Annotated in this window: 44 protein-coding genes and 1 pseudogene (1 of these 45 only partly in view); 10 read left to right on the plus strand and 35 right to left on the minus strand. The window is 49.6% G+C overall.

Going from position 1 to position 51,869, the window contains the following annotated elements:
* Positions 1-509: the start of a phosphoenolpyruvate synthase gene (gene ppsA / locus QOL74_RS14395; RefSeq protein ID WP_283410194.1), read on the minus strand. Its footprint begins 2,116 nt before the window's first position; only the first 509 of its 2,625 coding nucleotides appear in the window; the start codon lies at positions 507-509; the stop codon falls past the left edge of the window.
* A 142-nt stretch (positions 510-651) separates the two neighbouring features.
* Between ppsA and QOL74_RS14400 the strand changes: the two genes are divergently transcribed.
* Positions 652-1,224 carry a TetR/AcrR family transcriptional regulator gene (locus QOL74_RS14400; protein ID WP_283410195.1) on the plus strand — a complete coding sequence of 191 codons (573 nt, stop codon included), beginning with the start codon at positions 652-654 and terminating at the stop codon, positions 1,222-1,224.
* 62 nt (positions 1,225-1,286) lie between these two features.
* A complete protein-coding gene (locus QOL74_RS14405) occupies positions 1,287-1,979 on the plus strand; it encodes a M23 family metallopeptidase (protein WP_283410196.1) in 693 nt (230 codons plus the stop codon).
* 407 nt (positions 1,980-2,386) lie between these two features.
* On the opposite strand, the gene QOL74_RS14410 is transcribed toward QOL74_RS14405, so the two are convergent.
* The 13 genes from QOL74_RS14410 to cysK form a co-directional block, all read right to left on the minus strand.
* Positions 2,387-2,833 carry a VOC family protein gene (locus tag QOL74_RS14410; RefSeq protein ID WP_283410197.1) on the minus strand — a complete coding sequence of 149 codons (447 nt, stop codon included), beginning with the start codon at positions 2,831-2,833 and terminating at the stop codon, positions 2,387-2,389.
* Positions 2,834-2,985: 152 nt separating this feature from the next.
* Positions 2,986-3,765, minus strand: a complete 780-nt coding sequence (locus QOL74_RS14415) for an alpha/beta fold hydrolase (RefSeq protein WP_283410198.1) — start codon at positions 3,763-3,765, stop codon at positions 2,986-2,988.
* Positions 3,766-3,814: 49 nt separating this feature from the next.
* Positions 3,815-4,297, minus strand: a complete 483-nt coding sequence (locus tag QOL74_RS14420) for a hypothetical protein (RefSeq protein WP_283410199.1) — start codon at positions 4,295-4,297, stop codon at positions 3,815-3,817.
* A 285-nt stretch (positions 4,298-4,582) separates the two neighbouring features.
* Entirely contained in the window at positions 4,583-5,164 is a 582-nt protein-coding gene (locus QOL74_RS14425; protein WP_283410200.1) for a TetR/AcrR family transcriptional regulator, read from the minus strand.
* 1 nt (position 5,165) lies between these two features.
* Complete coding sequence (locus QOL74_RS14430; RefSeq protein ID WP_283410201.1) at positions 5,166-5,588, minus strand: VOC family protein; 423 nt, start codon at positions 5,586-5,588, stop codon at positions 5,166-5,168.
* Between the two features lie 496 nt (positions 5,589-6,084).
* Entirely contained in the window at positions 6,085-6,477 is a 393-nt protein-coding gene (locus tag QOL74_RS14435; protein WP_283410202.1) for a DUF1801 domain-containing protein, read from the minus strand.
* 118 nt (positions 6,478-6,595) lie between these two features.
* Positions 6,596-7,021, minus strand: a complete 426-nt coding sequence (locus tag QOL74_RS14440) for an SRPBCC family protein (RefSeq protein ID WP_283410203.1) — start codon at positions 7,019-7,021, stop codon at positions 6,596-6,598.
* Positions 7,022-7,054: 33 nt separating this feature from the next.
* Complete coding sequence (locus tag QOL74_RS14445) at positions 7,055-7,489, minus strand: SRPBCC family protein (RefSeq protein WP_283410204.1); 435 nt, start codon at positions 7,487-7,489, stop codon at positions 7,055-7,057.
* 397 nt (positions 7,490-7,886) lie between these two features.
* Positions 7,887-10,523: a DNA translocase FtsK gene (locus QOL74_RS14450; protein ID WP_283410205.1), complete on the minus strand. Its 2,637-nt coding sequence runs from the start codon at positions 10,521-10,523 to the stop codon at positions 7,887-7,889.
* Positions 10,520-11,368, minus strand: a complete 849-nt coding sequence (locus QOL74_RS14455; protein ID WP_283410206.1) for a tRNA threonylcarbamoyladenosine dehydratase — start codon at positions 11,366-11,368, stop codon at positions 10,520-10,522. The genes QOL74_RS14450 and QOL74_RS14455 overlap by 4 nt, the downstream gene beginning before the upstream one ends.
* A gap of 292 nt (positions 11,369-11,660) precedes the next feature.
* Positions 11,661-12,110, minus strand: a complete 450-nt coding sequence (locus QOL74_RS14460) for an RrF2 family transcriptional regulator (RefSeq protein ID WP_283410207.1) — start codon at positions 12,108-12,110, stop codon at positions 11,661-11,663.
* A gap of 233 nt (positions 12,111-12,343) precedes the next feature.
* Entirely contained in the window at positions 12,344-13,261 is a 918-nt protein-coding gene (gene glsA / locus QOL74_RS14465) for a glutaminase A (protein ID WP_283410235.1), read from the minus strand.
* Positions 13,262-13,456: 195 nt separating this feature from the next.
* Complete coding sequence (gene cysK, locus QOL74_RS14470) at positions 13,457-14,395, minus strand: cysteine synthase A (protein WP_283410208.1); 939 nt, start codon at positions 14,393-14,395, stop codon at positions 13,457-13,459.
* An 848-nt stretch (positions 14,396-15,243) separates the two neighbouring features.
* Between cysK and QOL74_RS14475 the strand changes: the two genes are divergently transcribed.
* Positions 15,244-17,151: a gluzincin family metallopeptidase gene (locus tag QOL74_RS14475; protein WP_283410209.1), complete on the plus strand. Its 1,908-nt coding sequence runs from the start codon at positions 15,244-15,246 to the stop codon at positions 17,149-17,151.
* 224 nt (positions 17,152-17,375) lie between these two features.
* Here the strand turns inward: QOL74_RS14475 and QOL74_RS14480 are convergent, their stop codons facing one another.
* A complete protein-coding gene (locus tag QOL74_RS14480) occupies positions 17,376-20,510 on the minus strand; it encodes a stalk domain-containing protein (RefSeq protein ID WP_283410210.1) in 3,135 nt (1,044 codons plus the stop codon).
* Positions 20,511-20,950: 440 nt separating this feature from the next.
* Between QOL74_RS14480 and QOL74_RS14485 the strand changes: the two genes are divergently transcribed.
* Positions 20,951-22,699, plus strand: a complete 1,749-nt coding sequence (locus QOL74_RS14485; protein WP_283410211.1) for a stalk domain-containing protein — start codon at positions 20,951-20,953, stop codon at positions 22,697-22,699.
* Between the two features lie 94 nt (positions 22,700-22,793).
* Here QOL74_RS14485 and QOL74_RS14490 read toward each other — a convergent pair whose 3' ends face one another.
* The 9 genes from QOL74_RS14490 to sppA all read right to left on the minus strand — a co-directional run bounded on the left by QOL74_RS14490 (position 22,794) and on the right by sppA (position 32,412).
* On the minus strand, positions 22,794-23,378 hold the full coding sequence (locus QOL74_RS14490; protein ID WP_283410212.1) for a TetR/AcrR family transcriptional regulator: 585 nt from the start codon (positions 23,376-23,378) through the stop codon (positions 22,794-22,796).
* 333 nt (positions 23,379-23,711) lie between these two features.
* Entirely contained in the window at positions 23,712-25,718 is a 2,007-nt protein-coding gene (locus tag QOL74_RS14495) for a flavocytochrome c (protein ID WP_283410213.1), read from the minus strand.
* Between the two features lie 143 nt (positions 25,719-25,861).
* Complete coding sequence (locus tag QOL74_RS14500; RefSeq protein ID WP_346771757.1) at positions 25,862-25,945, minus strand: hypothetical protein; 84 nt, start codon at positions 25,943-25,945, stop codon at positions 25,862-25,864.
* Positions 25,946-25,949: 4 nt separating this feature from the next.
* A complete protein-coding gene (locus tag QOL74_RS14505; protein ID WP_283410214.1) occupies positions 25,950-26,768 on the minus strand; it encodes a helix-turn-helix domain-containing protein in 819 nt (272 codons plus the stop codon).
* A 60-nt stretch (positions 26,769-26,828) separates the two neighbouring features.
* Positions 26,829-28,796: an ABC transporter permease subunit/CPBP intramembrane protease gene (locus QOL74_RS14510; RefSeq protein WP_283410215.1), complete on the minus strand. Its 1,968-nt coding sequence runs from the start codon at positions 28,794-28,796 to the stop codon at positions 26,829-26,831.
* Positions 28,793-29,995: an ABC transporter permease gene (locus tag QOL74_RS14515; RefSeq protein WP_283410216.1), complete on the minus strand. Its 1,203-nt coding sequence runs from the start codon at positions 29,993-29,995 to the stop codon at positions 28,793-28,795. The genes QOL74_RS14510 and QOL74_RS14515 overlap by 4 nt, the downstream gene beginning before the upstream one ends.
* Entirely contained in the window at positions 29,985-30,740 is a 756-nt protein-coding gene (locus QOL74_RS14520; RefSeq protein WP_283410217.1) for an ABC transporter ATP-binding protein, read from the minus strand. Before QOL74_RS14520 ends, QOL74_RS14515 begins: the two co-directional genes overlap by 11 nt.
* A gap of 62 nt (positions 30,741-30,802) precedes the next feature.
* Positions 30,803-31,408 carry an RDD family protein gene (locus QOL74_RS14525; protein WP_283410218.1) on the minus strand — a complete coding sequence of 202 codons (606 nt, stop codon included), beginning with the start codon at positions 31,406-31,408 and terminating at the stop codon, positions 30,803-30,805.
* An 11-nt stretch (positions 31,409-31,419) separates the two neighbouring features.
* Positions 31,420-32,412 carry a signal peptide peptidase SppA gene (sppA, locus tag QOL74_RS14530; protein WP_283410219.1) on the minus strand — a complete coding sequence of 331 codons (993 nt, stop codon included), beginning with the start codon at positions 32,410-32,412 and terminating at the stop codon, positions 31,420-31,422.
* Between the two features lie 266 nt (positions 32,413-32,678).
* On the opposite strand from sppA, the gene QOL74_RS14535 reads away from it, so the two are divergent.
* From QOL74_RS14535 to QOL74_RS14545, 3 genes are all read left to right on the plus strand, one after another.
* Positions 32,679-34,679 carry a transporter substrate-binding domain-containing protein gene (locus QOL74_RS14535; RefSeq protein WP_283410220.1) on the plus strand — a complete coding sequence of 667 codons (2,001 nt, stop codon included), beginning with the start codon at positions 32,679-32,681 and terminating at the stop codon, positions 34,677-34,679.
* A complete protein-coding gene (locus QOL74_RS14540; RefSeq protein ID WP_283410221.1) occupies positions 34,669-36,015 on the plus strand; it encodes a sigma-54-dependent transcriptional regulator in 1,347 nt (448 codons plus the stop codon). Before QOL74_RS14535 ends, QOL74_RS14540 begins: the two co-directional genes overlap by 11 nt.
* A 140-nt stretch (positions 36,016-36,155) precedes the next feature.
* Positions 36,156-37,589: an alanine/glycine:cation symporter family protein gene (locus QOL74_RS14545; protein ID WP_283410222.1), complete on the plus strand. Its 1,434-nt coding sequence runs from the start codon at positions 36,156-36,158 to the stop codon at positions 37,587-37,589.
* 273 nt (positions 37,590-37,862) lie between these two features.
* Here the strand turns inward: QOL74_RS14545 and QOL74_RS14550 are convergent, their stop codons facing one another.
* Positions 37,863-38,609, minus strand: a complete 747-nt coding sequence (locus tag QOL74_RS14550; protein WP_283410223.1) for a DUF3784 domain-containing protein — start codon at positions 38,607-38,609, stop codon at positions 37,863-37,865.
* A gap of 305 nt (positions 38,610-38,914) precedes the next feature.
* Between QOL74_RS14550 and QOL74_RS14555 the strand changes: the two genes are divergently transcribed.
* On the plus strand, positions 38,915-39,811 hold the full coding sequence (locus QOL74_RS14555; protein ID WP_283410224.1) for a patatin-like phospholipase family protein: 897 nt from the start codon (positions 38,915-38,917) through the stop codon (positions 39,809-39,811).
* 14 nt (positions 39,812-39,825) lie between these two features.
* Here QOL74_RS14555 and QOL74_RS14560 read toward each other — a convergent pair whose 3' ends face one another.
* From QOL74_RS14560 to QOL74_RS14585, 6 genes are all read right to left on the minus strand, one after another.
* Positions 39,826-40,056, minus strand: a complete 231-nt coding sequence (locus tag QOL74_RS14560; RefSeq protein WP_283410225.1) for a hypothetical protein — start codon at positions 40,054-40,056, stop codon at positions 39,826-39,828.
* Between the two features lie 363 nt (positions 40,057-40,419).
* Positions 40,420-41,922, minus strand: a complete 1,503-nt coding sequence (locus QOL74_RS14565) for a tripartite tricarboxylate transporter permease (protein ID WP_283410226.1) — start codon at positions 41,920-41,922, stop codon at positions 40,420-40,422.
* Between the two features lie 14 nt (positions 41,923-41,936).
* Complete coding sequence (locus QOL74_RS14570; RefSeq protein ID WP_283410227.1) at positions 41,937-42,401, minus strand: tripartite tricarboxylate transporter TctB family protein; 465 nt, start codon at positions 42,399-42,401, stop codon at positions 41,937-41,939.
* 44 nt (positions 42,402-42,445) lie between these two features.
* The gene (locus QOL74_RS14575; protein ID WP_283410228.1) at positions 42,446-43,435 is read right to left on the minus strand and encodes a tripartite tricarboxylate transporter substrate binding protein; all 990 of its coding nucleotides are present in this window, start codon (positions 43,433-43,435) and stop codon (positions 42,446-42,448) included.
* Between the two features lie 50 nt (positions 43,436-43,485).
* On the minus strand, positions 43,486-44,187 hold the full coding sequence (locus QOL74_RS14580) for an RraA family protein (protein ID WP_283410229.1): 702 nt from the start codon (positions 44,185-44,187) through the stop codon (positions 43,486-43,488).
* A gap of 5 nt (positions 44,188-44,192) precedes the next feature.
* Positions 44,193-45,077 carry an NAD(P)-dependent oxidoreductase gene (locus tag QOL74_RS14585; RefSeq protein ID WP_283410230.1) on the minus strand — a complete coding sequence of 295 codons (885 nt, stop codon included), beginning with the start codon at positions 45,075-45,077 and terminating at the stop codon, positions 44,193-44,195.
* Between the two features lie 146 nt (positions 45,078-45,223).
* On the opposite strand from QOL74_RS14585, the gene QOL74_RS14590 reads away from it, so the two are divergent.
* On the plus strand, positions 45,224-46,192 hold the full coding sequence (locus QOL74_RS14590; protein WP_283410231.1) for a LysR family transcriptional regulator: 969 nt from the start codon (positions 45,224-45,226) through the stop codon (positions 46,190-46,192).
* Positions 46,193-46,290: 98 nt separating this feature from the next.
* Here the strand turns inward: QOL74_RS14590 and QOL74_RS14595 are convergent, their stop codons facing one another.
* The 3 genes from QOL74_RS14595 to QOL74_RS14605 form a co-directional block, all read right to left on the minus strand.
* On the minus strand, positions 46,291-46,728 hold the full coding sequence (locus tag QOL74_RS14595) for a universal stress protein (protein ID WP_283410232.1): 438 nt from the start codon (positions 46,726-46,728) through the stop codon (positions 46,291-46,293).
* 99 nt (positions 46,729-46,827) lie between these two features.
* A complete protein-coding gene (locus tag QOL74_RS14600; protein WP_283410233.1) occupies positions 46,828-48,759 on the minus strand; it encodes a sensor histidine kinase in 1,932 nt (643 codons plus the stop codon).
* A gap of 145 nt (positions 48,760-48,904) precedes the next feature.
* On the minus strand, positions 48,905-49,672 hold the full coding sequence (locus QOL74_RS14605; RefSeq protein ID WP_283410237.1) for a response regulator transcription factor: 768 nt from the start codon (positions 49,670-49,672) through the stop codon (positions 48,905-48,907).
* Between the two features lie 212 nt (positions 49,673-49,884).
* Here QOL74_RS14605 and QOL74_RS14610 point away from each other — a divergent pair, with 212 nt between their 5' ends.
* Entirely contained in the window at positions 49,885-51,171 is a 1,287-nt protein-coding gene (locus QOL74_RS14610; protein WP_283410234.1) for a CapA family protein, read from the plus strand.
* Positions 51,172-51,535: 364 nt separating this feature from the next.
* Here QOL74_RS14610 and QOL74_RS14615 read toward each other — a convergent pair.
* Positions 51,536-51,869, minus strand: a pseudogene (locus QOL74_RS14615) (hypothetical protein); the annotation flags it as partial.

The following is a 51,869-nucleotide window of genomic DNA, read 5'->3' on the forward strand; positions in this document are numbered from 1 at the left end:
AATCCGTTTTGCATGCGATATATTACAGCTCTGTCTGTGAAGAGTGAAGCCCAGCATTTCCGAACGTGATGGAGGATGGCGTCGATGCCCATGATGTTCAGGTAGGTGTCCTGCTGCCCGGCAAAGGAAGCCAGGGGCAAGTCTTCAGCAGTTGCGCTGGAACGTATGGCATAGGCTTTATGTTCACCAAGCCTCACAAAAGATGCAGTGATTTCCTGTTTTATTTCTTCGGCCATTTCAAGGTTTTCAATGGTGTTTCGGATTTTTCCACTGATTTCACCAATCTTCCTAATATCCCTGGTTTTCAGTAAAGACAACTGGTCTAACAATGTGCTGAGTGCTTCTTCCTTCATCATTGTCTTTTGATACGCTTCTGTGGTCACACAAAAACCTTCCGGCACCATGATGCCTTCCATGTGAGTGAGTTCCCCTAAATGCAGTCCTTTTCCGCCAACTTCCATTAGTTTCGTATGATCTATCTCATTAAAAGTGAGTACATATGTGTTCATACAAATCCCCTCCAGATAAATATGAAATATTCATCTTGTTTATTTCATATTATACCTTCAAAACCAGGATGTCAATGTATTTATGAGATATATTATTGATATATTTCATATTTTTTGATACACTTAGGGTGAGGTGAATGAGATGAATGGATTTGAACTTCGCAGGGAAAAGAAAAAGAAAGATATCTTGCAGGCTGCTCTCCAGCTTTTTTCAATGCATGGCATCAAAAATGTGAGTATTGCTGAAATCGCCGAGAAAGCCAATGTGTCTCAGGTGAGTATCTATAACTTTTTTGAAAGCAAAGAAAACCTGGCAAGGCAGGCGTTCTTTAAAATGATGGATGACATCATGAGCCATTTGGATGAGTTGGTTGAAAGCGATTTGTCCTTCAGGGAAAAAGTCACTCAGATGCGGTCTGTGTCCATTGAATCTGGTAATCACTTTAACGACATCTTTAACCAGATTGATTTTATCAAGGACCCACAAATTCTGAAATTTCTCGATGAATATGGTAAAAACAGATCCATCCCTTTGTTTATGAAACTCATTGAACAGGGAAAACGAGAAGGGTCTCTGGACAAGAACATTTCCTCTGAATCAGTTTTAATCTACATCAATGCCATCAGTAAAGCCCTTCAATCAAACCTGAGTAAAAAAGTGCGGGGTGATTTAGGCGACTTGTTCTTTTACGGCTTGTTTGGATCGAGTGATTAGTTTATCCATTAGTGACTAGTTTAACCATAACAGATAGGTTAACTTTGCACAGGAGGTATGAGATGTTTATTGAACACGAGCCGATTATTGTACAATTTCCCTTGAGGGGTGAATGGCTCTCTCCCAACACTCCCGGAACAAGAATTCCGAGTCATGGCACCAACAAATTAGGAACAAGGTATGCGTATGACTTCATTCAGGTGGATTGGAACAGAAAGGGCTGGCCTGCCTATCGCGTCAGCTTGCCGCAATATCTTCTATTGGGGGCTCGATTGCATGAATACTATTGTTGGGGCCAAGAGGTATATGCGCCTTGTGATGGAATCATTGTCCAAGCTGAGGATGGTTATGTAGAAAGATCTCGAACGCATTTGCTCACAGATATGATTAATGCATATAAAAATGCACATTTTTTTGACCCGGAAAAAGACGACTTACAAACAGTTGCCGGCAACTACATCATTGTGAAATATGGTGATGATGTGTATGCTGCACTTGTCCATCTACAAACAGGGTCTATTCTGGTATCAGTTGATCAGCGTGTAAAAAAAGGTGACGTTATTGGCAGAGTGGGTCATTCAGGCAATTCTTTCGCACCGCATTTGCATTTTCAGCTTATGGATAGCATTGACATGAACACTGCAAAGGGATTGCCTTGTGCTTTTGAGCAATACGAAGTATTCCAGGCTGGCGAGTGGAAAAAAGTGTTTAATGGTGTTCCTACCGATAAAGATCGGATCAGGTTTGGTATCTAAAACCAACTGAATATACTCGTTCGTAACAGGCATCTATTCAGCCTGAAGAAACAATGCTGAAGCAATCTTCTCTTTAGCTGACAACCGTCTTAGTCATTATTTCCCGGGGTTATCTGCGACAGATTATGGGTAGTACACGACCGCTTTCTATGCCATTTTCGTAGATGGCGCTGGATTAGCTGTTCTTTGAACTTTGGGGTGTTGCTTCTGCGTGTTCGTTTGGTCATGGTTTTCAACTCCTCTAATTTAGGGCACATGCCCTTAACGGTTCTGTCCAATTAAGTACAACCTATCCAGTTTGTCACGTAGAAAAGCTGAACACCTCCATTGATGATGTTCAGCTTAATGTTCATTCTTTTGCTCAAATGCTTTCATGCTAAGGTTTAGATATTATTTCTTTTTTTTACTCATCCGGTTTTTTCGGCTAATCCGATAAGAAGTCCTTCCACTCCACGAATGTAGCAAAGCCGATAAGTGTTCTCATAATTAACCACTTCTCCAACGACTTCCGCACCATGTTTCGCAAGCCTGGATAGCAGTTCGTCAAGATTGTCAACCCTAAACATGATGCGGAGATATCCAAGCGAGTTCACTGGTGCAGTCCTGTGGTCTGCTATTGTATGCGGGGTGATAAATCGTGAAAGTTCAAGTCGGCTGTGTCCGTCAGGTGTCACCATCATTGCAATCTCTACCGACTGATTTTCAAGCCCTGTTACTCGTCCCGCCCATTCTCCTTCAACCATCGCTCGTCCTTCAAGTTTCAGTCCTATTTCAGTGAAAAAAGAAATGGCATTGTCAAGGGATTCAACAACAATACCGACATTGTTCATTTCCATTAATTTACTTTTTGTCATTGTTTATCTCCTTATGAAATTTTATTTTATCAAGGAAAGTATGGAACAACCCATCCACCAACGCCATTATGGCCGATTGTTACCCTCTCGAGTGTATTTTAGAGCGCCCTTTAATGATGCAAGTGCATTATATGGTTCTTGTTGATGATTTACTACGCAAAATATGTTGTGAATATTGGGAGCAATGCTCTTGCATCAACCATATGATCTTGTCCTTTAAGAAGTGTGAACTCTGCGTTTGGGATAGCTTCTGCAACTTTACTGTTTACTTCACGCATTCCTGCAGGACTTTTTTCACCGGTAATAATAAATACGGGAATGTTAATTTGTGCCACTTTTTCTATTGGAGGATAGTCCTTCGCAATAAAAATATCATAAGCTAGTGTGGGAGCAAGTTCTTTCATCGTTTTCCAACCGGGGAAAAGCGGTAAAAGAAGGCTGAATGCTTTAGGCATACCTATTCCATGTAAAAATGCTTTTATTGCTGCTGAGTGTTCTTTATTTTCCAGTAATGCTTCTATACGAAGTCCTAATCTCCTAAATTCGTCCGCTTCCTCATCGTCATGCACATACGGCAGATCGTAGAGTATCACTTTAAGCACTTTATGCTTTAATCGCATTGCTGCTTCAAGTGCCAAAATAGCTCCTGATGAGTGCCCGTATAGATAAGCTTGTCCACCGGCTGCATCGATCATAGCTTCGATGTCTTCAATTTCTCGCTCAGATGAATAGGGTAACGTGTTTCCACTGTCTCCTCTACCTCTTCTGTCGTAGCTATACACTGTAAACTTTGAAGCAAATACTTTTACATCCTTTTCAATCGGTTTAAATTTCCGAAAACAGGTTGCTCCAGTAATATAAATAAGCGGCGATCCGCTGCCTTCAACATCGTACGCAAGTTTTGTACCGTCTTTAGATGTTGTTATTCTCATGCTTATCGTTCCCTTCTTGAACGCACTCGTGGCGAATTGGAACTTGTCATTAGTGCTTAACCTCACCGGCTATATCTATTTTTTTACCCGATATCGCAACTGCGCAAGCTTCCCTTTTGCATGAATTTTCCAATCTTACCATACATTTCACATCACTATCATCGATATACCATTCAACACAATAACCATCGGGATCAATGTCCTGGAAAGAGATCAATTGTTTGAAAGCTGCACCGATTGATTCTATGTCGTTCATATAATCCGAAACCGTAATGCATCGATAGCTGCCTTTTTTAATGATCATTGTTTGGCATTTGATGTCTTTTTCGTGATCTGTCGCCATTACCTCTGCAGCTGCTTTATATCCAATGATGCCCTTTTCAGGACGAGACAAGCCAAAGTATCTTCTCTCATTCGAAAAAGGGATGATGGCGTGAAGGGTTTCATGTGCCTCCAACACATGCTCCGGGAAGGATGTTGCTTCAACATAATACACCGTTATATCATTTTCTACGTTAATCACTTCCATCACTTTGATGCACCTCCTCTCTGCCACTGTGATACTCTTTGTTATTTTATTTTATCATTGTGTTTCCTTGTACACTTCTTATGGATTGCGGTCTTAGCGCCTTAATGCCAGGAAATCTTGTGTGAGCCAAGAAGGTGGAGCTTATGTTAATTCCAATAGAAAAAAGGACCGGATTTGACCAGTCCCCTCATGGTAACAACAAACACTGATTCCTCCAGAAAAATCGTTTAAGTTGCATTCTGAGTTGCTTTAAACCTCCTGAATCGATCAGATTATGAACCATCATGATCATTTCTTAAATGCGCGTAGAATGTGTTCAATAATGACCTCCGCTTCGTGAGTGGCAGTTTCAACATCCTTGCTCTTCCCTATCCACATAACCGCTTCATTCATGGAGCCGGATAGGATTGAGGTTAATCCATCAATGGAGACATCCTTCAATTCTCCCATCTCAACCATATACGTGAGGTGCTCTTTTAAGTGTTTCTCTGAATGTTCATCGTCAATTTCTTCCCACATACTCCACCCCAGTACTGTGGGTGCATCTACTATGAGTATTCTGCGATACTCATCATTTAACATCGTTTGGATGAAGGCCATCGAACCACTGATTAACGCCTGCCAGGGATCTTTTTGAAGAATGGCTTTTTTCTCGACTTCTTTCGCCACCTTGTTCTGCAGTTCTTCCACAACAGCCTGAAACAACCCCTTCTTGCTTTTAAAGTGATGGTATAGTGAGCCTCTGGTTAAACCTGTCTGTTGAACGATTTCTTCCAGAGATACATTTGCATACCCTTTCTGGGAGAATTCTTTGCAAGCCACCTCAATTATTTTGGTTTTGCTCAACTCAGATTGCTCTTTGTTTTTCATGTTAAGCCTCCATTTGATACATTTTCATAAATTCCTCTGATGGTGGAATGTTTTCGATTACATCAATGAGAATATCTGCCGGGTCTTTTATGATGAAATGTCTTTGTCCAAAGTCTTCATCCTTTATGCCTTTAACCACTTCCACGCCGTTGCTATTCGTCAGTTTTTCATACAGTACCGTGGCATCATCAACTTCAATATTAATCAGGAAACCCCCAGCCATTTTTCGGTATACTTCCGGTATTGTTTCATGCTGATGATCAAGAACAGCCAGTTCAAACTGTTTTTCATCCTGCTTTAACACAAGACTGATGTACCAGTCTGACTCAAAGGTCGTTTTAAATTTGAAAATTGAGGTATAGAATTCTGCCACTTCTTTAACTTTATCTGTCATGATCACAGGATACACACTGCTAAGCTTCATATCAAATCACTCTCCTTTTTCAGATTGTAACATACATACTGTATGTATGTCAATCAATGGGTATATCGATATCTGTCATGGTTGTTCATCAAATATGGGGTTGCGCCCTTTCGACTTAGATTTTGCACATAAAAAAAGAGATAAAAGGAATTCTTTATCTCACAGACTGTAGGCAAAATATGATGAAGACAAGGAATTTGGTAAAGGGCAGCCTTAGAAATCTTGTCAGTGTTTTTTCGAAAAGGGGAGAAAACCGCCAGCGCCTGCTGTTTGAGCGCAGCGAGTTCAGGCGCTGTTTCGAGACTTTCGACTAAAAACACACGAGATTGGAATCAGCCGCTCTGGCCAAAGCCCTTTGTCTTCAACCTCAGAGATAAAGAGGGCTCTTTATCTCAATGAATTGTTTGCACAATTTCCTCAGCTGTCATTATTTATATGGCAGTTCCCTCTGCCCACTCCTTGATTCGCTCTAAGGCCTTGGATAATCTGCTTTCAATTATTTCAGTCTTTCCAACACCCCTTTCCGCTTGACTAAGTGTTTATAGTCCCACTGTATGTCTCGTGATTTTTCCAGCCATCGATGCAGATCGCCGGTGTTAATTTGATCTGCTGAAGTATGTAGGATAGATGCATCTTTGAATTTTCCGGTACCTGGTTTTAGCTGCTCTTCCTCAAAGCCCAGTCCGCTCCAAAAAAACAGGCGGATGCCGGCTTTTAACTTACTATATCCTACTATGGGGTTGCCATCTATAAACCAGACAGGATGGGCATGCCAGATCTTGTTTGCTGCCTCTGGCAGACTGTGATCAATTTCCTTGGCCAATACCTCACAAATTTCTCTTTCCTGAGGTGTTTGTGCATCGTTATATGCTTGAATGTCTTTGTTCATATCCTTCACCCTTCTCAAGTATTAATGATTATGAAGAAAATAAGCTGAACACCTCCATTGATAAAGAAATGTCTGTGTTTGATGGTTCATCTGGTGTAGTCTGTATCTCAATTCATGGTTATACAATACCTTCTGCGTACTTTTTAAAATTGTCTAAAATGGCCTGCCATCCCTGTTGTTGCAGTTCAATAGAATTTTCGCTTTCTGCCTCAAAGGTTTCAATAATTTCCGTTGTATTATCACAACTTACAAATGTCACTTCAACTTTCCTGCTATCATCTAAGGTAAATACAATGTTCTTCTGGGTTTGCACCTCATCATAGGTGCCAGAGAAATTAAAACCGAAACTTCCGTCCTTCGCTTCCATTCTAGAAAGAAATTTTCCACCAACAATTAATTCATTCTCAGCGCGGATCGTATGCCAGTCATCCGATGCATGGTTCCATTTTGTGATGTGTTCGGGTTTTGTCCAAGCATCCCACACTTTTTCGACAGGAACGTTTACCGTTGTCTTAACTGTGATTTTTGTTTTCGTCTCCTTCATCAATTATTTCCTCCTTCTTCAGTTGATCAATGCCTAAAACGTGCGTTTCTGGTAGGGGAGGCCTTCCCCTTCCTCGCAATACATTTTCAGACTGTAGAGAAAAATGCCCCAGTTATAATTGCAAAATCGGTAAAAAGGCGTTACTTCTCTCCAGTTTTTTTGCTTCATTGTAACATATGATTTGTCGCCTTTCTCTTCAATTTCAAATGAAATCACTGTATCGATCCATTCCGGATCAGCCTCTATGCAGTGCCATACGATTTTCTTATTTGGCACCAGTTCATCTATTCGCATCTTGGTTGTGTCATCTTTGCCAAATAGAAATACGCTCACAGAGCCAATCTCATTATTAACACTGAGTTCATCTGTCCAAACTTCTGAAAGACCTTTTGTGGTCGTTAGCGCTTCATACACTTTTGACGCTGGCATATTTATTATCTGTAAATGCTCAATATGAAAGATTATCATCACCTCCCATTGTATAACTCGAGTATAAGAGCCATTTTGGTTGAACGATATCCTCTATTATCAGTTCTGAATATCCAGTCTTTACCTGTGTTCAGATTATCTCACCCTTCTATCACTTTGATGCACCTTGTTTCTGCCAATGTGATACTCTTTGTGATTCTATTTTATCATTGTGTTTCCTTGTACACTTCTTATGGATTGCGGTCTTAGCGCCTTAATGCCGGGAAATCTTGTGTGAGCCAAGAAGGTGGAGCTTATGTTAATTCCAATAGAAAAGAGGACCGGATTTGACCGGTCCCCGAGTTCATGGTAACAACAAAAGCTGATTCCTCCAGAAGATTCGTTTGAGTTAGATTCTGAGTTGCTTTAAACCTCCTGCATCGATCAGCGTTTCACATCAGGTGGTTATGGGAATGTCTGTATTGTCCTGTTGATCATCACTTGAAGTGCCTTCCTGCGGCGATACTCTGCCCGTGGCTGAAATCACCTTGCGGGGTTTGGTGCCTTCACTGGGGCCCACGTAACCCTTTTCTTCCATTTCATCAATGAGCCGGGCGGCCCGGTTGAAGCCCATGCGCAGCTTTCGCTGGAGCATGGAGATGGAAATCTGCTGCTGTTCGAAGGCCAGCCGCAGTGCCTGTTCAAAAACTTCCTCCGACTCTGTTTCGTTTTCTTCCTCCGGTTCCATGGCGGCGGTGCGCATTTCTTCCTGAAGGGCTTCCTCCAGCTGGTTTTCGCTGTCGAACTGGCGCAGGTGATTGACGGTATCCATCACCTCATCGTCGGTGAGGAAGGCTCCCTGCACCCGCATGGGCTGGCTGGCTCCTGTGGGGTAAAAAAGCATGTCGCCCCGGCCCAGAAGCTTCTCAGCCCCGGCCATGTCCAGAATGGTACGGGAGTCAATTTGGGAGGCCACGGAGAAGGCGATCCGGGAGGGGATGTTGGCCTTGATAAGGCCGGTGATCACATCCACCGAGGGCCGCTGGGTGGCAATCACCAGGTGAATGCCGGCGGCCCGGGCCATCTGGGCCAGGCGACAGATGGAATCCTCCACCTCCCGGGCGGCCACCATCATTAAATCTGCCAGCTCGTCGATGATGATCACCATCCAGTACATGGGATCCTCCGGCGTCTTGTTGTTGTAACCGGCGATGTCCCGCACCCCTTTTTCGGCGAAGGCCTGGTAGCGGCCTTCCATTTCTTTCACGGCCCATTTCAGGGCGGCAGTGGCTTTTTTCGGGTCAGACACCACAGGGGCCATCAGATGTGGAATCCCGTTGTATCGATTCAGCTCAACCACTTTGGGATCAATGAGAAGCAGTTTCACCTGGTCGGGGTGGGCACTGTAGAGAATGCTGAGAATCAGGGTGTTGATGCACACACTTTTCCCCGAGCCGGTGGCGCCGGCAATGAGCAGGTGGGGTGCCTTGGCGAGGTCAAATACCACTGGTTCACCGGCAATGTTTTTCCCCAGGGCAAAGGGCAGGGGAGAAAGAAACTGATGATATAGAGGAGATTCCACCATCTCACGGAAGGAGACCATGGCGGTTTCCTCATTGGGCAGTTCAATGCCAATGGCGGCTTTGCCGGGAATGGGGGCTTCGATGCGAATGGTGCGGGCCGCCATGTTCAGGGCGATATCGTCGCTGAGGCCGGTGATTTTGCTCACCTTTACCCCCCGTTCCGGCTGAAGTTCAAACCGGGTGATGGCCGGTCCCCGGGTCACATGGTTCACTTTGGCTTTCACGCCGAAGCTCTCCAGGGTTTCTTCCAGCAAAATAGCCTGTTCCAGCAGGGCTTCTTCGTCGGTTTCGGGGGCGGTTTCTTCCGACCGTTGCAGCAGATACAGGGGGGGCTGGCGGTAGGGCCGGGGAGGCTGAGCGTCACTTTCAATGATCTGTTGCCTCAAGTTGCCTGCCGCCTGCACCGGCACAGGCACAGGGATTTCCCGTGACAGTGGTGCTTTCTGGGAAGGTTGCTGAGCGGCTGATTGAGCGGATGGCTGGGTGGCCTGCCGGGGTTCCTTATCAGCAGGATTCATCGGTTCAGCAACATCATCCTTTGAAGAATCTGGTGAAGAATCTGGTGCTGAAGCCTGCTGGTGTGCCGGTTTGAAGCTGGTTTTCCCTGAGAAGGTTATGGTTTGCTGAAGCAGTTTCTCCGGTGAGGCCGGCTCATCGGAGAAAGATTCCTTTTCAGGGGAGATCGTGCTTTCATTATCAACCTTTTCAGTGCCGGTTTTTTCTTTGATACCCTTCTCTTCAAAAGAGACTTCTTCTCCGGCAAAAGGATGTTCTTTTTCCTCAGGTGCTTCCTTTGCCGGCTGGGTGGTTTGCGGCTGCTGGGATTCATATTTTTCGGGATACAGCACTTTCAGTTCTTGATGAATATGCCGCTCCCGGGCTTCCCGGGCCAGTTGTTCCCGTTTTTCAGCCTCCATTTGTTTTCGGCTTTCTTCAATACGGGCGTTCAGCTGACGCAAATGTGCCTGCCAGGATTCTTCAGATGTGGTTGCATCTCTGGTGTTTGAACCAGTTGCCCCACTCTGTTCTTCTGATGACTGCTGCCGTTCTGTCTCCGGGTCATAGGCTGGCAGGGGGCGGGGAGCTGTGTCGAAGGGCAGGGAGATTTCCCGCCGTGAACTGCTGGTGCCCCTGGGTCTTTCTTCCGTTGCGAAGGGAGAATCCGGCATCAGTGGGTTGGTGGATTGGCATGTGGATTGGCTTAAGGATTGGCTTCGGGCAGCACCCTGGTTTTGAGAACGAACAGCCGACCTGTTTGTAGGCCGCAGCTGCCGCCGCTTCAGGGAAGCTTGGCGCCGTCGCAGGCTGCCTATTAACCGCACTGCTGCCAGAAACAGCACCAGGTTGATGAGCAGGGGCAGCCAGAACCCGGATAAACGCCAGAAAATCAGCCCTGCCAGCAGGGCGTATCCCAGCCAGATGGGCAGGGGAGAAAACTGGGGGCTTCGCTTTTTCACGGAAGTGTTGCGGGAGGATGGTCGGCCAGTGGAGGGGGTGCGGTTGTTTGTCATGAGGCGATCAAATCCTTTATCACTTCTCCGGCCAGTATCAGTCCGGCCACTGAGGGCACGAAGGACACACTGCCGGGAATGGCCCTGCGGGTGGTACAGGTACGGGAAGTACCCCCGGGGCAGACGCAGCTACTGTGGCAACTGTTGGTTTCTTCTGAAATGGGTGTCAGGGGTTCTTCCTGAGAATACACCACCTTCAGGGCAGCCACGCCCCGGCGGCGGAGTTCTTTACGCATCACTTTGGCCAGGGGACAATTGACGGTTTCATAGATATCGGCCACTTCAAAGCGGGTGGGGTCCAGCTTATTGCCGGCTCCCATGGCACTGATCACGGGAATGCCTGCCGCCTGGGCTTTCACCACCAGGTCAAGCTTGGCAGAAACGGTGTCAATGGCATCAATAATGTAATCAATTTGCTGGCCCGGTGTCTGGTGAAACGCCAGCACCTCTTCCCAGGTGAGGCCGTTTTCAACGGGCGGCAGGCTTGGTTTCATGGCCAGGCTGTCGGCAGGTTTCTGGGTTTCTGCCGGTTTCGCCGCCAGATAAAACCGCTGAAAGACCGCTACCGACGCATTCGGGTTAATCTCCAGAATGCGCTCCCGCATCACTTCCACCTTGGGTTTGCCGATGGTTTTTCGGGTGGCGTGAATTTGCCGGTTCAGGTTGGTGAGGCACACCTGATCGTCGTCCACCAGCATGAACTTCCCCACTCCGGAACGCACCAGGCCTTCCACAGCAAAGGTTCCCACACCACCGATGCCAAAAATGGCCACCCGGCTGTTTTTTAAGCGTTCAAGCCCCTGTTTTCCCAGGAGCATTTCTGTTCTTGAAAACGCATGCAGCATTCATTCACTTCCTCTTTCGCAATTTCCATGGGCGTCTTCTCCATGATGCAGATGCTCAGACAACTAATTCAGGTCATTCGATGTCTGAAACAAGTGATATCTGAAACAGGTGATGTCTTAAACAAGTAATGTCTTAACCGGGTAATAAAACGTTTATTTCAGGTAATCAGGTGTCTAATAGACGAAGACGTTCCACTGAAAGAAATGTTTCATTTATAACCCTTTGGTTTAACTCTTTGGTATCACCCTTAGGCCCTTCTGTCGCCAATTCTATCATCTGACGTCAATTCTATCAAATGTAGAACATGGGGCTGTTGTCGGCTTCTTTCCGGCGGGCTTCTTCTGCCAGGTCTGCCAGGGTGACCTGTTCAAGGATACCGGCAACGGCTTCATCAATGGGCTGCCACAGAGATTCCCGAATCACCTGTTCAATGGTGTTTCCCGGATTTTCCTCCTCTTTACCAAGTTCCTGCATAATGGCATGGGTACCTTCAACAGCCTGCAGCACCCGGCTGATGGTCATTCTTTCCGGTGGTTCTGCCAGGGTATATCCGCCCCGGGGGCCTTTGATGCTTTTCACAATGCCGCCTTTGCGCAGCGCAGAGAAAACATGCTCCAAATATTGCACCGAAATGGCCTGTCGTCCGGCAATGCTCACCAGGGGCACCTGTTCGCCATTGGCATGCAGCACCAGGTCTACCAGTGCCCGAAGTCCATAACGGCCTTTTGTTGAAAGTTTCATGGTACTTCGCTCCTTTAGCATTTTCACCTTTATCTGATGAATCCTTTGATTTTCTGTTGATTCCCTTGATTCATGCTGGCTATTTTGTTGGCAACGGCTGATGCCTGCGCTTCCATGCCTGGTTATTGCCATGGATGACCATTACAAATATACCTTTACCAGGCGCTCCTGTCAATGAAGAAAAACCCCTGATCTTAAGGAATTCAAGGCCTTAAGCGCTCAGAGGTTCAGGATTAAAAGATATTAAGGTCCCAGTCCCGGGACAGACTTTGAAGCAGCTTCCATCCTCCCAGGCTGTTGCCTTTGGGGTCAAGGGCCGGTCCCATGACACCGATCCCCATTTTTCTGGGAGAAACAGCCATAATGCCGCCGCCCACACCGCTTTTTCCCGGCATCCCCACATCAACGGCAAATTCACCGGAACCGTCGTACATGCCGCAGGTGGTCATCACCGCCTTGACAATACGGGCGGTTTTGGCATCAAAGAGGGTCTTTCCCGTGACAGGAGAACGGCCGTCGCAGGCCAGCACCGCTGCCATGACGGCAATATCCTCACAGGTAACCTCCACCGAACAGAGTTTGAAATAGGCATCCAACAGTTCATCCACGTTCCCCTGAATGATCCCTGTGCTTTTCATATAGAAGGCCAGGGCCCGGTTCCGATCGCCGGTGCGTTTTTCCGACTGGTAAACGGCTTCATTCACCTGCAGTGTTTCCCGGCCCGTCATGGCTTGCATCATTGCCAGAATGCGCCGGTATTTGGTTTCCATGGTATCACCCTTCACCAATGCAATGCTGGCAATGGCACCGGAGTTGATCATGGCGTTGAGGGGCCGGTGCTCGTTCTTTGTTTCCAGGTTCACAATGGAGTTGAAACCGTCTGCCGTGGGTGCCACGCTGATGGTCTTGGTCAGCGTTTCATAATCGTTGTCCAGCAACACACAAACAAAGGTTACCACTTTGGAAATACTCTGTATGGTGAAGGGTGTCTGCCAGTCGCCTGCCTGCCATCGGCTGCCGTCGGCTTCACATACGCTGATTCCCAGCAGGTCTGGTTGCTGCTTCCCCAATTCAGGAATGTACGTAGCCACATTCCCCTGGCCTGTCCAGTGGCGGTGGGTGTGTATCAGGTCTTCCAGATGTTGCTGCATTTCCGCCCTGTCAGGCCGGTGGTCCTTTTCCATCTTCACATGTCCCCTCTCCCTTGATCACAGTTATGAATGATGCACATTGAATCGGCTTTTCCTTGTGACCATTTTATCAATTCTGACGGGGAGATGAAACCATTTCCGATATTTCTTATGTTCTTTTCTTCTGCTGCTTCCTGAATCAGTTGCCTGACGTCCCTATTCAATTTCCTGAAAAAGCGGGGTGGACAGGTAACGTTCACCGGTATCCGGTAAAATCACCACGATGGTTTTTCCTTTGTTTTCAGGGCGCCGGGCCAGTTCAGCAGCGGCAAATGCGGCGGCCCCGGAGGAAATGCCTGCCAGCAGGCCTTCGGTTTTTGCCAGTTTTCGGGCGGTTTCAAAGGCTTCCTCATTTTTCACCCGTACGATTTCATCCAGCAGATCCATCTTCAACACTTTGGGAATAAAACCGGCACCAATCCCCTGAATCTTATGGGGACCGGGCTTGTCACCGGAGAGTACGGGAGAGTCGTCCGGTTCAACGGCCACCACTTTCAACTGAGCATTTCGTTCCTTCAGCACTTCACCTGTGCCGGTGACGGTGCCGCCGGTGCCAACCCCGGCCACAAAGAAATCCACCTGGCCGTCGGTATCCCGCCAGATTTCTTCTGCGGTGGTGCGCCGGTGAACCGCCGGATTGGCTTCATTTTCAAACTGCATGGGCATAAAAGATCCGGGATTGGCTGCCACCAGTTCTTCTGCGGTGGCAATGGCCCCTTTCATGCCGTCGGGACCGGGGGTGAGCACCAGCTCGGCACCCAGTGCTTTGAGCATGTTGCGCCGCTCCACACTCATGGTCTCCGGCATGGTGAGAATCAGCCGGTAGCCCCGGGCCGCGGCCACAAAAGCCAGGGCGATGCCCGTGTTGCCGCTGGTGGGTTCAATGATGGTGCTGCCTTCTTTCAGCAGGCCCTTTTCCTCTGCATCCTGTACCATGGCCAGGCCAATGCGGTCTTTCACGCTGCCGCCGGGATTAAAAGCCTCCAGTTTTGCAAGAATGCGCGCCTGGGCACCTTCGCTTTCTCCGAAGCTTCGCAGCTCCATGAGGGGGGTGTTACCAATGAGATCTGTCAGGTTTTGTGCAATTTTCGCCATGAAATGGCCTCCTTTTTATTCATTGTTGATGACACTCTTTTTATGGCTTGGTAAAGCAGCATTCTCAGAATAGATGGGGATTAATTCATTGCAGTGGTTTTCAGCTTTTATTCACTGTTTCCTATCACCTATTCACCGAAATGTCGCCCAAGTCGTTTTAGCATATATAACCGATATGTTTTATGTGTTTAATCTACCATCTTTTTCAGTGTCTGTCAACGTTCATTCATTTTTTATTCATTTCCATTCATTTGAATCCATTGACATGCATTGAAAGCCATCGCAAGCCTGCAAACGATTGTAAACCTGTCAGATGTTTCAATTCTGTCAATGACTCCAACCCTCTAACCCATTGGAACTCTCTCCAGCCCTCTCAACTCGTAAAACCACTTAAATTGCTGTAACTGTTAAACAATAGGCTTAGGCTTTAGAAGCTTTCGAAACCATTTGAGCTCTTACGCACCCACTTCTGAGATAAAAAGACGCTTTCTTCTCATTAACCACTTTTTCCCAAGGGTAAAATCAGATATAATGAACCCATTCCACCAGTCACGGTTTCTGAGTACCGGATGCATCCATCGATGGTACTTGCATACCCGATCATTGCTTCCTTAACATGACATACCCGAACATTGCATCCACAACACTCACAAGCTTCAACCTCACGCTTTGCATCCATGACACCGGGTGTTGATGATCCCGAAAATGCGCCTCATGTGTTTCATGTGCCTCATGTTCTGTATGTTCTGTATGCTCCTTATACTCCTTATGTTCCTCATTTCATCATGTGCCTTATATGCCACACAATTCACTTATGCCACACAATACACTTGAATGGAGAATGCCCATTGACCAGCCAGATGCACCCCTCCACACTTCCCCAAGCGTTATTAAGGGCTCACCCCGGGAAGAAAATCATCGCCATTACCCTGATCATCGCTTTCTTTTTTGCCAGTACCCTTCCCGGTTTTGCAGTTGCCTATCCCATCGCCGAAGGCACCTACACACCACCCGCCAGAGAACGGCTGCCCCTGGAAGAAATGAGCCGGGAGCTACAGTTGCATTCGCGGCCTTACGATGAAATTGCCGCCGACATGGAGGCCTTGCTGGCCACCGCCACCGACGAGCTGTACCTCCACACCACCGAAGAATACCAGACCATGTATCAGCTGCTTCTTGAGTTCTCCCAGTTGATGGATGAAATGGATCGGGTGCATGGCCTGGCCCAGTTGGACAAAAATATGAATCTCAGCGACGAAACACAACTGGCCTATTATATGCAAGTGGTCACTGAAATCATCGGTGTTTCTGAAATTTTTTCCCAATTGGTGCTTCAATTGATTCACTCTCCCTTTAACCAGTTAATGCGGGATTTACTGGGTGATGACTATGATGACTTTCAGGTTGACCCAGAAGAAACTGCCCGGTTTAGCCTGCAGGAGCTGGAACTGATCACACAGGTAACCGCCTATGGCAACACCGGCGTCACCATTGAAGTGGACGGCGTTAACCTTACCTTATCTGACATCGATGCTGTTTATGATGAGTTGGAACCGGATGATTTCGCTGCACTTTTCTGGGAAATTAATGAAAAGCGGAATGCCCTGCGAGCACCTCTTTACATTGAGCTGATTAACTTACGGAATGCCTATGCCCGCAGCCAGGGCTACGCCGACTACGTCGATTATGCCATGGGTCAGTATTATGGAAGGGATTTTTCTGCTGAAGAAATGGGCAGCACCCTTCGCACTGCCGCAGAATTATTCAGTGAACTAAGAGAAGAGATTTTGGATCTTCTGTTGATGATCCCCTTTGAAAGCGGATTGGATGATTACCAGGAAAATGAATGGATCTACCCCTATCTGGAATCTGTTCAGACCCTTATGGAGCGCACCCCTTTTGAAGCCCTGGTACAGGACAGCATCGATCGAAACCTGCTGGTGATCAACGATCATCCCGACGGCTATGAGGGTGCCTATATGATGCCCCTCAGCTACCCCGGCGATGGTCTGATGTACATTTCAAATGACACTTCTGCCATTTTTTTGCTGTGGCCTTCTTATATCCATGAGCTGGGTCACTTGATTGCTGAAGTCTATGAGGCTTATGAGGGCACCCCGCTGCGATCTGTTTTGAAAACTGAACCCTTCTACGTGGAGACCCTGGAAACCCACTCCACAGGTCTAGAAATGCTTCTCTTATATCATGCCGCCGATATTCTTCAGGAAGATGCCGCTGCCGGCACGCTTTTAGTCTTGAACAATCATCTAAGAAATCTGGTGGATGCTGCCATTGCCACCGAATTCGAAATTGCCGCTCATCAGATGCCCCAGGAAGAACTGACGGTGGAAAATCTCAACCGGCTCTATCGAAAAATCGGGGAAACCTACGGCATCAACTTCTATTTTACAGATACAGATGTCTCTTTTGGCTGGTCAGACATCCCCCATTATTACGAATCACCTTTTTACTACGCCTCTTACGGCTTGGCCGCACTGGTGGCCTTTGATTTTCTGTCCATCAACGAAGACGATTATCTGAAGAACTTCGACAAATACACCCAGGTCATTCGTCTGGGAACGAATATTCCCTTTCATCAGATGATCGCGGCCGCCGGCATCACTGATCCATTTGTTGAAGAAAACCTGACAGACATTTATGAGCGCTTTTTTGAATATGTGGACCATGTGCTCAGCGAAAGCTTCCCTGATGAAGTGGCCGACGAAGATGAACTGCTGTTGCAGGAAGCCAGCTGACCCGATTTTCCTGCGAGCCCGCTTTTCTTCACCTGCAGAATCGTCCCTGCTGACAAAACCCTTGTTGAAATGAAAACACCCGCCGAAGACAGTTTCCTTTTGATGGAAACGCCTTTCAGCGGGTGTTTTTTCTGCCTGTCATCTTAGTCGGTTGCAGCTTTCCACCGGTCAGATGCGCCTTTTCGATGAAAAGCCGGGAAGTCTTGGTTCATTCACGCCTTCTGCTATTCCCGTGTCAGGGTGATTTCCTGGGTTTCCGGATTCCAGGAGACGGCTACCCCCAGGGCTTCGCTGATGAACCGCAGGGGCACGAAGGTGCGCCCCGGGGGTTGAATCACCGGTGGGGTTTCCAGGGTTAGGGGAATGCCGTTCACCAGGGCTTCTGTAGATCCGATGGTGAGGATAATTTCTGTGTCGCCGCTGGTGATGATCACCTGCCGGGTTTCTGGATGCCAGGTGACGGCGGCTCCCAGAGCTTCACTGATGAAACGCAGGGGCATCATGGTGCGGTGGCTCACTGGATCGATGTAGGGGGCGGCTTCCAGGGGGGTTGGTGTCCCGTTTACCTGGCTTTCGCCCTGGCCGATGGTGAGGCGGATGGTGACCGGAGGCCGTTGACCTGTGGTGCCGTCAGTCCCCTGGGTTTCACCGAGAGGAGTATCTCCCGTGTTGGTTGCTGCCGCTGGCGGATGGTTACCGGCGGGTGGCGTGGTGCCGGTGCTGCCTCTGTCATTATTCCTGCCTGAACCGCCTGAAGAACCGCCTGAGCTTCCGCCGGTAGGAGCGCTGCTTCGGATGATGGTAATGTGATAAATCTTCTGGCTGCCATTCTCAGCCGTAACGGTCACTTCAAAGGGATTACTGCCCACTTTCAGGTTTTTGGTACCGGTTCCTGCCAGGGTAGCCTGGGTGTCTTCAGTGGTTGCCTGAAGTATGAGGGTGTCAATGGCATGTGCCACGGTGGCGGTGTACTGGTAATGGTCTTTTGCAAAAGCGGGAGTAAGGGTTCCCTTGCTTAGATTCAGGGTACCGAGGGCGGCGTTGCCGGATAAGGGGGCTCCCCGATGTACGCTGAGTGTGTAGGTTTCCAGATAGATCACTTCTGCATCGTTATCAGTGATCTGGTTCACAATCCTAAAGTCATTGGTTCCCTCCTGCAGGGGGATGTGCTGAAAGGGACTGGTCCCGGTACCGGCGGCATGGTGAAGGGTGATGGTGGCTGCTGCCGGTGCTGTGGGGTACAGGTGCAGGCTTGTCTGGTGGTGATTCACCTGGGCAGTGTAGTGACGCTGGTTTCCCTGAAAAGCGGGAGTAAGGGGCACTGGTGCGGGGGTTGCTTCAGCGGTGGTGAGGGCAAGACCTGTGAGCACAGCTTCGTTGGCCATGTTCAGGCTGTAGCTTCTGGTGAGCCGGTCTCCTGGCTGTATCACTGCTGATGTCTTCCCCTGATTCATGGAAAGGGTATGGTCTGTCGCTGGGGTTCGGGGAACAAAGAAGCCCACCACCCCGTCTTCATTGGTGGTACCGGCGATGCCGATGGGGTCAGCTGTGGAAAAAATGCTCAGGGGGGCGTTGGCCAAAGGGGTGCTTCCCTGCTTCATTTCCATTCGCAGGTAGGTGAGGTCATTGCCACTGCCGTCTCGAAGGATAAGGGTGCCTGAACCACCTGGACGCACACCCACAGGGGCGGCATTGCCACCACCGGTGGCCACCAGACTGGGGTGGTTTTCAATGACAATATGCCCGTCATTAAAACTCGCCTGATTCCTTATACCGAATCCGTCAAGACTGTTGATATCCTGGGCACTGCCTCCTGTAGCGGTGATACTGCCGCCGGTGAGTTGAATGGCAACACCAGAAATGCCGGCTCCTGCTTGACTCGAAGATCCCTGGGTGTCACCACCAACGGCGGTCACGGTGCCGCCACTGATGATAGTGGCGACGCTTTCCAAAATGCCGATTCCTGCGGCACTGCTATTCCCAGTGGTGCTGCCGCCCGTAGCAATCAATATGCCGCTGGTAACTGCGACCCTTCCATAGATGCCAGCTTCCGCATCACTGCTATTCCCAGTGGTGTTGCCAGCTGTGGCAGTCACTGCGCCGCCATTCATGGTGATATCTCCACAGATGCCGGACCCTGATATGCTACTATCCCCAGTGGTGTCACCCCCGGTGGCGGTCACTGCGCCGCCAGTGATGTCAACCGTTCCCCTTACGCCGTCAGCAGCACGACTCTCATTTCCGGTGGTACTGCCTCCGGTGGCAGTCACGGTGCCGCCACTGATGGTGACATTCCCCTGGATGCCCATTCCTGCAAAACTCAAATTCCTGGTGGTACTTCCCCCGGTGGCCGTCACGGTGCCGCCACCGATGGTGACATTCCCCCGGATGCCCACCCCTGCAGTACTCCAATCCCTGACGGTACTGCCTCCTGTGGCGGTCACGGTGCCGCCACCGATGGTGACATTCCCCCGGATGCCCACCCCTGCAGTACTCCAATCCCTGACGGTACTGCCTCCTGTGGCGGTCACAACACCACCAGTCAGATTGATAGCACCACCCTGCCCATCAATTCCAGCACCGCCATTGTTCGGCATACCAATAGCATCACCACCGCCGCCTCCCATGGCAGTAATGACGCCGCCTGTCAGGTTGATGGTACCTGAGCCATGAATGCCAGCACCACCATTACCACTCCCATAATCATCACCGTCACCACCAGCAACGGTGATAGTTCCATTTCCACCAATGGTAAGGGTGCTACCTGTTGGCACCTGTACACCAGCACCTCCCTCTCCACCTCGCAAGGTGTTGTTTCCTTCCAGGGTGAGGGTTACCGTGGCGTTGTTCTTCAATTTGAAGGCAGGGTTGGCTGAGGACATATGGATATTGATATTGATATTGACATCCCTCAGCGTGATGTTGGCTGTTACGCCATCTGCCACAATTTGATTGTTTCCAGAGCCGCTGATGCGGATGGTATCCACTGCATACACATGGCTGGTCACTGTATCTTGTTCCACGGCTATCATTCCCATGCATGGTGCAGTCCCCGGCCTGATGGTTATGGCACCGTCACCCATGTCAAAACTATGACTGGGTGTGGGCGGCGTGGCGGGTGTTGATCCCGATGGCGGTGGTTGAGAATCTGAACCAGAAGAACCTGAATCAGAAGTTGGTGGCGGTGGCGGTGGCGGCATCGGTGGCGGTAATTGGGAACCAGCTCCTGGTCCTTGCCCAAGTTGTGGATCTTGCCAAAGTGGTGGCTCTTGCCCATTGGCCAGTGCTGCCATGGGGGTGATGAGACTCATGATCATGGCCAGCATCATGATCCAGGCGATGCGTTTTTGCTGTTTCATTGTGTGTTCCTCCTTGATTGTAGGATGCTTCTCCATGGGTTGTCATCGAACAGTGATCAGATACCAACGGTGGACCTGGTTCTGGTTTTTGCTCCTGGAATTCCGTATCAATACCATTATATAGGCTGGTTATGTTTTTGACACTGTCCAAAGGGACAGTGTTTGCTGTTTTCGGGACTGCTTTTCCTGAAAACAGGTCTTTATGCCCAACATCTCATGCGTTCACTGCAGCACGTGACCGATACACCACCCATTTAAAGTGTTGTCTGAAACCATCTCTCCCCCGCAGAGCGCTCACGAAAAGCATATGATAGCCCCGGGTTTCTCTCCTATATTTTGGGTATTAATCATAATGGCGACAGGGTCTGATATTCCTGATGCGACATTCATTGTTGCCAATTCTCATATTGGTTTTGTCGGATCGAAAAGGAGGGGTTCACGTGCGCGTAACCTTCATTAACCAGCGTCGCTTTTTTTCATGTCTGATGATCTTCACCGGTTTGCTGATTTTCTTTCTTTTAGCCGCTTCTCTGTCATCACCTGTGTGGGCTTATGAACTCATCAACCCGGATGTGCTTGACCAGTTGAAGCCCGAACTCCCCGGCCACGACCAAATTAAACTGGTGCCCATCAAAGCACCCACCAATCTCACCGCCGCTTCCAAAACCCAGGGTGTCATCACCCTTCGATGGATGGATCAGTCGGACAACGAGCATGGTTTTATAGTGGAACGCCGGGGTAAAATCAACGACTTTTCCCAGGTGGCTGTGCTGTCTCGCAACACATTAGAGTATACCGACAGTGAAGCTTCCACCTACCCCATATTCCCTGGAGAAACGTACTATTACCGGGTAAAAGCCTTCAATGACGAGGATCAGTCTGCCTACTCCAACATCGTGGAGATAACCGCTCTGAAAACAGCGCCTCCCGTCGCCCCGGTGATTCTCCACGCTGAAATTGTCACGTCTTACCGCTATCCGGTTCAGCTTCTCTGGGAAGATCGTTCCAATGATGAAACCCGGTTTGAAGTTCAGCGCCGCAGAGAAGGTCACGGGTATTTTGTGGTGGCTGATCTGCCGCCTGACACAACAACCTATCAGGACAGTTTCGATTATGAAGAAGGCGCCACTTACTATTATCGCATTGAAGCCTTCAACACTTACGGCTCCGTCTATTCCAATGAGATTCCGGTCTACTACCCGACGCAGAATATCAGTGGCCCTCCTCAGGTCATGGGCGTTTCTCAGAATTCCACCACTATTCTTCTGCAATGGAGTCATGTGCCGGAAATCAGTATCCCCAATTTGGTACAGGGATATAACATTAATGTTGGTCAAGAAACCCCCCTGCCCTATGACGTGGTCGGCCCGGATGTGACATCACTTTTGATCACCGGACTTGAACCGGAAACCATCTATCGTATTGCTGTGTCTGCCAAAGTGAATGTTCTGCCTGGTCTTGGCACCACAATCAAGGTGCAAACCGGCCCTCCGGCTCCCATTCAGGTAAAGGCGGTGAAAAAAGGAGATACCTCTGTTGAGCTTACCTGGCAAACCACTTCCAAATATCATCCCCAGCTGGACTATGAAATCCAGTTCCGGGACGAAAAGAGCTCCTTCTCGACCTTCACCCGAATCAATCAGCCGGAAACCCTGAAGTACCTGGTCACCGGCCTGGATCCCGACAAAAACTATGCTTTCCGTGTCATCTGTTATCATGTTGTCCATGCCTCCGATCCTTCTGAGGTGGTCGTCCCCATAGAAGAAACTTCTTCTGGGCTTGCCAGCTCTCCCGCTCAGGTTGAAATCGTGCTGAATGTGGGTCAATATGCCTACTCTGTCAATGGCCAGCAAAAGCAAATGGACGCTCAGCCTGTTATTTTTCAGGGAAGAACCCTCCTCCCCATCCGCTACATCACCGAAGCCCTTGGTGCTGCCATTGCCTGGAATGGAGAGGATCAGAAAGTCACCATCACCCAGGACGAACAGATCATTGAACTTTGGGTCAACAACAGCACGGCCATGATCAATGGACAACCGGTTCCCATTGATGTGGGAAACAGTCAGGTAACCCCTCTCATCATTCCACCCGGCCGCACCATGCTCCCTCTGCGGTTTATCACCGAGAGTCTGGGATGCCAGTTGAAATGGGATGCCGATACGCAGCAAATTACCATTATCAGGCAATAGCACCGGTTTTACAAACATAAAAAAGAGCCCTCCTTGTGAAAATCCAAAGATGGCTCTTGTGGCGCTTGCTCCCTAATATGCGGTCACCTTTAACTTACATCAGTCGGATAATCGCTGACAGAGACTGACGGCCTTCCTGCGTCAGATCATAATGTTCTTTTTCAATGGCCCACAGGGTGATCACACCCAGCACCGTGGCTCTCCAAAGATCAAAGAACGCTTCTTTCGTCATGCCACTGGTGAACTCACCCTGTTTCTGTCCCCTTTCGATCAGCTCATAGAGATACTTCTGCTGAATATCCAACCGCACCTCGTCGCCGGACATGGATTCAGAGATTAACATTTGCATGCAGTTTTTTGAAAAGTCATGCCCATCTTCTTTAACAATGCGCATGTAGTCATTCACAAATTGAAGGTACAGCTGGGTACATGACTGGCTTTCATCATACGAAAAAGTGTCAGCCAATCGTTCATTGAGTTCAATGGCCAACCGGTTAAGAATGTCCCGTTTACTGTTGAAATAGTTATAAAAGGTGCCTTTTGCATAGCCGCTGGCCGCGCAAATCTGGCTGACGGTCACTTTATGGTACCCGTATTCTTTCACGAGTTCCATGGAGGTATCCACCAGCTTTCGATAGGTTTCCTCTGCCTGCAAATCACGTTTCGTAGGTTGTTTCACCGTCCACGAACCCCTTTCTTCCCCTGTGTCCAAGACTTACCCTCGCGGTTAACCCTTTGTCCCCTGGTTGTCTGCCAGTCATCGCAACCGCTTGATCGACAAGTTCGCACCATCGCTGAGCACTGCCCTTATTCTATCATACATTCCAGCAATCATTACTGATCAATTTAGATAATTGCGTGAATTATTTCCTTTTGTCATATCATCATCTGAAAAACCGTGCCGCCATACAAAAAGCCGTGCTTCTCTTGCGAGAGGCACGGCTTTCATGTGTATCGCTATTGGGGTTGGCTTTAAATCGAAAGGTTATCGCATGTTTAAATCAGATGCCTGTTACCGTTGTGAGGCTGCGCTGGCACCGGCAAGGCGTCCGAAGACGATGATGTCGGTGAGGGCGTTGCCACCCAACCGGTTACCGGCATGCACGCCACCTGCCACTTCGCCTGCGGCGTAGAGGCCGGCGATGGGGCTGCCAGATTCGTTCAGCACACGACCCAGTTCGTCGATTTCAAGACCACCCATGGTGTGATGCACCGAAGGTGAACGGGGTGTGGCGTAGAAGGGTGCATTTTCGATTTTGGCTCCAAAGCTTTTCTTGCCAAATTCAGGATCATTTTGTGCTTCGATGTATCCGTTGTATTTTTCCACTTCTGCCACCAGTACTGCCGGATCCATCTCCAGCTGTTCTGCCAGGTCTTCCAGAGTGTCGGCCTTAAAGATGCTTTTGGTTTCAATCAGGGTGTCGATGCTGTCACCCCAGATGTTGGTGCCGCCCAGTTGAGGGTTGCCGGAGGTGTTCTGGTCACCAATGATGAAGAAGAGGGCATCTTCCTGCACCAATGCTGCGGCAGCCAGTACGTCACGGCCGGAATACTCATTGACAAAACGCTTGCCTTCTTTGTTCACAAACATCTGCTCTTCTGCACTGCCCCAAACACCGCCGGAAAGGGCGCCTGTTTCAGGGTGTGAGCTGGGCATCAATTGCACAAAGCCCATGCCTTCGAGAGAAGCACCGACGCCAAGCCCCATGACAATACCGTCGCCGGTGGCATCATTGGTGTTGGTGGTGGGCATGGCAAGAGGCATTTCCGGCCAGTAGGTATTGTACTCTGCCCGCATTTCAGGGTTGGCACCGTAGCCGCCGGTGGCCATGACGACGCCACTGGTGGCATGCAGCATCACCGTGGTACCGTTGGACTGCTGGGCTTTTACGCCGGTTACCCGGCCATTTTCTGTGAGCAGTTCCATGCCTTTGGTATCTGTCATGATTTCAACGCCCATTTCCTGAGCGGCTTCTGCAAGGGTACCCACATAGCCAGTGCCCAGGGGTTTCACGTTGCTGTGGGTACGGGGCCACAGGGCTCCCAGTACGGTGGAAATGTCGTCGGTCCATTCTAGGCCATAGCTTTCCAGCCACTCGATGCCAGCCAGTGCGTCGTTGGCCAGAATTTCTGCCAGTTCCACCTTGCTCACAATGTCATTGCCCTGGAGATCGGTGCGCTTGCCGCCCACATAGATATGATAAGCGTGCAACTCGGGGCTGTCAAAAAGCTTGCTGGTGTCGCCAGCTTTGTATTCAGCAATTTGAGCCTGCAAGCGGGTGATCACATCTGCAAAGTCACCATGTTCTGATGGAGTAAGTGCCAGAATTTCATCAAGCTGTTGCATCAGAACGGATGTCATTTCAACGGCTCCCTGGCGGCCAGGGTCATACGCGTTGTAAACGCCGCCGGAGCGCATGGTGTTACCGCCCAAAGCGGCTGCTTTTTCAATAAGAACAACAGAAGCGCCCTGCTCTGCCGCAGAAACTGCCGCTGCCACACCAGCCCCGCCACCGCCAACCACCACCACATCAACGGTTTTTTCAATGGTTTCGGTGCTGGCTTGTCTTTCTGAGGCAACTTTCAAAGCTGCCACATCGCCGCCGGCCTGGCGCACGCAGTCTTCCACTGCTTCCAGTACTGCACGGCTGGTGTTGGTGGCACCTGAAATCATGTCAATGGCCAGTGTCTGACCTGCCACAATTTCAGCCGGGAACCGGGTGAATACCGGTTCAGCAATGGCGGGAGTTTCAATATGTTCCCCGATTTCAACGCTGACAATTTCAGTTTCACTAAAGGTGACAGAGACTTCCACATCACCATAGTTACCCATGGCTTTGGCAGTGTATGTGCCAGGTGTGTATAAGGCATCTCCTGTTTCAGCAGGTGCAGCAGGTGCTTCACTGCCACCGCCGTTGCCGCAGGCGGTCACAAAAAGCATCATCAGGCACAGTGCCAGCAGCAGCGCTGTTTTAACCGATGCTTTTTTTGATCTGTTCATCTTTTTTAGGTGTTTCATGTTCGTCCTCCCTTGTTTCTGTTTTGTTTGTTAAATCACGAACTAACCTCAACAAGTATAAACCCTGTAGCAGGTACAGGGTCAAGTTCTCTTATTCGTTGATGTTGTTGAAGGGCCTTCCGGGGTGCCGCATTCTGTCTGCTTTAATCATCATCATGGCCACGACAGGAAGCTATGATGATGGCTCCCTCTTTTTCACAATAGACAATCCTGTGAGTGCCATCTATGCGTCTACTGACATGGCACTTCTTTCACCGGTACCCAGACTGCAAAATGCAAATGCGGCTTCTCGTCGATCACCTGATGATGAACCACTGTTCCGAAAAGATCGCCGTCAATTTGGAGCCCTTCTGCTTTCAGGTAATCTTTGAGTGGTTGAAAACGTTCTGGAATTGTCAGATCTTCATCGATGCAGTAAATCACGGTGAACACGGTATCTTGCGCTTTGTGGCAAACGGTGACGGGGAGATGAGGAGCCCGGTCTTCATGGTCGCCTGTGATATCCAAAATGGCATATCCCCAGTAAATACAACCGGGAACATCTATTTTTTCCCGGGGTATGTGAAAGGCCACCACAGACCGGGGCATTTCGTCAATCCACTGGCGGGTATGGTCGTTTTGCATGGCCCGGGTTTCAAAGACCCGGTCCATCTGATTGGCATAGAACCGGTAGGCCGGCAGCACTTCCCGCTGGTATTTTCCCACCATGGTGATGATGCGCTGATATAAATCTTTTTGATAGGCAAGCTGTTGCAGCACTTCCTGATACTCGCGAATTTTCGCTGCCACTGCCATCTCTTGCTGTGACATCATTTCCAGTGCTTCCTGGCTGGAAATCTCGCTAATGAAATCCACTGATTCTTCAAGAGAGAAATCCAGTCTTCGCAAATACTTATAACGCACAATCCGGTTCACATCCCGCCCCTCGTAAGTGCGGTAATTGTTATCTGGATGGCGGGTGGGCACCACAACTCCCTTTTTATCGAAAAACCGCAGTGTCTCTGCTGAAACTCCCAGAATTTTTTTCACTTCACCAATGCGAAGGCGCATGTGTTGCTCACCCCTTTCGTTTTTTTGCTTACTATTCATTTTTTCTTTGGAAATGAATGATCAGATCGGAGAATCATTTTTTACCGGCAAAGGCTTTAAGAGCCACCAGCCGCTTCCCAGGCCCAGAACCAGCAGCACCAAGAGGGGCAGCCATTGAAGGGTCACATGTTCCAGTGCCATGAGGGCCAGGCCGTTGTTGAGAATGTGCAGGGCCATGGCGGGGTAAATGGACCGGGTTTTCCAGGTGACATAGCCGAAAGCCAGCCCCAGAAGAAAGGTGGGGATCAGGCGGATAAAGTCCATGTGCACCAGGGCAAAAAGGAGGGCGGTGATGAGAATGGCCGCTTTTGGTCCCCATTTTGCCTCCAGAGGCCGAAAGGCGAATCCCCGAAAGAGTATTTCTTCACAGATTCCCGGTGTGACGGCAATGAAAAGAAACTGAGCCAGGGGGCTGAGGCGGGTCAGTTCTGCTTCCAACTCCACCAGGGTGGGCACCTGGGTGATAAACGGGGTGATGAGCATCTGGTACATCAGGGCCAGGGAAAAAGCTGCCAGCCAGACACCCAGGCCGCCGCCCAGCCCCCGAAGGGTGAAGCGGCGCAGCCCCAGCGAAGTCACCGGTGTTGCTTTCAGGTACCAAAGAATGCCGATGGGCAGCAGGGCAAACACCAGGTACTGGACCACCAGGGTGCCTGTGAGCAGGCTGCCCACCCCGGTGAGGATGGTGCTCAGGTAAATGAAGAGAATCACCACCAGTGACAGGGTCATGAACACGTCTTCAACAGCGATGAGGCTGCGGGGCTGCAGGCGGTGACGCTGCAGGGTGAAGGTGGTGGTGGTGCCGATACCGAAAAGCAGTTTTTCGGTGCCGAAGGCTTTCACCATCAGGGTGAGGCTGGCCATGGAAAAGAAGCTGTTGGTTACTAAAGTGATGCCCAGCAGGGCCGGCTCAAGGTTTCCCAGCAGCACTGATTTCAGCAGCAGGGTGGCATTGAGCACCGGCACCAGGGCATAAAATGCATTCAGCTCCAGCCCGGGGGTAATGCCGACGTAAGCGGGAATCATAAAGGCAAAAAGAAGGGGGGTCATGTAGGCTCCCGACTCTTTATAGCTGTTGGCAAAGAGCCCCATGGTCATGCTGGTGCCGGCGGCAATGAAAATCAGGGGCAGCAGGGTGAGAAGAAGCGCCACCCAGGTGCCTGAGGTGAACGTGAGGGCAGTGACCCCTGCTTCGGCCAGCAGGGGCATGAGGGGAATCAGCACCCCCAGGCTCACCACCATTGAGACCACTCCGAAGAGAACGCAGGCCAGTAGTTTGGCGGTGATGAGATCGCTTCCCCTGATGGGCATGGAAAAGAGAGTTTCCAACGTTCCGGTTTCTTTTTCTGCCGTGGTCAGTTCCACAGCAAAATTCACCACCGATACCATGGCATACAGGGTGAGAATAAGGGGCAGAATGTTGCTCAGGGCAGAACCGGCCCGTTCTTCTTCGCCTGCCAGGTCTTCCAGCTGCAGTTCCACCGGCTTCAGAAGGGCCGGAGACAGGCCGGCTGTTTCCAGCAGGCGAAGCTCTTCCGCGTCCCGAAAGGTTTCCAGGTGTTCCGTAAGGCGTTCTGCTCCCCGTACGCCCCGGCGATGCCCCACGTCATAAATCAGTTGAAATACATGGCCTTCACGGGTGTCTTCATAGCGAAGGATCATATCCAGGTTTTCTGCCTCAGCCGCCTGGCGGTAAGCTGCCAGCACCTCGGGTGAGATGCCGGAGACCGGCGCATCTGAAACCACCAGCTCCAGCCGCTGGTCTGCTGCCAGCGCTGTTTCAAGGGAGGCCGGCAGTTCTCCGGTAATCATGATGCGGCTGACGGTGGCTGCCGCTTCCCGGGAGACGCCTTCTGTCACGGCCCGAAAGCCATACACCAGCAGAGGCAGCACCAGCACTGGTGCCAGCATGCCCAGCAGCACCCGCTTGTTTCGCAAGAGGGAGCGTATTTCTTTGCCCATGAGGGTTCGAATCACTTTCCAGTTCATTTGCCGTCACCTCCAAACATCACCCGGTCTGACTGGAACCACCGGTTAACCACGGCTATTCCCAGGGAGGCCGCCCCCAGATTGATGGCCAGGGTACCGGCTATCCAGCCGGGGGCATAGCTTCCCAAAAAGGCTTCCCGCATCACCAGCAGGGTGTTGGTGATGGGAATGAACAGGGTCAGCAGGGTCAGCTCAATATCAGGAATCAGCAGCAGGTAGCAGGGCAGCATCAGGACGATGAGCAGCACTGATCCGTAAGACTGGGCCTCCTGATAGGTGTGTGCCAGCAAACCCAGTCCGGTGAACAGGGTGCTGGTGAGAATCATCACCGGCACCAGCATGAGGGCCAGAAACACCAACAAGACCGGCGACAGGGAAATTGTCAGGTCAGGCACCTGATAGGCAATGCCGTAAAGCAGGGGAAAGATGGCCAGCAGGTTAATCAGACCGCTGATCATTCCCACAGCCACGCAGGCCATGAGTTTTCCCACCACGATTTCTGTGCGGGTTACCGGCAGGGAAAAGAGGGTTTCAAGGGTTTCCCGCTCTTTTTCTCCGGCACTCACATCTGCAGAGAGGGTGTAGGTGCCAATGATGGCATAGAGCATAATGAGAAAGGGCACCACCATGCCCAACACGGTGGCCATGATGCGGCTGCCGGATTCTCCGGCTTCAGAGAGTTCCACGTCTTCAATGGTGACCACCGTGAGGATGTTTTCTGCCAGGGCCGCATCTGCCAGCCCCGCCGCCACCAGGTCTTCCCGGTAGGCGTTCACCTGGCGGCGCACCCGGTTCATTCCCCGCTCACTGGCCCCGGTGGGAGAATGGTAGTGAAGCAGCAGCACTTCTTCTGCCCCTTCCTGCCGGGCTTCCACCACCACCTCCAGGTTTTTTTCCAACAGGGCGGTTTCCGGTTCACGGGGGTGGGGCACGACTTCAATGCGATCGTCTTCAATAAGTCTGTCCACCAGCCCGGCACTCACCGACGGTGCCACCGCCACCCGGCTCACCTGCTGTTCCAGGCCCGACTGCACCAGCATCATGAACCCGGAAAAAAAGACCATAATCACCGGGTAAATGAGAACAGGCAGAAACATGGTGAGGAGGGCCTTTTTATCCCGAAAGAGGGAGCGCATTTCTTTATTGAAAATCTGTTTGATTTTGGGAAAGCTGATGGGACCGGAGGGCTTAAAGGGCATGGCTGTCACCCGCCCCGCCGTCAATGTACCACAGAAAAATGTCGCGAATGTTGGTTTTTCCCGTGGCCGCCTTCAACTCCTCCAGGCTGCCGGCCTGCACAATGGCGCCCTGGTGAATGAGGGCGATGCGGTCGCAGAGGGAATCGGCTTCTTCCATGTAATGGGTGGAGAAAATGATGGTTTTGCCTGCCGCCTTTTCTTGTTTGATGAAATCGATGATGGTGCGGCTGGTGAGAATATCCAGCCCCAGGGTGGGTTCATCCAGGATATACACCGCCGGGTCGTGGATCATGCACCGGGCAATGGAGGTTTTTTGCACCTGGCCGGTGGAGAGCTTTTCCACAATCCGGTCTTTGAACTCGTGCATGTCGAGACTGGTGAGAATGGCCTCGATGCGTTCTTCCAGCACATTTTTGGGAATGTCGTAAAAGCTGCCGAAAAACCGGAGGGTTTCCACCGGGGTCAGCTTTTTATACAAACGGGTGTTGCCGGAGAGGAAGCCGATGGAACGGCGCACCCCTGCGGCCTGGGTGGCCACATCATAGCCGTTCACCTGAATGGTGCCGGCGGTGGGCTGCATGATGGTGGCCATGATCCGCAGCAGAGTGGTCTTACCGGCACCGTTGGGCCCCAGCAGGCCAAAAATTTCCCCCTGGTTCACTTCGAATGAGACACTTTTCAAGGCATCTATGGCACCCTTCTTTTTATCGTGGAACTGTTTACTCACCTGATTCACCACAAGCATATGATCCAGTCCTCTCTTCATGTTACTGTTTCTGAAGCACCCCTTTCAGGATGCCTTTTTCATCAGAGGCTTTCGCCGGGAGCGACAGCCACGGGAATCCGAATTTCCCGGGCCTTTTCCGCCGAACGGTCATAGACCACATAGGTGTCACTGATCAGGTCGTGCCAGCCCTGCTTTTTGGGATGAAAGGCGCACCACCAGTAGCCCATATGCACTCCCATGAGCTGTGACAGGGTGCGTCCCACGGTTTCCCGGAAGAAAGCGGTGAGAAGCCCCGGCGGAGTGCCATTGCTCTGAATGACCCTGATGCCGGTGATCATTTTTCCCAGGGTCTGTCCAAAGAATCGGGTCATCAGGGTAAAGTAGAGGGCTCCGGCCAGTCCGATGGTCATAAAGCTCACCGCCACCAGGGGCAGTGCCTTCATATCCACCGAGGCAATGCCGGCAATGATTCCCAGCACTGCGTTGATCACTGCCAGGTCTACCAGATAGGCCACCAGGCGAATGAAAAACCCGGCGGGGCGGTACACTTTCTCTGGCGGTGCCTGGAAGGGCGCAGGCTTTTCTTCCCCCTCATGGGTAAGGGCTGTGACGTCACTCACTTCATGTTCCTGATCTTCTATTCGCTGGGGTTGCGGGACTGTCCCGTTTTCAAATTCTTTTTCCATGGGGCCACCTCCTACCATGACCACAGGTACATGGGTACCGGGTGAGTGTTGACTGATACCGGCCGACTGCCCTGCACTTCTGCCAGACCTGGAATCAGGCGGCTCAACAGGCTTTGTTCCGGACCCCGGGCCAGCAGCTGCCACCAGCTGAAGCTGTCATCCCGCTGTATGCGGATAATGGTGGGGTTTTCCACCCCTGACAGGTCTTTTGCCACTTCAAGGGAATCTTCAAAGCGTCCCAGCGAATCCACCAGACCTTTTTCCAGTGCCTGAGGGCCGGTATATACCCTGCCGTCGGCCAATGCCAGCACCTGGCTGCGGTCCATTCCCCGGCCATCCACAATGGCGTCGACAAAAAATCCATAGCTTTCGTCCACAATGGACTGCAAAATGGCCTGCTCTTCTTCATCCATTTCCCGCAGGGGGTTCATCAGGTCTTTGTAGGGGCCGCTTTTAAAGGTGACATCTTCCACTCCAAAGTTTTCTGCCAGCTGGTGAAAGTTGATGCTCTGCATAATCACCCCGATGGAGCCGGTGAGGGTGTTGCGGGTGGCCACTATGTGATCGGCAGGGGCTGCAATGTAGTAGCCGCCGGATGCCGCCACCTGGTCAAAGAACACCACCAGCGGTTTGGGATATTCCGCCCGCAGATCCATGATGAGCTGAAAAATTTCATCGCTTTCGGAAACGCCGCCGCCGGAGGAATTGATGCGCAGCACCACCGCCTTCACCTCCGGATTCTCATAAACTGAACGCAGCTGGTTCAGAAAAAAGGCATGGTGATAGTACTGGTCATAAAAGTAACCGGAAGGCAGGTTGGCGGTAATCATCCCTTCCACATCCAATACGGTAATCAGTTCTTCTGAACCGCTTTCAATCACTGTTTCCACCCAGTCTTCCCCGTGAAAAAAACCAATTTCATCCACACTGGGAAACTGTACAACCATTGATACCCCCACCAGTGCCACAAAAATGACGAGGGCAATCCATCGCTTTTTGTTCATATTCATCGCCTCTTTCGTTGGTTTGTTAAACGTCGATCACTGTTCTTATTCAAGTGCATGTATCACTGCACTTTCTTCAAGCTTCCATCCATTTTCCACAAAACCATCCTGTTGTTCGGTTCATCAATGGATTCACTGGCGGCCTCGGTGAATTCTACGGCCTTTTGGCTGGTTTGTTTCACTTCTCTCCCATATTTCCATTACCATTTGTGCTTACAACGGGGAAGTGCTATACTGTTGCCAAAAAGAAAAGTGCAGGGACACCCATGAAAAAAAGAATCGCACTTTTGGTGGTCATGACCATCCTTTTGGGAGTCATCACCGCGAGTCATTACATTCGCATCACCTATCATATGAGTCTCCTCGAATATTTTTCAGGGAAACACCAGATCACCCCGGCGGACCGGGACTACCTGGAGCGCCACGGACCCATTATTTATGGTTCCGGCAACAACTCGCCGCCCCTTTATTATGTGGATGAAGAAACCGGCCACTACAAAGGAGTTGTCATTGACTATTTGCAAGCTTTATCCCTTGAATTGAAAACCGAAATTCAATACCAGCCCATGACCTGGGATGAAGCCCTGAAATCCCTGGAGGCCGGCGAAACCCATTTGTGTGACATGTACCCTTCGAAGGAACGCGCCCGCAAGTACTTATTTTCAGATCCCATCTATTATCAGCGGGGCATCATTTTAGTCTCCAGCGATAATACCACTCTCCAGCATGTCAGCGGCCTGGCAGGGCTGCGGGTAGGGGTTCAAACCGGCGACTACGCCCATGAGTTTTTAAGAAACCAACCTTTTGAGATTGATTTCGTTTTTTCGGAAAACTACGAAGAAGGTCTGCAGAAGCTGTTGGCAGATGAAGTGGATGCCATTGTGGGTGACGAACCCGTGATGAGCTACCTGATTCAAAAATACCGTCTCAGTGAAGATTACCGCATCGTTGATGAACCCATGTATGAGCTGCCCTCTGTTTTGGGCATTCCCCAGGACAAGTCTGAGCTGAAGCGCATCATCGATAAAGGCATCGCTTCATTGAACCAGACAACAGTTGTGAATAAGATTCAGCAGAAATGGTTTGGTATCTCTACCCCCATCGGAAAAGTGGAAGCCCCCACTCATCTCAGTTTCTTTTTTCTGGCAGGGAGTTCACTGATCTTGCTGGTTTTAGTCACAGTGGTGATCTGGAACCTGGAGCTTAAAAATGCCGTGCTCCAACGAACACAGGCCCTGCAGCGAAGCGAGAAAAATCTTCAGACCGTCATGGACGAGCTGCGCTATATGGTCATGGTTGTCAATGATCAATTTCAGCTCTTAACCGCCAACCGACAATACTATCATCATTTTGGAAACGGGCAGTTTCAACACCATTCGACCCTCGAAGAGGTGATACCATCGTTATCAAAAGTGAAGCACCTTCTTCTAAACCCCACGGGCAATGTGATTGAAATACCCATTAAAGGCAGAACCTACCAACTGGACGCCTGCCCCATTCAGTATGGCTCTTCAATGGAAGCTGCCACACTGCTTATGATGGAAGACATTACCGATCGAAAAATTCATGAGGCACAGCTATTCCACGATCACAAAATGGCAGCCATCGGTCAGCTGGCGGCAGGTGTGGCTCATGAAATCAGAAATCCCCTGGGTTTAATACGAAATTATACCTTTATTATGAAGCGTTCCGACAGCGACCCGCTTCTGTTAAAAAAATCCCTTCAGCTAATTGATCAGTCCGTTGAAAAAGCTTCCAATGTCATTGATAATCTGTTGAATTTTTACAGGCTTGCCGATAGTGATTTTCGAGAGATCAACCTTAAGACCCTCATTGAAGAGGTGGTCAGTTTAAACGAAAATTTGATGAAAGACCACACCGTTTATTGCCGCCTGGTGTTGCACGATGTTTCCATTAAAACCTGCGAAGCTTCTTTAAAACACATTCTGATCAATCTTCTCAACAATGCCACCGACGCCATGCCCCAGGGCGGTCAGATCACTGTCTCTCTGAGAGAAAAACCAGATACCATTGAATTGCGGGTCATTGACAAAGGCATGGGCATGTCTGAAGAAACCAGGGAAATGATCTTTCATCCCTTCTTCACCACCAAAAGAAGCGGCAAAGGGACGGGTTTAGGCTGTTACATTGTTTACAGCGAATTAGTGAAGCTGAAGGGAGAAATTGCGGTGATTTCAAAGCAGCACGTTGGAACAACCATGGTGATTAAGTTAAAGAAAGCAGCAGGTGACCACGATGAAGCATGAATCATTTCGAATACTGGTGGTGGATGATGAAAGCGCCTACTGCGACTCGCTGTCTTTTATTCTTAAAAGCGAAGGTTATGCGGTGAATACCACCACCAACTCGTTCACTGCATTGGAACTGCTTCGGCAGAATCCCTACCACTTGGTCATTAGTGATTTTTTCATGGATGACATGGACGGGTTTGAACTGATCAGCGAAATCAAAAAAATAAATGCTGATCTTGAAGTCATCATTGTCACCGGATACGGCAGTGTGAAGCATGCGGTTGAAGCCATGAAAAAGGGCGCCTTTTCCTATTATATCAAATCCCATGATCCGGCAGAACTGCTGCTTGAAACAGCCAAAATCAAACGCCTTCATTCGTTGAAGGAAAAAGTGCAGTCTTTTTCGGAGTCAAGTCATCATTTGATGAAATCAAAGAATAAAAAAATGCAGCAGATCATTGAAATCGCAGAAAAAGTGGCTGTCAGCGATGCCAATGTTCTTCTTTTGGGTGAATCGGGAGTTGGAAAAGAAGTCATTGCCAACTATATTCACGAAAAATCAAATCGGGCTGCTTACGATTTTGTGCCTGTTAATTGCCGCTCCTATTCCAGTACACTGCTGGAATCTGAACTGTTTGGTCATGAGAAGGGGTCTTATACAGGTGCGCTGGGCACCCGCATCGGAAAGGTGGAGTCGGCTCAGCACGGCACGCTTTTTTTAGATGAAATTGGGGACGCCACGTTGGATACACAAATTAAACTGCTACGGGTTTTGGATACCAAATATATTGAAAGAATTGGTTCAAACGAGCATATCAACATCGATTTCCGCCTCATCTGCGCCACCAACCGCGGGCTGGCTGAGCAGATCCAACAAGGTGAATTTCGAGAAGATTTTTTCTATCGAATCAGCACCTTTACCTTGGAAATTCCACCCCTGCGGGAACGACCGGAGGATATTGAAGAAATGATTCGCTTCCTCACGCAGCAGCTTTCTCATCGAACCGGCAAAATCATTGGCGATATCGAACCAGAACTGATTGATTACTTATTGCAATACTCTTACCAGGGGAATATTCGAGAATTAAAAAACATGCTGGAACGCCTCATTATCCTGTCATCAGACGGCATTTTGCGAAAAAAGGATTTGCTGTCCCATCAAAACCAGGCGCAGTCACTTTCGATGAAATATACCCTGAAAGAAGTTCGTAATCAAACTGAAAAAGATTATATTGAACAGATGCTTCGGCATATGGATGGTCATTTATCGAATACGGCAACTCGCTTAGGCATTACACGGCGACAGTTATTCAATAAAATGCAGCAGCTTCACATTCAAATTGAGAAATAAATTTCATCACGTGAAGTTTTTTTCTCAATTCGTGGCAATGTCTCGGGCATTGACAGGTTGAAAACACCCCCTGAAGGTGATGGCACAATTCTTGCTTTTAGAATTATGCGAATCATTATTCTATTTTAAGGGGGAAGACAATGTTTAATCAAGTAGTTGGTTTCTTGAACGACATCATTTGGTCTAATTGGTTGGTGTATTTGTGTTTGGGAGCCGGTTTGGTGTTCAGTGTCTGGATGAAGTTTCCACAGCTTCGTCTGATTAAAGACATGGTGACCCACCTGGTTTCAGGCGGCGATTCAAAATCAGGCGTTACTTCTTTCCAAAGCTTTGCCATGGCACTGGGCGGCCGTGTGGGTACCGGTAATATTGCCGGGGTTGCCACTGCCATCGGTTTTGGCGGCCCGGGTGCTGTGTTCTGGATGTGGGCAATCGCTTTCCTGGGAGCCGGTTCTGCCTACATTGAGTCAGCTTTGGCCCAGGTTTACAAAGAAGAGAACGACGGCGAATACCGGGGGGGCCCTTCCTACTACATCGAAAAGGGCTTGGGGCATCGTTGGTACGCTGTTTTATTCGCCTTTTCGGCAGTGCTCTCCTGTGGTTTCTTTCTGCCGGGCATTCAGGCCAACAGCATTGCTTCTGCCTTTGATCATGCCTTCAATGTGCCAACTGCCGTCACCGGCGGTATTGTCGCTGCCCTGCTGGGACTGATCATCTTTGGCGGTGTCAAGCGGATCGGTAAAGTGGCTGAAATCATCGTGCCGTTTATGGCCATTGCTTATATTCTTGTTGCCATTGTCATTATTGTTGTCAATATCCAACAGGTGCCTGCTGTTTTCAGTCTGATTTTCTCCCATGCTTTCAGCTCAAAAGCTGCCACCGGTGCTGTTGTGGGGCAAGCCATTATGTGGGGGGTTCGCCGGGGCATTTACTCCAACGAAGCTGGTCAGGGTACCGGCCCCATGGCTGCAGCGGCTGCCGAAGTGTCTCATCCGGCCAAACAGGGTTTGGTGCAGGCCTTCTCGGTTTATGTTGACACCCTGTTTGTTTGCTCCGCCACTGCTTTCATGATCCTGATCACAGGCTCTTATAACATTTACGACCAGTCAAGGGAGATTCTGGTGGAAAATATGCCGGAGGTTACTCCCGGACCTGCTTTCACCCAGGCTTCCGTTGACACCTTCATGCCTGGATTTGGCGGCTCCTTTGTGGCCATCGCCCTGTTCTTCTTCGCATTCAGTACCCTGCTGGCTTACTACTACTATGCAGAGTCCAATATTGCGTACATGACACGTGGGATGAAAAACAAAAAGACGTTCTTCCTGGTGACACGCATTACCCTGCTGGTGATGACTTTCATTGGTTCCGTCAACACCGCCGGTGCCGTTTGGGATTTGGGTGATGTGGGTGTGGGAATGATGGCCTGGTTGAACATTGTTGCCATCCTCCTGCTGTCAAAAACAGGCATTGCCACATTGAGAGACTACGAAGCACAGAAGAAACAGGGCATTGACCCTGTGTTTAACCCAGAAGCTCTGGGAATCAAGAATGCTGACTTTTGGATGAATCGATAATCAACCGCAAAACACACGCCTTGCGAAGCATGCTTTAGTCAGCACTTCCAGTGACACCTCTCATAACGCAATGGCCCTGCACCGTCTTGATGATCTCAAGCAGCTGCAGGGCCGTTTTTATTTCCCGTGGGTTTCCTTTTTGTTATCCTTCTTGCTGTTCTTTTCGTTGTCCTTCTTGCTGTTCTTTTCGTTGCCCTTCTCGCCGTTCTTCTCGCTGGAGTGCCGCTTCAAGCCCGCTTGCTCCATTTGGTCAAATGGGAAGCATCCTTCACTTCATTGGTCTGCCAGGTCACTGATGGCCTGGTACAGGGATTCTGTTGCTTTTGAATCTTTTTGATTGATGATCACCAGGCGGTGTTCATCTCGAAAGATGACATAGGGAGGGCGGTTGAGGGTGACAAACAGGAGGGCATTTTCGCCGCTCTCCAGTTCAAACCAGCCTTTGCGAACACTGCCCGCATTCATGCCTCCGGTTTTCCGCCGGATGACCGGCATGGTTTCCACCAGCTGCACCTCCGAAATGCGATGGGCCTGAAAGGTGGTGCCGTACATCCCTGAAACGCTCACAGCATCTCCTGTCACGGTGACATCCGGAGGAATCAGGCCGTACCCGATCAACAGGGCACTGAACCCGCAAGCCAGAATCACCACTCCCAGCACTGCCTTCACGCTCAGTTTCATGCGGCCATCGGCATTTCGGGTGGATGGGTCATACCGCTGCACCCACACCACAAAAATGGGAATCACCACCAGCTGGGCCAGCATTGTCACCAGAAAAGCATTGTCCATTCCCCGGACCTCCAGCAAACTGCCGCCCAGCATCAATGTCCCCAGCAAAAAAAGAAAGTTGCCAATGGCCCGGCCCAGACCTTCGGTATTCACCTGTTTTTTTTGTTCTTTTGGCATGGTGTTGAAACCGGCAATGAGCCAGTACCATTTCCAGTGCTTCACTGCCACTCCCAAAAGGATCATCAACAAGCCGCTTCCCGACAGAATCCATGTGCCCATGGAAATCGCCATTGACTGCATCCCCCATCACCTCTTTCATCTGGAAATAAGGAGTATCCTTTTTCCAGTCATTTTTTCAATATTTGAAACTATGATTGGATGCCACCGCCTTCAACATCTATGTTTATTCCCTACTCACAATCATTTCTTTTTACTCTACGTATGGCTGCCCGCTTTGTTTCACTTGTTCTCGCCCTGTCGAGAGTTCATCAAAGCTTCCGCCGGTTATCGGTCTATTGGTAAAGTAACCGCACATGCGCTATAATGATTTTGGAGAATACACGACAGCTATGTCGACCTCACCGGGAGATGATTTCATGAGCAAGCAACAGCACCCCCTTGAAAACAACATCAACAATACCGCCCTTATTTTTGAAGGCGGCGGCATGCGGGCCAGCTATTCAGCCGGTTTGTTAAGTCATTTGCTGGAAAACCATCTTTATTTCGACTATGTGGCCGGCATTTCTGCCGGTGCCAGCTGCGGTGCCAATTACCTGTCCCGGGACATTGACCGGGCGAAACGCTCTTTTGTGGACGTGGTGCAAGACCCTCAGTTTGGTGGGTGGCGGTCTTTTCTTTCAGGCGAAGGCTATTTTCGGGCCGAGTACATTTACGAGAAGACCCCCCAGCCCGGCGGTTCCCTTCCCTTTGATTATGAAACCTTTGCCAGAAACCCGGCCAGACTGCGCATCGGCGCTTTTCAAATGGAGACGGGTGAAATGACTTACTTCACCAAAAAGGACATTCAGACACCCCAGGATTTAATGAAAATTGTGCGGGCCTCTTCTTCCCTGCCTCTGATCATGCCCCCGGCCCGATTCAGGGACACCCTGTATGTGGATGGCGGTCTCAGTGGCGGTATTGCTTTGGAGATTGCCCAAAGGGATGGGTTCGAGCGGTTTTTTGTCATCCTCACCCGACCCAGGGGCTACCGGAAGCCTCCCATGAAATACACAGGATTAGTTAAAGCCCTCTACCGCAAGTATCCCCGGGTGGCCGAAGCCATGATGCAGCGGCATGTTCACTACAACCGAACCCTGAATGAACTGGAAGCCCTTGAAGCCGACGGCAAAGCACTGCTGGTTTACCCAGATGCCATGCCCATCTCCCAAAAGGAAACCTCTTACGAAAAACTGCTGGCGGCTTATCGGCTGGGTGACGAGCAGGGAAAACGGGACCTGCCCGCCTGGAAAGGTTTTTTAGAAAAGGGGTAATGCTCACGGGAGAACTACTCTGTCATTGTATCCGGTTCTTCTACTGTGTCCGCCTGATCCTCTTTCACCGTCTGTTCCTCTTTTTGAAGTTCTTCCATCGTTTCCAGCTTGCGATATATTTTTTGGAGCATAAAAATCGAAGGGCATAGAAAACCGATGATCCCCAAGGCACCATCTACCCCCATGGCACTTCCCACTGCCAATCCCATGTATCCCATAAAGATCGAAACAACGATTAAAAACATGTGTGCCTCCTTGCCTGCAGCACATATGCACCGCGGCTTTTGTGTTCATCTTACTTTAAATCTGCATTCAATGCCAGATTTTCTTTTCAGATCGAAAGTTGAAACACGCCTCATCACCTTTATTGCACCTATTTTCCATATGGATGTGCGCGGGCTATTTCTCTATACACAAAAGATCCCGGAACTTGCACTTCAGGCTCATCCTATAGAAGGCACCCCCTTACTTGCCTTACAGATTAGTGCTCATCGCCCCTTATCCCAAACTAAAAGCACCCCTTCTGTTCAGAAAAGGCACTATTAGTTAAGGTGCGTGTGGGAAACAGATACGCCATTTATTCCCTTAATCTTACACAACGTATTTTCTTATTGTGAAACATTTTGTGAAACATTTTTATTAGCTGTTATTTTTTTTCTGTATGTCAGTATCACCGAAATGATCGCTGCCGATAGAAAAATTAAAGAAATCGGTCTTGTAAAAAAGATTGACCAGCTTCCTCCACTTTGCATCAATGCCTGTCTCAAATTTTCTTCTGTCATTGTGCCCAGGATAAACCCAATAATGAGAGGTGTTGAAGGAATATTGAACTGCTTAAGGCTGATCCCCAAGAAGCCAAATACAAAGACTGTCCACACATCAAAGATTCGAAAGTTCGCGTAGTAAGCACCAATGACACAGCACACCATCACGATTGGCAAAAGGATATACTTGGGTATGTCCAATAGTTTGACAAAAATTCTTAGTCCTGCCCTTTCAGATATGAGCATAAATACATTTGCAATTAACAAGGCAATAAAAATGCCGTATATATACTCACCACTTTTCATAAAGACAAGAGGGCCCGGAGATATGCCATGTATGGTAAGTCCTCCAAGAAAGATTGCTGTAGCCACATTGCCTGGTATGCCCATTGTTATCAATGGAATGAGGGAACCGCCTATAACTGCATTATTTGATGTTTCGGAGGCGATCATTCCATCAATAATCCCTGTGCCGAACTTTTCAGGGTATTTAGAGCTGTTTTTTGCTGAAGCATAGGCAAACAGGCTTGCGGTGGATCCACCTATGCCCGGGAGTATTCCAATACCAAGTCCGATCAATGATGATCTGACAATATTGACCCATTGCGAAATCAATTCTTTGACAGAAATCCCAAATCCTTTTAGATTATATGGTGCCTTTTCGGATTCTGACACAAGGTTGTTTCTGTTAAAGCCAGCTTGAATGATATCGGTTACGGCAAATACGCCAATCAGTATGACAACCGTTTCAAAACCTCCGTATAGCTGGGACTGTCCAAAGGTAAATCGTGCAATTCCGTCTACAGGCGCAATGCCAGCCAGTGAAAGTGTGATTCCAAACATACCCGCAAGCATTCCATTTAGCAGCGACTTTCCCGACAAACTCGCAATAATCGTCAATGAAAACACTGCAACCGCAAAATATTCAGCGGAGGTAAACATCAGTGTCACTTTGGCAAGGTATGGTGAAATGAACATCAGTGCAAAAATACTGATCAATCCGCCAATGAATGAAGAAACGATGCCTACACCAAGGGCTTTTCCCGCCTGTCCATTGTCCGCCATCGGCCCGCCGTCAAATACTGTTGCGATTGATGATGGCGTGCCGGGTATTTTTAAAAGAACCGCAGAAATTAAACCGCCTGAAATGCCACCTAAGTATAAACCAACCAGAAGCGCAATCCCATTCATGGGATCCATTCCAAATGACATGGGCAGAAACAACACCAGTGCCATTGTCGCAGATAATCCGGGGATCGATCCAAATATAATTCCCACCAAAACACCAATGAAAATCAAAAAGAGGGTAAAGGGATTCGCGATCATCGCTGCTGCTTGTAAAAACATGTTTTATCCCTCCCTTAAAATCCGAATATGCCTCGAGGCAATGGCATGTTGATGATGTGCACAAACAATGTGTAGATGACAACCGGCATGACAACGGCGATGGCACCCATCATATGGTAGTTCTTTTTTTCTTTCGGCTTCAGCACCAGGATCTGCAGGAACAAATAAATCGCCGTGGATACAATGAAGCCTAATCTGGAAAACGTCACCACATATAAACCCAAGAGAACAATTGTCATCCATCCGCCGGCCATATCAGCGTTTGATTTCTTTCGAGTTTCCACATTTTTGTCAATTATGGTTAAACCCAACTTTACCAGAGCAATGAGCATCGTTGAAATCGCAACAAATTTTGGAAAAAACGCAGATCCCACATCATTGGACATCAGTGTTTTGATGCCCAATGATTGGTGATACAAAACCGCCCCTAACACTATAAACAAGATTGAAATACCAATGTTTTTCGTTTTATTGTTCATCATTACCCCTCTATTCTGATCAAGGCAGCAACTGGCCCACCTGCCTATTCGGCAAATATTTCTTTAAGAACCTCAACCTCTTCCCGATTTTCCCTGTCGGCCGTTTCAGCATCGCGGTAGAAGGGTTCTGCATAGTACCTTGCCAGAATATCTCTGAATTCGTCTGTCGTGGCGACCGCTTCAATTGCTTCGGTAAATGTGTCAACAATTCTCTGATCCGTTCCTTTTGGTAATCGCACTTCGTATATCTTTGATAGCACCACATTGTAGCCTTGCTCTTTGATTGTGGGAAATTCTTCCAATCCAGGAAGACGCTCTTCAGATGCTATTCCCAATACAACGAAATCTCCGTTTTCAATGTAATCTTCTATGTTCATAAAGTTGACAACCAAAACATCACACTGATCAGCCATAAATGCGGTCAATCGATCTGCTGTTGCAGATCCAACGTCAATATTATTCATTTCGATGTCCATTGTGTTTTCCATCATTGTCGCCACAGCGTGAGTGGCTCCGTAATAGGTGATTGAATATCGAAGCTGACCCGGGTTGGCTTGCGCCCACGAAATCATGTCTTCAAGGGTTGTCCAGGGACTGTCTGCCTTGGCAATAAGCGCATAAGTATCATCCCTGGCGACGGATGCCACCATTTCAAAGTCGTCGAGATAGGAGAATTCAATGGCATCTGCAGCTTCCTGCGCCAGCATAACACCCGTGTGATGGAATAATGCGGTATAGCCATCCGGACTGGCACCGAGTACGGATGAGCCGGCAACGACTCCACCACCTCCCACCGTGTTGACAACAATAAAGTTATTATCGAGTTCATTACTTAACCCTGCTGCCAACTGTCGTGCATAGGTGTCTGTATCTCCTCCTGCACTGTATGGAACCACAAAGGTGACAGTTTCTTTAGGCCAGTCGGTTTCACCGGTTTCAGTGGTTTGAGCTCCATTGTTTCCTCCACCACATCCTGCGAATATCACACTTATTAATAGTACCATTACTGTTGTCAAGACATGTTTCTTTTTCATGTTTTTCCTCCCCTTCTTGATCGTTTACCTGATCAATTATATTCAGTGATTTACGACGAATAGACATCGTCTATGATGACAACGTTTTTTTCAGATAAAAGCTTTACAACCCAGCTTCTGTCGGAAGTGCCGTTCATAACCGCCTTCATTTTTTCTTCATCACTTTCCTGGAATTTTTTTGCATCCTGGAGAACCGTTTCTGCGTCATTTCTGGGAATGACGATGACGCCATCTGGGTCTGTTACGATGATATCACCAGGATTGACACTGATTCCACCACATGAAACAGGCACGTTTATTTCACCGGGCCCTTCCTTATAAGGGCCTCCCGGAGTGGTACCGGTACAATAAACAGGGAAGTCCCAGTTTTTAATTTCATCAATATCACGAATGGGACCATCAATTATTATACCGGTAACCTTCTTTGTTTGCATCAAGTATGCCATCATCACCTCGCCCAAGAGAGATCTGGTGTTGTCTTCCTCATTTGAGACAATCACCATATCTCCTTCACTGCAAAAATTTAGAGCTGCATGCAGAAGAAGATTGTCTCCCGCTCTTGCCTTGACTGTAAATGCAGGGCCTGCTGCCACTTGTGTCTTCGGACTACTTACGAGCCTGATCCTCGGACTCATAGCACAGCTTCTTTCCATTACATCCGCGATGTTTGATGCCGGAATGCTTTTAAATTGTTCAACGATTGCCGGATCTGGCAATTCACGCTTAAGATAAATTCGCTTTCCTACTGCCATGTCTTCTATCTCCCTTCCCTGCTTCTTAGTATTTCAATGATTTCCTGCCATCCTTCAGGTTTTTGGTTCATGAATCTCCGTGCAAAATCGTATTTTTCCAATGCCTGCAATCGTTTTCTTGAAGCCGCTGTCATGTTGCTGTCAATCTCGGCTTCTTCAAGCATTGCCATTGAGCCTTTCAGCTCCTCTGCTCTTCTTTTGCAATGAATCGCCGATCCGGTTACCAGCCTGTCCAAATGGCTGTCAAAAGGTGCATTGTCCATGGATGCTGAAATCGAAGCAACCACATTTTCGACCACGCCATATGCTTCAGCTGCCTCAAGCATTTCGATCATCAGCACAGCGATCCCCTTCATAAAAATACTTCTAATGAGCTTAATTGCGGAAGCTGCTCCTGGATCGTTACCCACCGTTTCAATTTTCATGTGATACGGTGTCATTAGTTCTTTGAGTTTTTCTGCCCCATTCCCACTGGCAGTAATGGGGACCTGGTGCTTTTCCTTGGGCAGAGAGCCCATCATGGCCGCATCCACAAAAAGTGCTCCGGTGTCTTTTATCTCATTCCATATATGTCGTTTGATCGTTGGTGTTGAAGCACTCACATCTGCATAAATATGATTTTCACCTAAATACGCTTTGGCTTTTTCGCATATCTCCTGAGAAACGACGGAGGGCACCGCCACAAAAATGATCTCTGCCGATCTTAAGAGAGTCGCAACATCTGGTACCAGGGTGACATGCGCCTCTGCTGCCCCCTTTAAAATTTGTTGCCCCTTGATACTGTCATGCTGCATTGCGTCGAATGCAACCATACCGTTGATTCCTTCATCCTTAAGTCCGATCGCCATGTTGAAGGCAGCTTCACCAAACCCTATGAATCCAATTTTCATATAATCATCCTCATTGCTTTATTTCATTTTAGCAAAGATAAACCGGTTTACTTGCAATTCTGATATTTCAATGGTACCATGGAGTTATTAACAAATCCAACGATGTTATTTTTAGTTTTTGACAAATTTATTTTGTGAGGTGGCGTATGGATATTGTCAGTCTTTGCTATTTCAAGGAATTAGCCAAGGAATTGCACATGACCAATACTGCGAATCGGCTGCATATTTCACAGCAAACGTTGAGTAACCATATAAAGCGGCTGGAAGAACATTACGGGACATTGCTGTTTCATAGAAAACCATCACTCATGCTAACCTATGCAGGAGAACAGATGCTTCATTTTGCGCGTAATGTGGTTAATGAGGAGAAAAACATAAGAGATCTGATTTCAGAGATCGAAAACAAGGAAATGGGAGCCCTCCGATTTGGAGCCAGCACAGCCCGGGGAATGGTTCTTCTGCCTGAAATTATTCCCAAGTTCAATACGCGCTTTCCCAATGTAGAAATTCGATTTAAGGACTCTCTTTCCAGTGAATTAGAGTTGTTGGTTGAAAACGGTGATCTTGATTTTGCCATTGTCCTGCCCAGCTATGATAAGACCAGCTTAATCCAGCAACATATTTTTAAGGACCAAATCTATCTGTGCGTCCCTGAATCATTATTAAATAAACATTATGCTTATGACGAAGCCCAGAAAGTGAAGAAACAGTCTCTGGAGGGAGCTGATCTCTCTCATTTCTCAAGGCTTCCTTTTTCTCTGTATAACAACAGGCTTGGTGATAAAATCAAAATATGTTTTGAATCGGCAGGTTTTGAGCCAAAAGTTCATTTCACAACGTCCTATTCCCAGCTTCTGGTTCCATTCTGTGCCCAGGGAATCAGTGCCTGCTTCATTACGCGAATGAACCTTTCAGAAGTAATGGACCAGTTTGAAGGCAAAGTCAATGTATTTCAGTTGCATCATAACGGCCAACCTTTCGTTCAAAACATCTCCATTATCCACCATAAACAACGGTATCTGCCTCATTATGGAAAACACTTTTTAGAAATTCTGTGTGAGCATTTTGAAATGCTGGAAAAAAGCCCCTCCCTTGGAAGGCTTAGCCTCATCTAATGACATTCGCCACATAAAAAACCGACTCCCCGTACAGGGAATCGGCAAAATACCATCTTTTCAATTGATTTTTCAGAGGTCTCTCTCGCCAGCTTTCGCTAAATTTCGCACTGACGTACCACCAGAATATTGCAGCACACATGATTCAGCACTTTTGACACGGTGCTTCCCAGAATCAGTCGCTGGAAGCCGCCCATGCCCCGGCTGCCAATGACCAGAAGGTCTGGCAGGTCATTTTCCACCTGCTGAATGATCATGCTGGCCGCATCGCCGTGCACCTGCACGCTTTCCACCTTCCCCGGATAACCTTCAAAAACCTTCTCCGCTTCTGCCAACACTTTTTTGGCATTTTTAACGGCTTCTTCCTCAAAAGAGTTATTGAGAGCCGGTGTGTAGGCATACGCATAGGCACTGGCGTGGGTGATGACTGTCATGATTTTCACTTCTGCCTGTTCTTTTTCTGCCACTTCCCGAGCCTCCCGAAGGGCCTGCTCAGAAGTGGGTGACCCGTCAATGGCGACCAGTATGCGTTTCATGGAAATCCTCCTTTCAAATCAGCCGGGAGAACTGCTTGCAGCTCTCCCTGATGAACAAGTGTTCCTTATTCATGATAACGGGTGGTTCCTATTCGATACCTACCCGATGCTGGCTGGTTTATTCGCTGAATGCGAGGATTTCCCCATGGACGATGGCGGCATGACCTGGGGCAGGGCCACCTGTGCTTTAAAGAGATCGCCGTCGATGCTCAGCGTCAGCCGACCCTGCTGGGCTTCGGCCAACCCTCTGGCAATGGCCAACCCCAGGCCTGAGCCTTCGGTGGTACGGGCTTCGTCGCCCCGTACAAAACGTTCTGTCAGCTCCCGGGGATCCATATTCAAAGCCTGGGCCGACACGTTTTTCACCACCAGCAATCCCTGGCCCTTCAGGTTCACCTGCCCCCCTGAACCTCCTGGGGTCGATTGGGATTCCTGATTTTCGTGATATTCCTGGTTTTCCTGGTTTTCGTGGTTTTCCTGTCGGTCCGGCTGTTCAGTCAGTTCCACCCCTGCGTACACCCGGGTGCCCTTCAGGCTGTATTTCAGGGCGTTGGATAACAGGTTGTCCAGCATTCGCCAGAGGCAGGTGCCGTCACCCATCACCCAGACGGGAGAAGCGGCGGGCTGCAGCCGCAGCTCCAGGCCGGCTTCTGCCATGCGGTCTTCAAATTCACCGGCGGCCTGCACCAGCACTTCGTTGAGATCCACTGGCTTCAACGATACCTTCACGTTGCCACTGGAGGCCTTGCTGGCTTCCACCAGGTCTTCGATGAGGCGTTTCAGCCGGCCGGTTTTTTCTTCCAGCACCTGCAGGTACCCGGCGGCATTTTCACTGCCTGGCCCTTCTTTCTGCAGCAGGTCCACATAGCTGATGATGGCGGTGAGGGGGGTTTTCAGGTCGTGGGACACATTGGTGATCAGATCGGCTTTCATCCGTTCTCCTTTGACAGCCTCTGCCACGGCTTTCCGCAGGCCTTCCTGAATACGACTCATGTCTTCTGCCAGCCCATTGATGGGAATAGGCATCCCCACCGGGTTGAGCGGGTAGTCAATCTCCCCTCTGGAAATGTGATGAGCTGCCCGACAGAGAGTGGCATAGGCATTGATGGGTCTGGCCATCCCGGCCAGCACCAACGCATTGAAAACGGCCATGAAGAACAATCCTGCACCACCTGACCCTGATGCAACAAAGACAGCGGCGATAAGTCCGTTCAACAGTCCATAGGCGAGAAAAAGAAGCATGGTGGCCGGCCCCACGGTACCGTTATGGAACAGGGTGCGAATCGATTCGTTCAGGATGCGCACCGGTGCTCCCAGTAGATGCATCAAGTAACTCAGCACCCTGGCAATCAGGGTGTTTTTCATCAAGCTCCGGTTTTTCAGCTGACGAATCATGGTGTGATAATAATTCAGGCCGATGATGCCATCAATGCCCAACACCACCAGCATTGCTACGAGAGAGAAAAAGTCTGGCCGGGTGGGGTCGTAGGCGTACATGCTCCGCCCGCCGATGACTCCCACTCCCAGAGAGAGGCCCGCCGCTAAGGCAACCAGCAGGGTGTGCACATCGTTGGGCAGCTGGTCAAAGGTCATCTGCCACCGGGAACTGCCTTCGCCGGCCCGGCGGGCGGTCACCGTCAGATATACCAGCCCTCCCAGCATCAGAGGCACGCCCCCCAGCATCACCCATTGTAGTATCTGAAAAATTTCGTCCTGCATACCGAATAGATTTAAGGTTGAAGACAGCCACATCATAACAGCGCCACTCCCCGCCAGTGCCATAAACCCGATCCATGTCAGCAGCTGCGGAAGAACCATGCTGCCCCCCTGATCTTTCTCAGTTGCCGGGTTCTTTTCTGCGGAAGCGCTTGCTTCCCACGGCTTTTCTTTATCTCGGAAGCCGTTTCTTTCCCACAGCTTTTTCTTATCTTTCTTGTCTTTCTTATCTTTCTTGTTTTTCAGGCCGCTTTCCTCGCCTGGGCTTGTTCCGTTCATCATTTTTCTTTCTTCCACTGCACTTTCAGTTACCATTGGGTGAGCGTCCTCATTTCCAGACTGATCTTCCCTTCTGTGGGAGTCTGTCTTTTGGTTGTCATCATTTTGTGAAATTTGATTGGTCTTTGGCTGTTCATTATTAGACGGCTCAATATTGGTTTGTTCAATGTTACGTTGTTCATTATTGGGTTGTTCCGCGATTCCTTCGTGTCCGTTTTTCCATTTTGTATCCAATGCCCCACACCACCTTTAAATATTCTGGCTCTTTGGGATTGATTTCGATCTTTTCCCGAATGCGGCGAATGTGCACCGCCACAGTGTTCTCCACAGCGTGAGAGGTTTCTTCCCACACCTGTTCATAGATGGCGCCGGTGGAAAACACCTGGCCAGGGTGCTTCATCAGATACGCCACAATTTTATATTCAGTGGCGGTGAGCCTCACGGGAACACCGTCCACTTTCAATTCGCAAGCCGACGTGTCCAGCTCCAGCCGCCCGTTCACCAGCATTTGTGAAGTGGCGGGCAGGCTGCCCAGCCGGGTATAGCGCCGCAGCTGGGATTTCACCCGAGCCATCAGCTCCAGGGCGTTGAAGGGCTTGGTCACATAATCATCGGCACCAAAATGAAGGCCGGTGATTTTATCGGTATCTTCTGACTTGGCAGAGAGCATGATGAGGGGAATGTTCTGTGTTTCCCTGATTTTCAGCGTGGCTGAAAGACCGTCCATCTCAGGCATCATGATATCCATAATGATCAGCTGTACCGGCTCCTGTTGAAGAATCGCCAGGGCCTGGCGGCCGGTGCCGGCCTTCAGCACCCGGTATCCCTCCTGTTTCAGATAGACTTCCAGTGCGTTGACAATGGCTTCATCGTCGTCACATACCAGTACGGTATGCTGTTCCGACTGTTGCGACTGTTGCCGCGAATTTGACTGACGCTGATTGTGCATATGTGGCGGGTATGGTGCCATCTGCTTCACTCCCTGCAAGACTGGTATTCTTTCAATTGATATGGTATGCTGTCACCGGTGACTTAACAGCATCATACCATGAAAAACCCGCTTTCATCGAACGGAATTCTTACGACTTTATGACAATTACACCTGCCTGGCCTTCGGTGCCACCGCTGTCTTGATCCACTGAAATCAATCTGGAGGTTTTTATGGAAAAATCACGCCTGGAGCGTTTACAGGAACGAAAACAAAAAGAACGGCGCCAATGGCTGCGTCGCTGCTGCTGGGGTCTTTTTTTCATTGTGCTGCTGGCCGTGGGCCTTCATTTCATTTCAGATACACCGGGCTCGCCGGCGCAGCGCATGGATCAACTGCGTCATCAGCTGACTCACCAGTTGACCCGACTCCTGCCCGAAGAACTGCCCACTCAGCTGTTTCAGGGGCTCAGGGGCCTGCTGCCCTGGAACCGTCAGACTGACGCCCCTTTTCCGGCAGAAACCGGCCCGGCTGCGTCAACAACCACCTCTGAGGAAGCCGATGCCTCCACTGACGCTTCCTTCCGGGTGCTTTTTCTGGGAGACAATATGATGGCAGGGCGGGTGGCGGCGGTGATGGATGAAAAGGGGATGCATTATCCCCTGCAGGAGTTTGCGCCATTGCTGGAGGAGGTGGATCTCATCGTCGCCAATCTGGAAACGGCGGTGGGTACCAGCGGTCAGATGATGGAGAAGTCCTTTGCTTTTCAAACGGCCCCCCGGTATTTGGATCTTTTTGACCCCTACCGAGAAAAACTGGTGTTCACCCTGGCCAACAACCATGGCATGGACGGCCCTGCGCTGGAAACCATGAGCGCTCTTGAATCTGCCGGTTTTCACTACGTGGGCCTGGGCCGAGACCGGGAGGCTGCCTACGCTCCTTATGTGGGAGAAATCAATGGGGTATCCTTTGCCATCTTTGGGGCTTCCCGGGTGATTCCCGTGGCTTCCTGGCGGGCAGGAGAAAACCACCCGGGGATGGCCACTGTTTACAACCCTGAATCCCTGCTGGAACACGTGGTCCCCTGGGTGGGTGAGGTGGATTATGTGATCACCTACCTCCACTGGGGGGTGGAGCTGGCAGATAAGCCGGAACCCTATCAGCTGGCCTTGGAAGAAGCCCTGTATGAAGCCGGGGTCAACCTGGTGATTGGCAGCCATCCCCATGTGCTTCAGGCCTTTGAATGGCGGGGTCCCAAAGCTTTCACCGCCTATTCTCTGGGGAATTTTGTCTTCACCACCAGTCATGACCCCATGGCCAACGACACCGGGGCCTTGGAACTGGTACTGTCGCCGGATGCTATTGAAACAGCGGTGCTTCACCCGGCTCAGGTGCGGTGGGGACTGGTGCGCTATCTGACAGACCCGACAGAACGGCAACGGATCATCCAGCGGGTGAACCGGCTGAGTGAGTCGGTACGGGTGGATGATGACGGGATGATGCAGCGGCTCTCCCACTGAAAGATCTCCATAGAGCAACACCTCCGACGGCTGATTTTTAGCGAACACAAAAAAGCCTGCCTTTGGAATCAAGGGCAGGCTTAGGTTGAAGACAAAGGGCTTTGGCCCGGTCAGCTGATTCCAATCTTGTGTGTTTTTAGTCGAAAGTCTCGAAAACAGCGCCTGAACTCGCTGCGCTCAAACAGCAGGCGCTGGCGGTTTTCTCCCCTTTTCGAAAAAACACTGACATGATTTCCAAGGCTGTCCTTTACCAAATCCCTTGTCTTCATCTTATTTTGTCTACAGTCTGAGCCTGCCCTTGAACTCAGGGGCAGGCTTTTGATTGTTTTCGGGAGATCTCTCAGGCTTTTGAGCTCCCCCTATTTCAGCTTGTCTTTCTCACACCGTTTTCATCAACTTCATACCCGTCGATGATGGTGCTTCTGGCGAGGGTGCCGTCGGGGTGGAAGTAGTACCACTTGCCTTCCACTTCAAGCCATTTGCCGGTTACCAGGAGGCCTTCGCCGGTGAAGTAATAGGTGGTGTGGTTGCCGCTGGTTTCCATGTCTTTCCAGCCCACCACCAGGGTCTTGCCTGCATAGTATCTTCGGTTGCTGCCGTCTCTCACCCAGCCGGTTTTCAGGGTGCCGTCGGTGTTGAAGAAGTACTTGACGCCCTGGATGGTCTGGGAGCCGGTGAGGGCTTTGCCGTCTTGGTAG

It is taken from the genome of Anoxynatronum buryatiense (assembly GCF_900182905.1).
Classification (GTDB): domain Bacteria; phylum Bacillota; class Clostridia; order Peptostreptococcales; family Tindalliaceae; genus Anoxynatronum; species Anoxynatronum buryatiense.

Coding starts and splice junctions, on each gene's coding strand:
- QOL74_RS14430 (WP_283410201.1), bottom strand. CDS start 5,588: ATGAAGCTTAGCAGTGTGTATCCTGTGATCATGACAGATAAAGTTAAA.
- QOL74_RS14560 (WP_283410225.1), bottom strand. CDS start 40,056: ATGTTTTTAATCGTTGTTTCGATCTTTATGGGATACATGGGATTGGCA.
- QOL74_RS14600 (WP_283410233.1), bottom strand. CDS start 48,759: ATGGTAACTGAAAGTGCAGTGGAAGAAAGAAAAATGATGAACGGAACA.
- QOL74_RS14495 (WP_283410213.1), bottom strand. CDS start 25,718: ATGAAACACCTAAAAAAGATGAACAGATCAAAAAAAGCATCGGTTAAA.
- QOL74_RS14510 (WP_283410215.1), bottom strand. CDS start 28,796: ATGAACTGGAAAGTGATTCGAACCCTCATGGGCAAAGAAATACGCTCC.
- QOL74_RS14425 (WP_283410200.1), bottom strand. CDS start 5,164: ATGAAAAACAAAGAGCAATCTGAGTTGAGCAAAACCAAAATAATTGAG.
- QOL74_RS14540 (WP_283410221.1), top strand. CDS start 34,669: ATGAAGCATGAATCATTTCGAATACTGGTGGTGGATGATGAAAGCGCC.
- glsA (WP_283410235.1), bottom strand. CDS start 13,261: ATGCAGCAACATCTGGAAGACCTGATACACACCCACCGCCACTGGACA.
- QOL74_RS14450 (WP_283410205.1), bottom strand. CDS start 10,523: ATGACAAACAACCGCACCCCCTCCACTGGCCGACCATCCTCCCGCAAC.
- QOL74_RS14440 (WP_283410203.1), bottom strand. CDS start 7,021: ATGAAGGAGACGAAAACAAAAATCACAGTTAAGACAACGGTAAACGTT.
- sppA (WP_283410219.1), bottom strand. CDS start 32,412: ATGAACAAAAAGCGATGGATTGCCCTCGTCATTTTTGTGGCACTGGTG.
- QOL74_RS14595 (WP_283410232.1), bottom strand. CDS start 46,728: ATGAAACGCATACTGGTCGCCATTGACGGGTCACCCACTTCTGAGCAG.
- QOL74_RS14515 (WP_283410216.1), bottom strand. CDS start 29,995: ATGCCCTTTAAGCCCTCCGGTCCCATCAGCTTTCCCAAAATCAAACAG.
- QOL74_RS14410 (WP_283410197.1), bottom strand. CDS start 2,833: ATGACAAAAAGTAAATTAATGGAAATGAACAATGTCGGTATTGTTGTT.
- QOL74_RS14580 (WP_283410229.1), bottom strand. CDS start 44,187: ATGGCAGTAGGAAAGCGAATTTATCTTAAGCGTGAATTGCCAGATCCG.
- QOL74_RS14535 (WP_283410220.1), top strand. CDS start 32,679: ATGAAAAAAAGAATCGCACTTTTGGTGGTCATGACCATCCTTTTGGGA.
- QOL74_RS14570 (WP_283410227.1), bottom strand. CDS start 42,401: ATGAACAATAAAACGAAAAACATTGGTATTTCAATCTTGTTTATAGTG.
- QOL74_RS14545 (WP_283410222.1), top strand. CDS start 36,156: ATGTTTAATCAAGTAGTTGGTTTCTTGAACGACATCATTTGGTCTAAT.
- QOL74_RS14435 (WP_283410202.1), bottom strand. CDS start 6,477: ATGAACAAAGACATTCAAGCATATAACGATGCACAAACACCTCAGGAA.
- QOL74_RS14605 (WP_283410237.1), bottom strand. CDS start 49,672: ATGCACAATCAGCGTCAGTCAAATTCGCGGCAACAGTCGCAACAGTCG.
- QOL74_RS14445 (WP_283410204.1), bottom strand. CDS start 7,489: ATGATAATCTTTCATATTGAGCATTTACAGATAATAAATATGCCAGCG.
- QOL74_RS14505 (WP_283410214.1), bottom strand. CDS start 26,768: ATGCGCCTTCGCATTGGTGAAGTGAAAAAAATTCTGGGAGTTTCAGCA.
- QOL74_RS14575 (WP_283410228.1), bottom strand. CDS start 43,435: ATGAAAAAGAAACATGTCTTGACAACAGTAATGGTACTATTAATAAGT.
- QOL74_RS14550 (WP_283410223.1), bottom strand. CDS start 38,609: ATGGCGATTTCCATGGGCACATGGATTCTGTCGGGAAGCGGCTTGTTG.
- QOL74_RS14585 (WP_283410230.1), bottom strand. CDS start 45,077: ATGAAAATTGGATTCATAGGGTTTGGTGAAGCTGCCTTCAACATGGCG.
- QOL74_RS14590 (WP_283410231.1), top strand. CDS start 45,224: ATGGATATTGTCAGTCTTTGCTATTTCAAGGAATTAGCCAAGGAATTG.
- QOL74_RS14555 (WP_283410224.1), top strand. CDS start 38,915: ATGAGCAAGCAACAGCACCCCCTTGAAAACAACATCAACAATACCGCC.
- cysK (WP_283410208.1), bottom strand. CDS start 14,395: ATGGCGAAAATTGCACAAAACCTGACAGATCTCATTGGTAACACCCCC.
- QOL74_RS14405 (WP_283410196.1), top strand. CDS start 1,287: ATGTTTATTGAACACGAGCCGATTATTGTACAATTTCCCTTGAGGGGT.
- QOL74_RS14565 (WP_283410226.1), bottom strand. CDS start 41,922: ATGTTTTTACAAGCAGCAGCGATGATCGCGAATCCCTTTACCCTCTTT.
- QOL74_RS14480 (WP_283410210.1), bottom strand. CDS start 20,510: ATGAAACAGCAAAAACGCATCGCCTGGATCATGATGCTGGCCATGATC.
- QOL74_RS14460 (WP_283410207.1), bottom strand. CDS start 12,110: ATGAAACTTTCAACAAAAGGCCGTTATGGACTTCGGGCACTGGTAGAC.
- QOL74_RS14520 (WP_283410217.1), bottom strand. CDS start 30,740: ATGCTTGTGGTGAATCAGGTGAGTAAACAGTTCCACGATAAAAAGAAG.
- QOL74_RS14455 (WP_283410206.1), bottom strand. CDS start 11,368: ATGCTGCATGCGTTTTCAAGAACAGAAATGCTCCTGGGAAAACAGGGG.
- QOL74_RS14610 (WP_283410234.1), top strand. CDS start 49,885: ATGGAAAAATCACGCCTGGAGCGTTTACAGGAACGAAAACAAAAAGAA.
- QOL74_RS14415 (WP_283410198.1), bottom strand. CDS start 3,765: ATGAGAATAACAACATCTAAAGACGGTACAAAACTTGCGTACGATGTT.
- QOL74_RS14400 (WP_283410195.1), top strand. CDS start 652: ATGAATGGATTTGAACTTCGCAGGGAAAAGAAAAAGAAAGATATCTTG.
- QOL74_RS14525 (WP_283410218.1), bottom strand. CDS start 31,408: ATGGAAAAAGAATTTGAAAACGGGACAGTCCCGCAACCCCAGCGAATA.